General features: G+C 50.2%; 50 protein-coding genes (2 of these 50 cut by a window edge). 30 read left to right on the top strand and 20 right to left on the bottom strand.

Annotated features, from left to right (window positions below):
- On the bottom strand, positions 1–591 hold the 5' end (the start) of the coding sequence (locus ACQ4MZ_RS04840) for a TonB-dependent receptor (protein ID WP_430843450.1). It extends 1,704 nt beyond the left edge of the window; 591 of the gene's 2,295 nt are visible here — the first part of the coding sequence; it begins with the start codon at positions 589–591; the stop codon falls past the left edge of the window.
- A 47-nt stretch (positions 592–638) separates the two neighbouring features.
- On the opposite strand from ACQ4MZ_RS04840, the gene ACQ4MZ_RS04835 reads away from it, so the two are divergent.
- The 3 genes from ACQ4MZ_RS04835 (at position 639) to hemF (ending at position 2,390) form a co-directional block, all read left to right on the top strand.
- Positions 639–875 (top strand): BlaI/MecI/CopY family transcriptional regulator, encoded by a 237-nt coding sequence (locus ACQ4MZ_RS04835; RefSeq protein WP_430843804.1) that lies wholly within the window; start codon positions 639–641, stop codon positions 873–875.
- Positions 876–936: 61 nt separating this feature from the next.
- Positions 937–1,371: a PepSY-like domain-containing protein gene (locus tag ACQ4MZ_RS04830; RefSeq protein ID WP_430843449.1), complete on the top strand. Its 435-nt coding sequence runs from the start codon at positions 937–939 to the stop codon at positions 1,369–1,371.
- A gap of 107 nt (positions 1,372–1,478) precedes the next feature.
- Complete coding sequence (hemF, locus tag ACQ4MZ_RS04825; protein ID WP_430843448.1) at positions 1,479–2,390, top strand: oxygen-dependent coproporphyrinogen oxidase; 912 nt, start codon at positions 1,479–1,481, stop codon at positions 2,388–2,390.
- On the opposite strand, the gene ACQ4MZ_RS04820 is transcribed toward hemF, so the two are convergent.
- Positions 2,358–3,458, bottom strand: coding sequence for an o-succinylbenzoate synthase (locus ACQ4MZ_RS04820; protein WP_430843447.1), 1,101 nt, complete (start codon positions 3,456–3,458; stop codon positions 2,358–2,360). The two genes, hemF and ACQ4MZ_RS04820, sit on opposite strands and share 33 nt — an antisense overlap.
- 67 nt (positions 3,459–3,525) lie before the next feature.
- Here ACQ4MZ_RS04820 and lpxK point away from each other — a divergent pair, with 67 nt between their 5' ends.
- From lpxK to ACQ4MZ_RS04795, 5 genes are all read left to right on the top strand, one after another.
- Positions 3,526–4,566: a tetraacyldisaccharide 4'-kinase gene (gene lpxK / locus ACQ4MZ_RS04815; RefSeq protein ID WP_430843446.1), complete on the top strand. Its 1,041-nt coding sequence runs from the start codon at positions 3,526–3,528 to the stop codon at positions 4,564–4,566.
- A gap of 24 nt (positions 4,567–4,590) precedes the next feature.
- Positions 4,591–6,570 (top strand): putative porin, encoded by a 1,980-nt coding sequence (locus tag ACQ4MZ_RS04810; RefSeq protein WP_430843445.1) that lies wholly within the window; start codon positions 4,591–4,593, stop codon positions 6,568–6,570.
- Positions 6,571–6,591: 21 nt separating this feature from the next.
- Positions 6,592–7,188, top strand: a complete 597-nt coding sequence (locus ACQ4MZ_RS04805) for a tRNA-(ms[2]io[6]A)-hydroxylase (protein WP_430843444.1) — start codon at positions 6,592–6,594, stop codon at positions 7,186–7,188.
- A 19-nt stretch (positions 7,189–7,207) separates the two neighbouring features.
- Positions 7,208–10,114: a PD-(D/E)XK nuclease family protein gene (locus ACQ4MZ_RS04800; RefSeq protein ID WP_430843443.1), complete on the top strand. Its 2,907-nt coding sequence runs from the start codon at positions 7,208–7,210 to the stop codon at positions 10,112–10,114.
- A gap of 80 nt (positions 10,115–10,194) precedes the next feature.
- Positions 10,195–10,335: a hypothetical protein gene (locus tag ACQ4MZ_RS04795; RefSeq protein ID WP_430843442.1), complete on the top strand. Its 141-nt coding sequence runs from the start codon at positions 10,195–10,197 to the stop codon at positions 10,333–10,335.
- 77 nt (positions 10,336–10,412) lie between these two features.
- Here ACQ4MZ_RS04795 and ACQ4MZ_RS04790 read toward each other — a convergent pair whose 3' ends face one another.
- The 5 genes from ACQ4MZ_RS04790 to ACQ4MZ_RS04770 all read right to left on the bottom strand — a co-directional run bounded on the left by ACQ4MZ_RS04790 (position 10,413) and on the right by ACQ4MZ_RS04770 (position 16,715).
- Positions 10,413–10,892, bottom strand: coding sequence for a hypothetical protein (locus ACQ4MZ_RS04790; RefSeq protein ID WP_309987900.1), 480 nt, complete (start codon positions 10,890–10,892; stop codon positions 10,413–10,415).
- 120 nt (positions 10,893–11,012) lie between these two features.
- Positions 11,013–11,966: a threonine ammonia-lyase gene (locus tag ACQ4MZ_RS04785; protein WP_430843441.1), complete on the bottom strand. Its 954-nt coding sequence runs from the start codon at positions 11,964–11,966 to the stop codon at positions 11,013–11,015.
- Between the two features lie 95 nt (positions 11,967–12,061).
- Positions 12,062–12,949: an OmpA family protein gene (locus ACQ4MZ_RS04780; protein ID WP_430843440.1), complete on the bottom strand. Its 888-nt coding sequence runs from the start codon at positions 12,947–12,949 to the stop codon at positions 12,062–12,064.
- A gap of 196 nt (positions 12,950–13,145) precedes the next feature.
- Complete coding sequence (locus tag ACQ4MZ_RS04775; protein ID WP_430843439.1) at positions 13,146–13,895, bottom strand: GLPGLI family protein; 750 nt, start codon at positions 13,893–13,895, stop codon at positions 13,146–13,148.
- Between the two features lie 18 nt (positions 13,896–13,913).
- A complete protein-coding gene (locus tag ACQ4MZ_RS04770) occupies positions 13,914–16,715 on the bottom strand; it encodes a TonB-dependent receptor domain-containing protein (RefSeq protein ID WP_430843438.1) in 2,802 nt (933 codons plus the stop codon).
- A 281-nt stretch (positions 16,716–16,996) separates the two neighbouring features.
- Between ACQ4MZ_RS04770 and ACQ4MZ_RS04765 the strand changes: the two genes are divergently transcribed.
- Entirely contained in the window at positions 16,997–17,512 is a 516-nt protein-coding gene (locus ACQ4MZ_RS04765; RefSeq protein WP_430843437.1) for a metallophosphoesterase family protein, read from the top strand.
- Between the two features lie 113 nt (positions 17,513–17,625).
- On the opposite strand, the gene ACQ4MZ_RS04760 is transcribed toward ACQ4MZ_RS04765, so the two are convergent.
- The 3 genes from ACQ4MZ_RS04760 to ACQ4MZ_RS04750 are packed head-to-tail and all read right to left on the bottom strand — an operon-like array spanning position 17,626 to position 19,630.
- Positions 17,626–18,849 (bottom strand): M20/M25/M40 family metallo-hydrolase, encoded by a 1,224-nt coding sequence (locus ACQ4MZ_RS04760; RefSeq protein WP_430843436.1) that lies wholly within the window; start codon positions 18,847–18,849, stop codon positions 17,626–17,628.
- On the bottom strand, positions 18,850–19,161 hold the full coding sequence (locus ACQ4MZ_RS04755; protein WP_188935454.1) for a MerR family transcriptional regulator: 312 nt from the start codon (positions 19,159–19,161) through the stop codon (positions 18,850–18,852).
- Positions 19,162–19,201: 40 nt separating this feature from the next.
- Positions 19,202–19,630, bottom strand: a complete 429-nt coding sequence (locus ACQ4MZ_RS04750) for an SRPBCC family protein (RefSeq protein ID WP_430843435.1) — start codon at positions 19,628–19,630, stop codon at positions 19,202–19,204.
- Between the two features lie 183 nt (positions 19,631–19,813).
- Here ACQ4MZ_RS04750 and ACQ4MZ_RS04745 point away from each other — a divergent pair, with 183 nt between their 5' ends.
- A complete protein-coding gene (locus ACQ4MZ_RS04745) occupies positions 19,814–20,971 on the top strand; it encodes an acyltransferase family protein (RefSeq protein WP_430843434.1) in 1,158 nt (385 codons plus the stop codon).
- Here the strand turns inward: ACQ4MZ_RS04745 and ACQ4MZ_RS04740 are convergent.
- The gene (locus ACQ4MZ_RS04740) at positions 20,968–22,080 is read right to left on the bottom strand and encodes an alpha/beta hydrolase (RefSeq protein ID WP_430843433.1); all 1,113 of its coding nucleotides are present in this window, start codon (positions 22,078–22,080) and stop codon (positions 20,968–20,970) included. The genes ACQ4MZ_RS04745 and ACQ4MZ_RS04740 overlap by 4 nt on opposite strands.
- A 156-nt stretch (positions 22,081–22,236) precedes the next feature.
- The gene (locus ACQ4MZ_RS04735; RefSeq protein WP_430843432.1) at positions 22,237–22,440 is read right to left on the bottom strand and encodes a hypothetical protein; all 204 of its coding nucleotides are present in this window, start codon (positions 22,438–22,440) and stop codon (positions 22,237–22,239) included.
- Positions 22,441–22,580: 140 nt separating this feature from the next.
- Here ACQ4MZ_RS04735 and ACQ4MZ_RS04730 point away from each other — a divergent pair, with 140 nt between their 5' ends.
- Positions 22,581–22,754: a hypothetical protein gene (locus ACQ4MZ_RS04730; RefSeq protein ID WP_430843431.1), complete on the top strand. Its 174-nt coding sequence runs from the start codon at positions 22,581–22,583 to the stop codon at positions 22,752–22,754.
- Positions 22,755–22,758: 4 nt separating this feature from the next.
- Here the strand turns inward: ACQ4MZ_RS04730 and ACQ4MZ_RS04725 are convergent, their stop codons facing one another.
- Positions 22,759–23,223 carry a response regulator gene (locus ACQ4MZ_RS04725; protein ID WP_019940883.1) on the bottom strand — a complete coding sequence of 155 codons (465 nt, stop codon included), beginning with the start codon at positions 23,221–23,223 and terminating at the stop codon, positions 22,759–22,761.
- Between the two features lie 387 nt (positions 23,224–23,610).
- On the opposite strand from ACQ4MZ_RS04725, the gene ACQ4MZ_RS04720 reads away from it, so the two are divergent.
- From ACQ4MZ_RS04720 to ACQ4MZ_RS04695, 6 genes are all read left to right on the top strand, one after another.
- Complete coding sequence (locus tag ACQ4MZ_RS04720) at positions 23,611–25,896, top strand: Rv1355c family protein (protein ID WP_430843430.1); 2,286 nt, start codon at positions 23,611–23,613, stop codon at positions 25,894–25,896.
- A 6-nt stretch (positions 25,897–25,902) separates the two neighbouring features.
- Positions 25,903–26,595: a hypothetical protein gene (locus ACQ4MZ_RS04715; RefSeq protein WP_430843429.1), complete on the top strand. Its 693-nt coding sequence runs from the start codon at positions 25,903–25,905 to the stop codon at positions 26,593–26,595.
- Complete coding sequence (locus ACQ4MZ_RS04710) at positions 26,586–28,766, top strand: sensor histidine kinase (protein WP_430843428.1); 2,181 nt, start codon at positions 26,586–26,588, stop codon at positions 28,764–28,766. The genes ACQ4MZ_RS04715 and ACQ4MZ_RS04710 overlap by 10 nt, the downstream gene beginning before the upstream one ends.
- Entirely contained in the window at positions 28,763–29,854 is a 1,092-nt protein-coding gene (locus ACQ4MZ_RS04705; protein ID WP_430843427.1) for a sensor histidine kinase, read from the top strand. Before ACQ4MZ_RS04710 ends, ACQ4MZ_RS04705 begins: the two co-directional genes overlap by 4 nt.
- A 6-nt stretch (positions 29,855–29,860) precedes the next feature.
- Positions 29,861–30,250, top strand: coding sequence for a response regulator (locus ACQ4MZ_RS04700; protein ID WP_430843426.1), 390 nt, complete (start codon positions 29,861–29,863; stop codon positions 30,248–30,250).
- 724 nt (positions 30,251–30,974) lie between these two features.
- Positions 30,975–31,139 carry a hypothetical protein gene (locus ACQ4MZ_RS04695; RefSeq protein ID WP_430843425.1) on the top strand — a complete coding sequence of 55 codons (165 nt, stop codon included), beginning with the start codon at positions 30,975–30,977 and terminating at the stop codon, positions 31,137–31,139.
- On the opposite strand, the gene ACQ4MZ_RS04690 is transcribed toward ACQ4MZ_RS04695, so the two are convergent.
- The 4 genes from ACQ4MZ_RS04690 to ACQ4MZ_RS04675 all read right to left on the bottom strand — a co-directional run bounded on the left by ACQ4MZ_RS04690 (position 31,136) and on the right by ACQ4MZ_RS04675 (position 35,978).
- Positions 31,136–31,840, bottom strand: coding sequence for an L-ribulose-5-phosphate 4-epimerase (locus ACQ4MZ_RS04690; RefSeq protein ID WP_430843424.1), 705 nt, complete (start codon positions 31,838–31,840; stop codon positions 31,136–31,138). The two genes, ACQ4MZ_RS04695 and ACQ4MZ_RS04690, sit on opposite strands and share 4 nt — an antisense overlap.
- Positions 31,841–31,846: 6 nt before the next feature.
- Positions 31,847–33,337, bottom strand: coding sequence for an L-arabinose isomerase (gene araA / locus ACQ4MZ_RS04685; RefSeq protein ID WP_430843423.1), 1,491 nt, complete (start codon positions 33,335–33,337; stop codon positions 31,847–31,849).
- Positions 33,337–35,001, bottom strand: coding sequence for a ribulokinase (locus tag ACQ4MZ_RS04680; protein WP_430843422.1), 1,665 nt, complete (start codon positions 34,999–35,001; stop codon positions 33,337–33,339). The genes araA and ACQ4MZ_RS04680 overlap by 1 nt, the downstream gene beginning before the upstream one ends.
- A 272-nt stretch (positions 35,002–35,273) precedes the next feature.
- Positions 35,274–35,978, bottom strand: a complete 705-nt coding sequence (locus tag ACQ4MZ_RS04675; protein ID WP_430843421.1) for an NUDIX hydrolase — start codon at positions 35,976–35,978, stop codon at positions 35,274–35,276.
- A 220-nt stretch (positions 35,979–36,198) separates the two neighbouring features.
- Here ACQ4MZ_RS04675 and ACQ4MZ_RS04670 point away from each other — a divergent pair, with 220 nt between their 5' ends.
- From ACQ4MZ_RS04670 to ACQ4MZ_RS04625, 10 genes are all read left to right on the top strand, one after another.
- The gene (locus ACQ4MZ_RS04670; protein ID WP_430843420.1) at positions 36,199–36,786 is read left to right on the top strand and encodes an RNA polymerase sigma factor; all 588 of its coding nucleotides are present in this window, start codon (positions 36,199–36,201) and stop codon (positions 36,784–36,786) included.
- A 72-nt stretch (positions 36,787–36,858) separates the two neighbouring features.
- Positions 36,859–37,893, top strand: a complete 1,035-nt coding sequence (locus tag ACQ4MZ_RS04665; protein ID WP_430843419.1) for a FecR family protein — start codon at positions 36,859–36,861, stop codon at positions 37,891–37,893.
- 164 nt (positions 37,894–38,057) lie between these two features.
- Positions 38,058–41,669 (top strand): TonB-dependent receptor, encoded by a 3,612-nt coding sequence (locus ACQ4MZ_RS04660; RefSeq protein WP_430843418.1) that lies wholly within the window; start codon positions 38,058–38,060, stop codon positions 41,667–41,669.
- Positions 41,670–41,684: 15 nt separating this feature from the next.
- Positions 41,685–43,415, top strand: coding sequence for a RagB/SusD family nutrient uptake outer membrane protein (locus ACQ4MZ_RS04655; protein WP_430843417.1), 1,731 nt, complete (start codon positions 41,685–41,687; stop codon positions 43,413–43,415).
- A 33-nt stretch (positions 43,416–43,448) separates the two neighbouring features.
- Positions 43,449–44,657: a metallophosphoesterase gene (locus ACQ4MZ_RS04650; protein WP_430843416.1), complete on the top strand. Its 1,209-nt coding sequence runs from the start codon at positions 43,449–43,451 to the stop codon at positions 44,655–44,657.
- A gap of 159 nt (positions 44,658–44,816) precedes the next feature.
- A complete protein-coding gene (locus ACQ4MZ_RS04645) occupies positions 44,817–45,410 on the top strand; it encodes an RNA polymerase sigma factor (protein WP_430843415.1) in 594 nt (197 codons plus the stop codon).
- An 89-nt stretch (positions 45,411–45,499) separates the two neighbouring features.
- Complete coding sequence (locus tag ACQ4MZ_RS04640; protein ID WP_430843414.1) at positions 45,500–46,582, top strand: FecR family protein; 1,083 nt, start codon at positions 45,500–45,502, stop codon at positions 46,580–46,582.
- Positions 46,583–46,773: 191 nt separating this feature from the next.
- Positions 46,774–50,214, top strand: coding sequence for a SusC/RagA family TonB-linked outer membrane protein (locus ACQ4MZ_RS04635; protein WP_430843413.1), 3,441 nt, complete (start codon positions 46,774–46,776; stop codon positions 50,212–50,214).
- Between the two features lie 33 nt (positions 50,215–50,247).
- The gene (locus tag ACQ4MZ_RS04630; protein WP_430843412.1) at positions 50,248–51,846 is read left to right on the top strand and encodes a RagB/SusD family nutrient uptake outer membrane protein; all 1,599 of its coding nucleotides are present in this window, start codon (positions 50,248–50,250) and stop codon (positions 51,844–51,846) included.
- Positions 51,847–51,964: 118 nt separating this feature from the next.
- Positions 51,965–52,807, top strand: coding sequence for an endonuclease/exonuclease/phosphatase family protein (locus ACQ4MZ_RS04625; RefSeq protein ID WP_430843411.1), 843 nt, complete (start codon positions 51,965–51,967; stop codon positions 52,805–52,807).
- A 72-nt stretch (positions 52,808–52,879) separates the two neighbouring features.
- On the opposite strand, the gene ACQ4MZ_RS04620 is transcribed toward ACQ4MZ_RS04625, so the two are convergent.
- Positions 52,880–53,035: a hypothetical protein gene (locus tag ACQ4MZ_RS04620; protein ID WP_430843410.1), complete on the bottom strand. Its 156-nt coding sequence runs from the start codon at positions 53,033–53,035 to the stop codon at positions 52,880–52,882.
- A 1-nt stretch (position 53,036) separates the two neighbouring features.
- Entirely contained in the window at positions 53,037–53,486 is a 450-nt protein-coding gene (locus ACQ4MZ_RS04615) for a DUF6934 family protein (RefSeq protein WP_430843409.1), read from the bottom strand.
- A 74-nt stretch (positions 53,487–53,560) separates the two neighbouring features.
- Between ACQ4MZ_RS04615 and ACQ4MZ_RS04610 the strand changes: the two genes are divergently transcribed.
- Together ACQ4MZ_RS04610 and ACQ4MZ_RS04605 are read left to right on the top strand one after the other, a co-directional pair.
- The gene (locus ACQ4MZ_RS04610) at positions 53,561–54,238 is read left to right on the top strand and encodes a hypothetical protein (RefSeq protein WP_430843408.1); all 678 of its coding nucleotides are present in this window, start codon (positions 53,561–53,563) and stop codon (positions 54,236–54,238) included.
- A gap of 185 nt (positions 54,239–54,423) precedes the next feature.
- Positions 54,424–55,797, top strand: coding sequence for a hypothetical protein (locus ACQ4MZ_RS04605; protein ID WP_430843407.1), 1,374 nt, complete (start codon positions 54,424–54,426; stop codon positions 55,795–55,797).
- 31 nt (positions 55,798–55,828) lie between these two features.
- On the opposite strand, the gene mtgA is transcribed toward ACQ4MZ_RS04605, so the two are convergent.
- Complete coding sequence (mtgA, locus tag ACQ4MZ_RS04600) at positions 55,829–56,515, bottom strand: monofunctional biosynthetic peptidoglycan transglycosylase (RefSeq protein ID WP_430843406.1); 687 nt, start codon at positions 56,513–56,515, stop codon at positions 55,829–55,831.
- A 123-nt stretch (positions 56,516–56,638) separates the two neighbouring features.
- Between mtgA and ACQ4MZ_RS04595 the strand changes: the two genes are divergently transcribed.
- A protein-coding gene (locus ACQ4MZ_RS04595) for a DUF2851 family protein (RefSeq protein ID WP_430843405.1) crosses the window boundary here: on the top strand, positions 56,639–57,671 show its 5' portion. The gene runs 248 nt beyond the window's last position; 1,033 of the gene's 1,281 nt are visible here — the first part of the coding sequence; the start codon lies at positions 56,639–56,641; its stop codon lies off the right edge, out of view.

Raw genomic sequence — 57,671 nt, 5'->3', positions numbered from 1 at the left:
CGCTTGGGTCGGCCTGTCGCTGAATGTCCCCGCATTCGACAAATGGTTCGGATTTACAATCTCCACGCCTTCCAGGCGCCATTGCATGCTGTTCGGTGAATTCCCGCGTACCACTAGCCCGTTGGCCTGATCGTTGGCGGCGGCCACACCCGCGAAGGAGGTCGCTACACGGGCCGGGTCGAGATAGGTAGCCGCATAGCGCATGGTTTGCTCCGCGGTAATGGCCTGCACACTGTTGAATGCAGGGGGCCTGCTGCCCGACACAGTCGCTTCCTTCAATTGCCGGCTAGTGGCGCTGAGCCGCACGTCCTGCACATTTTCCTTGCCCGATTCGAGCAATATCTCCTGGACTACGAGGGTTTGATAACCGACAAACGATACCGTCAGCGTATGCCGGCCTACTCCTACTCCCTCAAAACGGAATAGCCCTGCCTGGTCGGTTATGCCGCCTTTGTCATCGAGCTGTACGGTCGCTTGGGGCAGCGGCAGTCCGGTATCGGCGTCTTTCACGCTCCCGCGCACAACGGAGGTAAATTCCTGGGCAAACACCAAATTGACAGAAAGAAACAGCAGTAAAATGGTACGTATCATAGATGGACGGTTGACATTCAAAACTATCGGTTACAAAAATAGAGTGAATCGTTGCACCGGACAACTCGCGTGAATACTATCCGCTGGTCGACAAGGAGGATTATTTCTCGAAGCACGTAAATGGTATCATCAAAAACTTCTTCAACAACTCGGTGACACAGTTCGGCTCGTTTTTCGCCCGCGATACGAGCATGAGCACGCAGGAGCTCGAAGAATTGAGGAACATTATCGACGAAGAAATTAAGCGTAAGCAAAAAAAGAAAAATAATGGGGCTTCCGCATAGGGGAAACTAAAAGCTGGGTTGTCAGAAACAAAACGAACACTCAATTTAACTGACAACAATTATGAAAAAACTGGCTTCTTTTCTGGCCCTTCTGCTATTTGTGGCGACGGCCTGCGACAGCGAAAAGGTAGTGGACGAAACCAAGCTGCCGGTCAATACACAGGATTATATCGAAGCCCATTTCCCCCATGCTCGCATCACGCAGGTGGTGCGCGACCGCGACGACCTGGAAACCAGTTATGACGTGATCCTGGATAATCAGGTCAAACTCGAATTTGATAAAAAAGGCGATTGTTACAGCATCGAAAGCCGCCACACGGAGAAGTTGCCCGATACGGTGATCCCCCTGAAAGTGCTCGAATATGTGCATGAGCATTATCCCGATGCATTTATTACAGATTGGGAGAAGGACAAAACCGATCAGGAGGTGCGGCTGTCGAACAATAAGGAGCTGGTATTCAACCTGGCGGGTACTTTCCTTCGCATTGATGACTAGATAGATGTTTATTGAACTGAAAAAGCAGGGCGGATTTGCCCTGCTTTTTTATGCCCCCACAGCGCTATTTGTCGTACTTTTGCCGCTCGCAGCATTGACTACCTACTATGAAAGTGGAAGATATAGAATCGTTTTTCAAGGATTTACAAGACCGCATTTGCACAGCCATCGCAACGACGGATGGCGGTGCTACCTTTCATGAAGATCTGTGGCAGCACCATTCCGGCGGCGGCGGCCGCACGCGCCTGATTCAGAACGGTGCAGTGATCGAAAAGGGAGGCGTTAACTTTTCGAGCGTTAAAGGTGAGGTACATCCCAGGCTGCGCGCACAAATGAACCTGCCCGAAGACGCAAACCCTCAGTTCACGGCCACGGGCGTGTCCATCGTGATGCACCCGCGCAACCCGCACGTACCCATCATACACATGAATGTCCGCTATTTCGAACTCGACAATGGCACGTGCTGGTTCGGCGGCGGCATTGATCTTACACCGCATTATGTGGTGGCAGAAGATGCCCATGCCTTCCACCAAACCTTGAAGGCCGCCTGCGACAAGCATCATCCGGAATTTTATCCTGGATTCAAAACCTGGGCCGACGACTATTTCTTCATTCAGCACCGCAACGAAACACGGGGCATAGGAGGCATTTTCTTTGATTACCTCAAACCCGACGAGCCAGGGAATGGTCAGGGCCTGTCCAAAACAGAGCTTTTTGAATTTGTAAAGGAGGTAGGTGAAAACTTTGCCCCTATTTACACGGCACTCATGCAGAAATATGCGGACAAGCCATTTACCGAAGCGCAAAAACAATGGCAATACCTGCGCCGGGGCCGTTATGTGGAGTTCAATCTGGTGTGGGACCGTGGTACGAAGTTCGGGCTGGAAACCAATGGCCGCACCGAATCAATTCTGATGAGTCTCCCGCCTCAAGCCAACTGGGAATACAATTTCATACCGGAGCCGGGGACTGCCGAGGCGGAAACCTTAAACTGGCTCCGCAAGGGCGTGGCCTGGTAATTCCCAGGCTATCTCTTTCCGGTAATACAAATGGCCGTTTTCAACCGTCAGCGGGGAATCAAAGTTGTTGGTATAGAGCTGGCCGGTGCCCAATCCCTGCGGTAGCGGATTGTTGAATGACGCGGTGTATTGCGCAATGGCATTAAGGCCAATGTTGGATTCGAGTGCGGAGGTGATCCACCAGCCGATATGCAGCCGGTTTGCGATTTCAATCCACTCGCTGGTGGCAGTGAAGCCCCCCAGCAATGTTGGTTTAAGGATGACGAAAGGCGGTGCGAGTTTTTTGAGCAACGCAAACTTGTCGCGGTAGTTGGGAATGCCGATCAGCTCCTCATCCAGGGCAACCGGTACCGGCGAAGACGCGCAAAGTTCGGCCATCAGCTCGTGCTGGCCTGCCTTCACAGGCTGTTCGATCGAATGCAGGTCGAATGCGCTCAGCCTTTCAAGTCGTTCCTTCGCATTGTCCGCTGTAAACGCCCCGTTCGCATCGACGCGCAAGGTAATCGTGTTTTGGTCAAATCGTGCGCGAACGGCTTCGAGAATGTGGCATTCCTGTTCGAAATCGATCGCTCCCACTTTCATTTTAAGTGTGGTGAAACCCTGCGAGAGCTTTTCCTCCACCTGCGCGAGCATGTTTTCGTAGGAGCCCATCCAAATCAGCCCGTTCATCAGGATACCCTCGCCATTTCCTGAAAAACCATTCTTGAACAGCAGTCGCTGCCCGCCGTTCATAATATCCAGCAAAGCCATTTCAATACCCGCCCGAATGGAAGGCAGGTTTTCGGGGATCAATTGTTCGAGGATAATACCCAGGTTGAACGGAAATACATCCAGGTCGAGCTCATTGAAAATGCTGCATACATCCGCCAGCTGCGCCTCGAAGTCCGGAATATCGTCGATACTCAGCCCGGGTAACGGTCCGCATTCACCATAGCCGGCCACCCCGGGTTTCTCAGAGTCGGTAACGATGATAATCCAGGATGTCTTTTGTGTAAGTACCCCGCGAGAGGTGCCCGCTTCCTTGCGAAAATGAAGCGTATGTGGCTTATACACAATTTTTAACGGCATGATTTTGCGGTGTCAGATTTTAAAAGGGGCACAATATTAGACAAAATTTACGTAATTATGCACCAGGATGAAAGAGCTGCCCTGGATAAAAAATGCATTGCTGCCCCTCTCGTGGATCTACGGCGCCGTCACAGATGTACGTAACTTTCTGTTCGACAACGGCATATTGCAATCCGAAAAAGTACTACAAAAAGTAATCGTGGTAGGGAATCTAACCGTTGGCGGGACAGGCAAAACGCCGGTCATCGAATACCTTGCGCGGCACTTTGCCCCCAAAATCCCGACGGCCATACTAAGTCGCGGATATGGTAGGCTAACCAAAGGCTTCAAGCTCGCAGACAGCTCCTCCTCTGCTGCGACAATCGGCGATGAGCCTTTTCAGTTTTATAGTAAATTTCAAAACGAGGTCATAGTGGCCGTTTGTGAAAAACGGGTCGGGGGCGCAGATAGTATTCTTCATTTTTATCCCGAAAACAAACTACTGCTGCTTGACGACGCATTCCAGCACCGTGCCATTCAGCGGGACGTCAATATCTTGCTCAACGACTATAACCGGCCCTTTTACGAGGACCATCCTTTCCCTGCCGGACGGTTGCGCGAAAGGAGGCATGGCGCGCGGCGCGCAGATGCCGTGATCGTCACCAAATGCCCGGTAAACCTTCCCGTTTCGGAAAAAGAGCATATCGCTGAAAATATCCGCCGCTATACCCGCGCCGGTGTGCCGGTTTTCTTCGCTACCACCCGTTACGATGACCCGCAGTCGTACGAAGGCGGACCTGTTGCGTTAAAGAATGTTAAAATGGCGGCCGGAATCGCAAATCCGCAGCCATTCGCCGCATATTTGGCTGCCCGATTCAGCGTTACAGATGAAAAGGTTTTTCCGGACCATCACAATTACACGCCAAGTGACGTCGAAGACCTGATTAAGAACCTAAAAAACGATACTTTTGTGGTCACGACTGAAAAGGATATGGTCAAATTAAAACCATTGGTGGTCGCAAAAGGCTGTGCGGAAAGGTTTGCATACGTTCCGGTTTCCGTCGATTTCGGGGACGATGAACAGGTTTTCGCGCAATGGGTCACATCACAGACCACCGACCGGTTTTGAAAACGGCAGAACGAGTTTCCCTCTATGAGAATTGTTTTATATAGCTTCCTGTGTGTTTTATGCAGCTTCATTCTAACCATCCCCACAGCCAGCGGCCAGGTGAAGCTTCCGGGCAATATCCGGATGCCCAGCGGCGGCGGGGGCGGAGGTTCGCGCGGAGGCGGAGGGCAATCCATTCTCGACGATAGTACCAAGAACGTCTACGGCCCGCATTCGACCCTGCATTTTTACGAGCACGACATTCTCAACAACCGCGATTCGGTACGGTACCGCGTAGATACGGGCATGACCAACTTCCACCGGTGGATGCCGATGGATAAGGCCTGGGGCAAGCTGGTCGACCTCGGCAATAACGTTACAGCTACACGCAACCTGTTTTTCCAGCCTCGCGAAGATATCGGTACACAGCTCGGCCTCCGGGTGTATGACGCCTATGCGATCAAACAGGAAGACGTCGCTTATGTAGATACCAAATCGCAGCATACCGAGCTGGATTTTATGTCGGGTCCCAAAAAGACCTCGCTCGGTACTTTCGCCTACACCCAGAGTGTGCATTCCCGGTTCAACTTCGGGATACGCGCTACGCGTCTGACTTCCAACAAAGTATATGGTTTTGCCAATTCCATCGCGTCCGCGGCATTGCTCGGACGGAACTGGACTTTCCTGGCGCACACCAGTTTCTTTTCCAAAAATAAAAAGTACCTCATCCTCGCCCATTACCGGCATTTGAACATGAAGGTGGCAGAACAGGGCGGTGTAATACCCAATGTCGAAAACGGTGTGGTTGACAAATATTCGTATGACGGTGCCGCCCGAATCAGCGACAATGCCAACTCCTGGGAACGACGCCACGTTTTCCACGTTTACCAGCAATACCGACTGCTCAACGGGTTCCAGCTCTTCCAGCAAGCCGATTTGCAGAGTACCATCGACCATTATACCGATCTGCAAATCGACCGCGGACTTGAAAAAGGGATTTATCCTGCCTCCAGATTCAGCACCGAGCAAACCCGTCAGGATATTTACTACAAGCTGCTGGACAATAAAGTCGGGATCAAAGGTTTTTACGAAGGGTTCAATTACCGCGCCTATGTTCGGCAGCGGTTTTACGGGATGCGCGGCGGCGCGCAGTCGAAGAACGAAACGGGCGATCCTTATGCGACTTACCGCACGGGTCTTAAATTCGACAACATCATCGGCGCGTGGCTGGGTTATTACCTGAAAGATTCGGTACAATACCTGACGGCCGAGGCTGATCTGAACCTCGCCAAAAACGTGGAGTACCGTTTGAAAGGCGAGCTGAATACCCGCTGGGGAAAAGCCGGGTTCCAGAGTATCCAAACGGCCCCCGACCTGCTGGTACAGCGCTATCTGAACAACCATTTTGACTGGCGGAACAATTTCGATCCTACCAAGGTCCAGACGATCTTCGCATCGCTCGTGCTGAAAACGAAGAAAATAGAGTTTGTACCCGAAGCACAGATACATCAGATCAACGACTACATTTACTATGACACCGCGGCCGTGCCCCGGCAGCTTAATGCAGGTTTCCGATTGTTGCGCCTCGGCTTCAATTCCGGTATTCACCTCAACCGCTGGAATTTCACGACCATGGGTTATCTCACCCTGAACGACAACAAAGACGTTATGCGCATCCCGACGGTTTTCGCGAGCGGCGAGGTTACTTTTGATTTTGTGTACGCCAAAGTGCTTTACATCCAGCTCGGTCTCGCGGCACGTTACCGCTCGTCCTATTTAGCGGACGCTTATATGCCCATTACGCAACAATTTCATTTACAAGACAGCACAACGCTAGCCCAGAATGTCGTGGTAGACGGTTTTGCCAATGTGCGGATCAAACGGGTGAGGTTATTCTTTAAAATGTCTTATCTTAACCAGGGCGGCAACTTCGGTCTTTTTCCGAAAGGGTATTATGTGACGCCTGATTACCTGGGCCTTGCAAGATCATTTTCGTTCGGGATCAATTGGCCGATGTTCGACTAGCTGAACAAACTTTTGACCAATATGGCTACATCACTCACAACGCTCGGGCTGGAACTTCCGACCGATCCCCGCTGGACCGACATTGCCTCCATGCAGATCGGCGATGTTTTGATAGACCACGCCTATTGTGAGCAAAAAGCTGCTTCCAGCTGCATTTCGCTCATCGTGCATTATCCCGACAAAGCATTACTGGTTGAAACCCTTACGCCCATCGTAGCCGAAGAATGGGGGCATTTCCAGAGAGTTTTGAAGGAATTGAAGAAAAGAAATATCCCGCTTGGCCGGCAACGGAAAGATGAGTATGTGAACCAGCTCATGCAACTCGTTACTAAAGGCGACGCCAACAAAATGTTTCTCGACAGGTTGCTCATTTGCGGGCTGATCGAAGCACGGAGCTGCGAACGTTTCAAGCTGCTTTCGGAAAACCTGGAAGACGAATCACTGCAAAAGTTCTACCGTGAACTGATGATTTCCGAAGCCGGGCATTACCGCACTTTTCTCGAACTCGCCGAAACTTACGTTCCGGCAGAGAAAGTAAGGGCGCGCTGGAAAGAACTGCTGCACGCCGAAGCCGAAATCATGCAATCGCTCTCACCGCGCGGCGACCGCATTCACTGACATTTACATCCGCATCCCGATGCCATCATTCCTGAACCTCGTCGCCAAACGGATCCTGGCCAATCATACCTCGCTCGACCATGTGCAAATAGTGGTACCGACGCGGCGGGCTGCATTTTTCCTCATGCAGGAGCTGGCCAGCGAAACCAGCGAGGCAATGATGAGCCCAGGCATTATGGCGATCGACGATTTTGTGGAAAGCATTTGCAGCCTGGAAATAGAGGACCCGGTACACCTGCTGTTCGATTTGTACGAAACTTTCCGGGAAATAGACCCGGATGTGCAGTTCGACCGCTTCATGGGTTGGGCGTCGGTATTGCTGAGCGATCTCGACAAAATCGACCAGTATCTCGTCAAAACCGATTTCCTGTTCGAATACCTCTCGGAAGCGCACGCACTGGCACGCTGGCAGGAAAGCCTGCCGGAAGGCAAGTCGCTGCAAGGAGAAGGCGGTTCCAAACAGTATTTCTCCCTTTTCGAGAATATCAATAAGGTTTACCAGTCATTCAGGCAGCGGCTGATCGCCAAAGGGAAGGCCTACCGCGGAATGGCTTACCGCGAGCTGGCCGAAGACATCGGTAGTCTCACGGAAGCACGACCGGAAAGCGAACGAATTTATTTTGCGGGTTTCAATGCATTTACCGCCTCTGAACGGACGATCGTCACTGCATTAATCAAGGCTAAAAAGGCCGAGGTGCTGTGGGATTCGGACCGGTATTATATGTCGGAGAATACCGTGGTGGAGGCCGGCAAGAGCCTCCGCGAGTACCAGCGGAGCAAGGAATTCGGGGAATGGAACTGGACCGGCGACGACCTGCTTTCGACCGAAAAGCACATTACCATTTACGGCGTTCCCAATGCGACCCTGCAAACGAAAGTCGCGGGAGAGCTTTACCAGCAGATGAAGCGCTTCGACCCGGACGACGCTCCTATTCCTACCGCTATTGTCCTCGCCGATGAAAACCTGCTCCTGCCTATGTTATATTCGCTGGACCAGGAAGTGCGTGACCTGAACGTCACCATGGGCCTTTCGATGCGCAATTCGCTGCTTTACACATTGGTGGACGGCATTTTTGAATTACAGCAAAACGTGGTGGAGTTCAGGACCCGGAGCGGCAAAATGATCCGTATCCCGAAATTCGGGCACAAATCCATTGATAAGATTCTCAATCACCCGTTCATCAGGCATTACGAGCACGTTGCGCTCACTCCGCTCAAAGACGGGCAAACGATCATCCAGCGAACGCTTCGCGAGATCACCGAAAGCAACCAGGTATTCCTAAGCTCTGAAGAGCTGATTGCACTGGGCGACAATCATCCATTATTCCAGATCCTTTTCACGCATTGGCAGAAAAACAATGCCCAGCAGGTGATCCGCTCGTTTTACCAGCTGATTGAGCTTTTGCGGGAGGTTTACAAGGATTACAAGAATGCACTGGAAACAGAATATCTCTATCTTTTTTACACACTACTTAAACAATTCGAGCAAACGATCGAAGAGCGGGCGGAACTGATCACGCTGCGAACGCTCAAATCGTTTATGTTCGAGCTGATCCGGCAAACCCGCATTCCTTTCAGCGGCGAGCCGATCAGTAACCTGCAAATCATGGGGATGCTCGAAACCCGCGCGCTCGACTTCGAGCGGATTATTATATTGTCCGTCAATGAAGGCATTATTCCCCAGGCGAAGCGGCAGAACTCGCTAATCCCGTTCGACGCAGCGCAGGCCGTAGGGCTGCCTACGCACCAGCATCAGGAAGCGGTGATGTCTTACCATTTCTACCGGCTGCTGCAACGCGCTTCGGAAGTACATATTCTCTACACGAGCACTAACGACGCCCCTGGCGGAGGAGAAAAAAGCCGGTTTGTAAGGCAAATCGAGTATGAACTGGCGGAGTACAACCCGCTGATCCGCATTGAGAACAAAACCGTCGTTTTCGAGGCACAGCAGCAGCGGGAGCTGAAAGAAGTAGTACATAAGGACGACGCGCTCATAGCAGCCATTCGCGCCTACCTCGACGGCAAGGGCATTTATCCTACACACCTCAATGAGTTTATCCGCTGCTCCATGCAGTTTTATCTCAAACACATTGCCGGGGTAAAAGAGAAAGAGGAGGTCGAGGAAGAGCTCGGTATGGACAAAATCGGCACCTGGCTGCACGCATCTCTGGAACGCCTCGACCATGAATTTTTCCTGCTCGACAACGACCCGTCGGAAGAGCAGATTGCGACCGTGCTCCGCGAAGAATTCGACCGGCTTTTCAAAGGCTACGTAACCGACCTCGGCCTCAACCGCATTTATTATCAGATCGGTGAGCAGCAGATATTGACCTTTCTTCGCCATCATATGGCGCAAAAGCCCCGGAGGAAAATCCTTGCGGCCGAGCAGCCGCTGCACACGCGCATCCAGCTCGTGCTGCAAGGCGCATATACGCCCGTACGCGTTGGCGGAAAGATCGACCGCATCGAATTGGCGGAAGACGGGACTTTGTATGTAATGGACTACAAGACCGGCAGCGTGGAACTGACCGGCAAACAAAAACTCGCCGATCCCGTTGGCCGCGAAGAAGTCATCCGTTCCGATCCTGACCGCAAAATGGGTTACGTGCGCCAGCTCTGGATTTATGAATATCTGATGTACCGCCGGATGAAGGAAGAAAACGGCCTGAAACTGCGTGGTACCACCTACAATTTCGGCGAGTACGCTGTCAAATCGGGCTTTTATTCGTTCCGTGATCCGAAAAACCTCATTGCAAATCCACTGGAAATTACCGAGCAGCTGGCGCCGCAGGAATTCATCGAAAAATCGGAGGTGATTTTGACGGATATACTCAATGTAATGCTTGACCCGGACGTCCCGTTCAGCAAAACCGACGACCTCACAACCTGCAAATTCTGCGACTTCACCGGCATCTGCGGGCGGTAAATTGCCGCTTGAAAAATACCCGCAAAGCCTTGCAACCATTGTCGTAACAAAGCGGTCATTTTCAAAAAAACGTTTACGGTATGATCGTTGCAGCAAAGTTGACCCTCTTCATTATCTGGCTAATGGCCTTTGTCGTCACCTGCCTCATCGTAGGCATTACGTTCCCGGTGATTGTCCTGTTCGACAAGTTTCAAATGCACTTCAAAGAAGTATCCTTATAATACCAAATCGAAATGCCTCTCAAAAAATAAAGGCGGGTGAGTAATCTCATCCGCCTTTTTGCTGCATTGTAAATGCACTATTTCTTTTTGAATTCCAGGTAAACTTCCTCGTTGGGCGCTCCGCTGCTCGCCTCGGACGATTTCAGGGTAATATTAATCTGCGACACCCCGCTTCCATTCACGATCCGGCTACCGAGACCACTCAGCCGAACGCTCAGAGCTTCTCCTGTGCTCTGGGTAACATTTACTTTCTCATTCACCTCAAAGTTGTCCTGTGCAGTGGTTTTCACCGCTACTAACGGATATTCCTGCGTAAGGTTAATGGTAGTACCCGATACTGTAACCTTCGTTGCTTTGGTGTATTTGATGTTCAACTGGTTTTTCGCTTCGGTGGTGATGTCCCATTTATAATTGCTGGTGATCCCTCCCTCCACGGTGGTGGTTTCATAAACTCCTACAAAGCTTGTTGCATAATCCGTTTCCGGCTCAGGGTCTTTCTTGTCGTCCTTGCAAGCGCCCATCAGTAGTACCAGACAGCAAAAAATCAGCTTTTTCATACTTCAATTTTAAGAGTAAACAATATTTCAAATATAAACACGCATCCTAAATTTCCTACTATAACGGCACCGTCCCGGGATACGCATATCGGGGCAATAATTTGTTCATTTCAAACTGATTCAAAACGGCAGCTTTTCTAGGTCGACATTACCTCCAGAAATAATGATACCCACCTTTTTACCTTCAAAGACAGGTCTGTTTTTCAAAACAGCGGCAGTAGATACCGCACCGGAAGGCTCCACCACGATTTTCATTCGCTCCCACAAATAGCGCATTGCCTGAACAATCTCCTCATCGGAAACCGTAAAAATATCAGTCACCTCAGCCTTGATGATCGGGAAAGTTTTATCGCCCAGGTACGTGAGCAGACCGTCTGCAATGGTGTTCACATAGGGTGCCTTTTCGATCTTATCGCTTCTGAAAGACAGCACGGCGTCCGCAGCGCCCTCGGGCTCGCCTGCGTATACCTTCGTGCGCGGGGAAAAATATTTAGCCGACAGCGCAGTCCCGCTCAGCAGGCCCCCTCCTCCTACCGGCGCAACGATGGCATCCAGCGCCATGGCCAAGTCCTCGATCAACTCCTTCGCAGCGGTTGCCTGTCCGGTAATCACTTTGTAGTTATTGAATGGGTGTATAAAAGTGGCCCCCGTGCGAGCGACGATCTCGTCCACCGTCCGTTGCCGGTCTTCCGGTGTGTTTTTACAAAAAGTAATCGTTGCTCCGTAACCCTCCACCGCCGCTATTTTGACTTTCGGCGAATTGTCAGGCATCACGATATAACATTTTGCCCCGACCTTCTGCGCCGAGAACGCGATCGCCTGTGCATGGTTCCCCGATGAATGTGTAATGACGCCATTCCCGAGCTGCTCCTCCGACAGCGAAAGCACCGCATTCAACCCTCCCCTCGCTTTGAATGCACCGATCTTTTGCAAGTTTTCGCATTTGAAATACAGTTCCGCGCCGGACAGATCATTCAGAAACTGTGAAGTGAAAACGGGAGTGTGATGAATGTAGGGTTTGACGAGCGCGTGCGCCGCCTCAATGGTTGCTCTGGTAGGTACAGTTCCTGTCATATGGGTGTATATTATGAAAATCGTTCCTATAATAAAAAGAAAAAGGCCCGTCTTGTTACCGACGGGCCCTTATCTGAAAAATTCACCAGTTTACCTTATTTACCAGCATTTGGCGTGTAAAGGTTGAAGAACTGATCCAATTTCGGCGTAATGATGATTTCGGTACGACGGTTCAGGCTGCGGTTAGGCGCTGAATCGTTAGCCACTTTGGGGAGATATTCTCCACGGCCGCCAGCGATCATACGAACCGGCTCAACACCGTATTTCTTTTGCAGCGTACGTGCAACAGCGGTTGCGCGCAATACGGAAAGGTCCCAGTTATCAGCTACTTTATCTGTTGAGATAGGTACGTTATCCGTGTGACCTTCGATCAGGATTTCGATTTCTTTGTAGTCGTTCAGGATTTTCGCCACCTTGCTCAACACGTTATCAGCTGCGGAATTGATAACGGAGCTTCCCGAGCGGAAAAGCATTTTGTCGGAAAGGGAAACGTAAACTACGCCCTTTTTAACTTCGATCTGAACGTCTTCATCGCTTACATCAGCCAATGAACGTTTCAGGTTCAGTACGAGCGCCATGTTCAAAGAATCTTTGTGCTGGATGCTTCTGTTCAAATCGCGGATCTGTGCACCTTGCTGGTCCATCATCGCAAGTGACTTCTTGATGCTTTCCGAGCCTTCTTTCGAGATTACCGAAAGGTCCGACATACGGTCAAGAAGGTTGTTGTTGTTCTTTTTAAGGAATTCAACCTGTTCTTCCAGCTCTTTCAATTTCGCGTTTTTGCTGGTCAGTTCGTCGTTTTTTGCCTTCAAATCATTATTCAAGCTAGCAGTTCTGCTATCACAATCATTCAGGTCGGCTCTTGCTTTGTCCAGTTGGATTTGGATCTCATTGGCTTGCTTCTGTGCTGAGAGCAATTTTTTCTTGCTGGCACATGAGCCCAGTACAAAGAGCATAGCAACGGCTAAAAGCGTTTGTTTCATAATCGTCTAGGGTTGTTAAAAATAGATAAACACTGTTAAGTAAAACATTTGGTAACTACACTGATCGCTATCAATAATCGAGCCACAGACATTAATAGTCGCCGCCCGGGGTGCTTTCAAAACGCGAAAGTACAAAAAAAGGGAAGAATGTCGTAGCGACACTTTCCCTTTTTCGCAATGTAATATAGTATTTTACCTAATAAGGCATCGACCAGAACGGGTTCCTGCGCGCCTTGATGCTGTCGCGAATGTGTACGGACACAATATCCTCGTATTGTTTGTTGTTAATTTTGCGCCCTTTTATCTTTTTCGGAAGATTAATATCCTCTGCGGCAACCGGTTTCATTTTAATATCGATGGCACTGATAATAATATCGCCGTCATTGATATCTAGTTCGAGAATCATCCCCGGTAAGCCGGTGTACATTTCCGGTCCACCCGAGACCGGCAGATCATTGGCGAACCAGGCCGTGATCTTTTGGTCTTTGATCGTATCCTCCGTAACGGCCATCATACACATGTGCCCCGCCACTTCCTTGATCTTGTTCATCACTTTCCAGCTCGGCGCTTTCAGCGAATCCTCTATCACGTAGGTCTTGCCCAACATGCCAATAATATCCGTTCTGGTCTCTTTCTCGAAATTGCGGTAAATCTTGTAATCCGCCTCGGACCACGACCAGCCGTGTTCATTCTCAATGACCTTGGGATAACCGTAAAAACTCTGTTTCTCATTGAAATACAAGGTCATTTTCTGCTTGTACTCGTCGTTTTTGCCCCAGGTCTGCTTCATCCGGTCCTTTTCTTCATTACTCAGGAAGCTCAGACGGGAGTTGATTTTTGTCCAGTAATACACCCTTTCATAGGTGATTTCGCCTTCCAGGTTTTGTGCAAATAATGGCGCGGATGCAATCGCCATCATGAATATCCATATTCTGATTGTTCTCATGACTTGGTTTATAACTAATTAATAGAATCCACTGCGTTTTACGGAAGCCGTCATACCTCTCATATTATAGGTAAAACTCAGCATGAAATACCGCGACAAGGTTGCCACACGACGCTCGGAATAATAGTTCTGACTCGTGTTCTGGCTGATACCCAGGTTTCTTTTGAACACGTCGTTAGCAGTAAGACGGATTTCGCCTTTTTTGTTTTTCAAGATCAATTTGTAAACCGAAAGCGTCAAAATAGGCACCTGCTGGTTGAAACCGAACTGATCGTTTTTATAAGTCCGGTAATTGAGGCGACCGTTAAAGTAAATTTCTTTCGGCATCTTGATATTCATGTCGGCATTGTAATTCGCATTGAGGATTTTCTGGTTCTGATTCGTGTTAATCGAATACTTTGTTTCACTGATATTCCAGTTTGCATTGGTATAAAGCGTAAACACATCGCTCGGCGTCAAATCCAGTCGTGCCCCAAAGTTGTAGCCATCTGTATTCGTCTCGTTTTTGACATTGTTAATATAAGTCAGGTTATTACTGAAGTTAATACCTGTATTCACCCCAAATGTCGCCTTGGTCTTCTTCAACGGAAACCCGAAACCGATGTAAGTACCATAATTGTTTCCTCCGCTGATGTTCATCGGCTTGGTTGTCGTTACCAGATCAGCATTGATGGTCCGGTTATAGACGATCTGATCCTCATTATAATTGTAATAGGCATTGATATACAAGTTGGTGAAGCTCGCCGGGTTGAACATATTGAAACCTGCATATGCATTGTGCGTCGTCTGCGGGATCAGGTCCGGGTTACCTTCCACGATGTAGAGCGGGTTGCTGTTGTCCACGATCGGTTGCAAATCGGTAACCGACGGCTCGCGTACGTTCAGCCCATACTCGGCATAGAGGTATTTGTTGTTTTTCAGGCTATAATTCAATGAAACGTTCGGTACCAGCTTTTTGAACGTGCGGTCGACGCGGGTCATGTTCTGCTGCGACTCATCGAGCGCGAACTTGCCTTTCAGATCAAACTGCACGCCCGCGAGTCCCAATGCGAGGTTCAGTCCCTTGTGTGAATAGCGCACGCTGGTTCCGAGACGATTGAAGGTGAAGTCGTTGGTATAATAACGCGTCAGGAACGGATTCACTTTATCCTCTGTACCTTCGACATCAAAAACATCCCGATCGACTTTGTCTTTCCGCATGCTGTAATTATAGAAAGTCTCCCAGAAAAACTTCTTGGCGAAAGGCTCTACGTACGACAAGCTTCCTTTAAAATTTCCCCGCGTGCTCTCGGTTTGCTGCAATTGGTTGATGACACTATTCTTGGTAGAATCCTGCAAGAACAGGTTCACCGAGTTCTGACGGCGGTCTTCATCGGAATTATTGATATTATAACCTACGCTGGCCGCAAAGTTTCGTCCCTTTTTCTTGAACTTATGACGGTACAACAGCAGGTTGGCCATGGCAAACGAGTTATAATCGCTCAGATTCTTCACATCCGACCGGTTGGTGAGCATATTCGCATTGCGATAGGACTGCGTTTCGCTCGAATACTCATTATCTCCACTGTTGATCCGCGAGTTGCTGATCAGGATCAGCGTGTTGAGCGAGTCGATATTGTGCTCGAAACGGAATGCCGGACGATGATTGCCCGTAAACCCAAGCGTCTTGTTTTTACCTGCCGTGATATAGGAATCATTGGTGAGGAAGTTCTCGGAGCTAGTCTCGACGTCCGTAACCGAGCGCGTCGAGTTATAAAAATAGCTGGTACTCAGCTTGGTTTTCTTGGTATCGAAGTTATAGTTGGCACCGCCGGCCCAGTTTTTGGTAAAACCTTCCGAGCCTTGTCCGCCCCAGTTGGGCTGGATCGTAATGTCGTCGCCACCGTAATAGCGGCCACTGCTGAAACCGAAATCACCGTCATCGCCCCAGTTGAACGACTGGCTGCCTTTGAAGTCCTGATAATCATTCCGCGCGATACCAGATTGGTTCGTATTATTTCCAAATCCCAGCACCGCAAACTGCTGCTTTTCGTCGAAACGGTTGTAGCTCACCTTGCCTTCGAGCCGCGAGTCCGTTCCAACACCCGCAACGGCCTTACCGAAGCCGCCCTTTTTATGGCTGTCCTTCAATTCCAGGTTCATGGTTTTCTCCCGCTTGCCATCGTCCACACCGGTCGCTTTGGCCTGCTCTGTCTTACCATTAAAAACCTGTACTTTGTTAATTGCCTCAGCCGGGAGGTTTTTCGTGGCCATTTTGGGATCGTCGCCAAAAAAGCGCTTACCGTCTACCGTTACACGTTTGATCTCTTCGCCCTGTGCCCGGATGTTACCGTCGCCATCCACCTGTACGCCCGGGAGCTTACGCAGAAGGTCTTCTACCGATGAGCCCGGAGGTACCTTAAATGCCTTGGCGTCAAATTCGACCGTGTCCCCACGTATACTCAGCGGTGCCCTGGCGGTTTTGATTACCACTTCGTACAATTCCTTTTGCAGGACCTTCATTTTAGCCTTTCCAATATCGACAACTTCCTGATTTTTAGGATCTATTATCTCCTGATAAGGTACATAACCCACATAGGATACTTTAAAAATGTAAGTTGCACGTTTAAGGTTCTTCATTTCGAATGACCCGTCTTTGGCGGTCCTTCCGAAATTGACGAGCGAGGAGTCCTTAGGCAACAGCAACATGATCGTCGCTTCGGGTAATATCGTCCCGGAGGTATCGGTGACGGTTCCTTTTAACGTAAATCGCCCTCCGGTCTGCGCGTGCGCAGCGAGCATAGGAAGGCATAACCATAACAGAAGTAGGATTTTTTTCAAGGCTAGTTTTTTGGTGGTTATGTGAGTAGAGGTTTGTAACTGAGGTATTACATTTTTGCAATTATAGAGAATGCAAACCAAGTTTACAACTAAAAATATAGTTAAAACGTGATTTTATATCGAATTGAGAAATATTTAACTTTTATTAAGAATAACAACTGTGAAAGTACTCTTTTTGGTATATATAAGTTACTTTAATTCGATAAATTTTTTGTTAAATTATTCCTGGCTGGATTTCATTGACCATATTTGCCCTCTAGTTGTTATAGTTTTAGCTTGAAATGAAAAGTATCGGAGTAATATCAGACACACACGGCTACCTGGATGAACGCGTTTTCGATCATTTTGCCAATTGCGACGAAATATGGCACGCAGGCGATATAGGCTCGGCGGAGATCGTGAGCCAGTTACAGGCATTTAAGCCTACCCGTATTGTTTTTGGAAATATCGATACGCCTCAGGTACGCGCACTCACATATGAAAACCTGCATTTCGAAGTGGAAGGCTTTCGCGTGTGGATCACACACATCGGCGGCGCACCACCGCGTTATAACCCGCAGGTAATGCCAACATTGAAGTCAAATACACCGGACATTTTTGTGTGCGGCCACTCCCACATCCTTCGGGTGATCCGCGACAAGTCTTTGAATAATATGCTCTACATCAACCCGGGGGCTGCGGGGCGCGAAGGGTTTCATAAATTCCGAACATTGCTCCGTTTCAACCTGCATGAAGGACTGATCAGCCAGATGGAAGCGATTGAACTAGGTAAGCGGGGGGCGATAATTAATGATTGAATGAGTGAATGATTGAATGACTGAATAATAGAGGGGACTTTACAATCATTTGAAAGTCAGGTTACAAATTCCCTGGACCTATTCAATCATTCAGTCATTCAAAATTCATTCATTCAAAACGTCACCCTAACTACCTTCGTTTCGCTCCCACGCAGCAATTCTGCCTCGACGGTCTGCCCTTTTTCGTGTTTCCCGAGGATTTCCATGTAATCATAGATGGTGCCGATCGGCTCACCGCCCAGCCTGGTAATGACATCTCCGACAAGTATCCCGGCCTTTTCGGCTGGCCGTGCCTTTGATACGCCATCGATCTTCAAACCCTTTCCGGTGTAGCTGTAATCGGGCATGACCCCGAGTGTTACCTTGAAATTGCTGGTCGTATTTCCGGAATGCGGGTTACCGGCCGTGAGGAACTCCGGTTCTGCAGGTTCTTTGTCCAGGCTTTCCAACAACCCGGATATCAACGTGAGTATGCTGGCTTCACCTTCGTAATTAATCTTGTCCGGATCGTCGGATATTTTGTGGTAATCGCCGTGGGCTCCGGTGAAGAACTGTACCACCGGGATATTTTTCAGGTAGAACGAAGTATGGTCCGATGCTCCCACCCCTGACGAGTCAACGGTATATTTCAAGTTCTGACGTTTGGCCAGATCCGGGATCAGTTTTCCCCAGACTTCACTCGTGCCCCATCCTGATATAATAATGCCTTTCTGCGCATCCAGCCGGCCGATCATATCCATATTGATCATGGCCGAGAAGGTGTTCAACGGAAGCGTCGGCTTTTCGACATAATGCTTGGAACCCAGCAATCCCAGCTCTTCCCCTGAAAATGTGATAAACAGGTAATTATGCTTCTCTTTCACATTATTACCTGCGAAGAACCGTGCCAGTTCCAGCACACCGGCAGTTCCCGAAGCATTGTCGTCAGCCCCGTTATGGATTTTATTCTTGCTGTCGGGTGAAAGCGAGCTCCCCTGAAAGCCTTTGCCTAAATGGTCGTAATGCGCGCCTATTACGATGGTTTTGGCAGCACCGTTGTCCAGAAAACCAGCCACATTCCGACCGGTCAGGTCATGGGCCTCGCCGTCGATCGCAAATGAGACATCAAACGGCTGAAAATACCCTTTTGTCCCCGCGGGCTTCAAACCGATTTCTCTGAAAGCGGCAGCAATGTAATTGGCCGCACGCACCTCCCCGAGACTGGCCGTTCCGCGGCCCTCGAGGTCATCGGAAGCAAGATATTCAATATGCTTACGGATCGGCGCGGTCTGAAACCGCTGTCCAAAAGTCGGTGAAGCGCACGCCAGTGCGATTACGGCCGGAAAAAAGTATTTCATTTAGAGTACTTCCTGAATATCCGTCAAAAATTTCCTTACCCGCATAAGACGCTGGATCAACAGCTGGGCTTCTTCCTTGCGGCGCAACTGCTCGCGCGTGCCCTTGATGGTACGGCCCTGCTTATCGCGCTGGTGCATGATTTTGCGGATAATCTCGATGTCGCGTTCGGTGTAGCGCCTGCGGTTTCGCGAATCGCGTTTGGGGTTGAGTTGCGGAAATTTCTTTTCCCAGAAGCGTAGAGCGGAAGGCTCACAGCCTACCATTTCAGCAACTTCGTTGGTGTCGTAGTATAATTTGGTATTGGGTTCCATAAGTTCAAAGCGGTTATTACAAAGATAATCGTGCACGCTGTTAAACCCGGTTTTCCGACAAATTTTTGATTTTTTCGAGTGCCATCTCCGCAAATTCCTCCGAGGATGCGTAATAATCCTTCCCGTCCGGCAACACCGAAAAATCGCCTATTTCCAGTTCCAGGAGCGTTGTTTCCCCTTCTTCTGCCAGTCTGTAACGGTAAGCGATATCGTAGTATGAAGGGGGGTGCTCCCATTTCGATACATAAAGCGAAAAAATGAGCAGCTTGTTCGGCTCGTACCCCGTGACCGTAAGCCGCGTCATCCCCGACCAATCGATTACTTTTCCGTATTCGAGATAGTAATCTTCGAAATCGTTCGGGAGATCGTCCCACTGCCGGATATATTTAGGGGCTATCAACACTTCCCACACCTTCGCCACAGGTGCTTCAATGGTAATTTTCTTGCTGACGGTAAGCTCCTGTGCCATAAAAAGATATTTTGTTTTATTCTTCCAGACATCGAAAAAACTGTGCCGTATCAGGGGTACTGATATTTTTACTTATTGTGAAGGAAAAGCACTTTTTGCTATCTTTCCCCGCTGACACGGTTCGAGCTATTTCGGTGTCAAAGTATTCAAAAACGAACAAATAACTTATCAATTCTCATCGGAATGGGACAGGAACAAGGCCCGGGCCGCGTCACTCGTGAATCCAAATTAGACAGCATTCAGGTTTTGAGGGGCATTGCTGCATTGTACGTCACGATTTATCATTTAAAAGACGTGATCCCCGGTGACGCCCCTTTCCGGAAAGAAATTGATTTCATTGCGGGATCCGGCCCGGCCGGGGTAAGCCTATTTTTCGTGATCAGCGGTTTCATTATGGTGTATATCACCCGCAATACCCTGCCGTCGATGGGGAGTATTTTCCGCTTTATCGCCAAGCGGCTCATCCGCATCTGGCCTGCGTACGCGATCATTACCCTCGCATATTGCCTGCTTCACAGCCGCATGTCACCCAACCCCGAATGGGCGTCCGAACTTTTGCGCAGCCTGCTCTTTATTCCTTTATCCAATACACCGGCGCCTTTTTACGGCTATGCCACGCTCAATGTAGGATGGAGCCTCAACTATGAGATCTATTTCTATCTTTTGATCGCCATTTCGATGCTTTTTTCGCGCCTCCGCTGGTATGCGTTCTTCCTGATGATCGCGGTTACGCTGGCAGGCATTCCGGCCTATTATGGGGTTTTTACTTTAAAAGCGGATAAAATGCAGAATCTAGGGGCGCCGTACCTTAATATGATCACCAACCCGATTATCTGGAACTTTGTATGCGGCGTATTCCTGGGACTGGCCTATTACCATAATTCGATGCATGAGCGGATCCGCGCATTGCTTTCCATCAAAATGGTTGCGCCTACGGTCCTTTGCCTCGCTATATGGCAATTCCTTTCAGGCTTCCTGGGCGGATTCGGACCGTTGGAATGGGGACTCGGATCCACGCTCGTTTTTGCGGCATTCGTATTTCATTATCAGGAACGCATTCAGAAATTCCCGTCGTGGCTCGTCCGTTTAGGGGATATGTCGTTTTCGATTTACCTCTTGCACGTTCCCATCGTCGTAGGACTTGGTTTTCTGTTCCGCAAGCTGGGCTTTCCGGTTTACAGCGAAGGCACGGCGATGTTCCTGTTATCGCTGGCTCTGACACTTATCGGTTCACGTATTTCCTATGAATATATTGAAGTAAAACTCACCTCCTACCTGAGCCAATGGCTTCGTAAAAGCAAGCAGCTGCCCGTGAAAAAGCACGCAAGCAGCCAGGTCTAACGGAGTTTTACATCTTCCACGGTTTTATAGCCGTTGTTGGTGATCTGCCGCGGATTCTGCGACCACAGCCGTTTCATGAAACCGGCATAACGCCCCACCACATATTCCTCCGGATAGCTGAGCTGATGCCCTTCCAGGTTTTCGAAGTTCAGTTCAAATGGTATTTTAAACTTTTTCAGCTGATCCGAAGCGACTTTCGCGCCTACCATCCCCGGATAGGTAGGACACGAAAGGAAAGTACCGCCATAATACGGTAACACATTATCCCCTATTCGCTGGAAAAAGACCGTCGGCATGGCGTTCGACGCATTAATATACTCGCTTCGGAATATCCCGTAACCCATCTTTGTAAGCAGCGCCCGCACCCGGAAAGGACTGTCCTCAGCCTGGGGATCGAGACGGCCCAATGCCTTGGTAATGCCTGGTGCAAGTGCCTCGAAATCCGCTTCATTCATGTAAACCAACGCTGTGATGGTAATAGCTCCGGCGCTGCTGCCTGCCAGCATGATCTGGCGTGTATCGATACCGAACTCTTCCGCACGGTCCACGAAGTAATGGATCGCGGTATAAGTATCTTGCACGGCGCGATACACTGCACGCACTGCTTCCTGGCTGTTGCCTCCGCAGGCGAAACCTTCGCTCGCCCCGTTGAATCCAAGGCGATAGTTGATCGACGCCGCTGCATAACCTCGCTGTGCAAGCCCGCGGGCCATCCCCATTTCGTTGTCCAAATCCCCAAAAATAAATGCTCCTTCGTGTACCATCAGCACAAAAGGCCTGTACCGCAGGGTATCGTTATTGGGAGCGACAAACTTGTATTTCAATTCTGTGGCTTTTCCGCGGTAATCCGTTGCGGTATCGAAAACCCCCTCGCTGGTTTTGAGGTTGGTGTCGGTAAAAATTTTATCAGCACCAAAGCGGGCGGTATTTGCAAGGGAAGAATCGGGGTTCTTGGCCGGGATCGTGTCGATAATCACGGTATCGGGCTTATTAGGCACCGTCGTGTCATCGCCGCCTTTCGGTCCCGGGTCTGAGGCCGGGTAACGGCAGCTTACAATCATCCCGATCAGTACCACCAGACCATACGTCCAGTAAAATTGTTTCAACATTTTTAGGGTCAATAATTTCTGATAGGGTTTGCCGGTTCGTGGTAACGCAAAGACGGCCGGACAATGAATACCGGCCGTCTCTATGCTATCCCGGCAATCCGTACACGAAAATACGCTGTTTTCGCTTTAAGTGTGTCCATTCCCGGTGCGATTGATTTAATTATTTATGTTTTTTCTGACGGTACTCGAATCCCTGGTGGTGTCCTGCTCTGCCTGATGATAGAAATACCCCTCGGTTTTGTTCTTTTTGGCCATACCTTCTTTTTCCGTGTTACCCGCCTGCATGCGCTTCCCGCACGAGATCACGAACAGGAATAGGACAACCCCTGTTATGATGCCAATGGCTATGCTCTTTTTCATGATTGATACCCGTTTAGTTTGTCGATTTAACAGACGGGCCATCTACAAAAAAGATACCAGCACCAGCCAGGCAACAAGGCGTCAGAATGCTTTTGGTATGGTTTTTACAAGGCGTTGGCAATCACCCACTATATGAAGTCATGGACATCATCATTTTTCTCAAAGTAATCGGCAACCTTCTTTTCGCAGTGATACTCTTGCTGGCGGTAGCATTTTCGTCCGCCTTTTCGATACTGACATACATGTTCCGCAGCTCCCGGCCATCGGCAGCCGGGATCAAAAGCCTGGTCAGGAGAAAATACACATCGCGCTAGGGGCCTATGAAAGCAGGTTTTGCCGGAGCAGGAATTCGAGCTGACCATTGACGTCAATCAGCTTTTCGATCAATTCCTTGTTTTCTTCCCGCAAGTGGAAGATTTCGTAGGCATTCTTGATGATAATGCGTAGCTGCTGTTCGTCCCAGGGTTTATTGAGATAATAGTAGATATGTCCCTTATTTACAGCGTCGATCACTGCGGTAATGTCGGTATAACCCGTAAGCAGGATGCGCACAGGATCGGAGTAATCCTTTAACACTTCTATCAGAAAGTCCACACCCGTCATCTCCGGCATGCGCTGATCGGTAATGATCACATGCACGACGTTGTGTTTCAAAAGTTCGAGACCTTCTCTTCCCGAAGTTGCAATTAAAATGTTGAAGTCTCTTCTGAAAGCGGCCTTGAATGAGTTGAGGTTGTTGATTTCATCATCCACATACAGTACGCTTATTTTTCCTTTTTCCATTCTGAATACTTGGTGCTTGACAGGGTAAGGAGATGTCCACCCCGAACTAATTGATAATATTATAATATTAATTCTATATTCGCATCAACAGCCACGGCACTTTCGACAAATTTTTCACACAATGCATAAGCGCAAGCTTCTGCTAATAAGGGAATTTTACACGCATACGTCCAAATATTTTGTCCCCCATTGAACCAGAGGTTAGTTTTACAAAAATAAATTCAGCAATTTGTGTAATTATTGAAGCGAGTAAAAATGCGTGAATATACGAGATTCAGGCTATGCGATAGCCGGTCCGGTGAATTTTATACGAAGATCGGCACAATTTTGTGATTTGTTAAATCCGGCCACGGCCCATAGAAGGACAGGCTTCACAATTATTCTAAAATGCACCATAACATAGAGATCAACTATATCTACAAACCGGTTTTCATCTCCAAAGAGCGCCACGCAGATAAAACAAGTTTCCTCTCCTTCATTGAAGACTATCGCGGCAAAACCATTCTGGATTTGTTTGCTTCCCAGAAACAAGAACTCATTCGGATCAGGCATCCCAAAAAACGGCTCAATGCCGCGGAAACAGAACAAAAATACCGCGAATGGGCCGAGGGTAAGGATACTGATGCCGAGGGCGTATGGGTATACTATCCATGGTCGGAACGACTCTTGCACCTGGTCGATGAAGCGGAATTCATTGAACTCAGGACAAGCCGTAACCAATACAAAATCACACCCGATGAGCAGCTGCACCTTTCCAAACGCTCAATAGGCATTATCGGACTATCTGTGGGGCATTCTGTGGCGCTGAGCATTGCCACTGAACGGGCGTGCGGGAAACTGAAACTGGCTGATTTTGACACGATTGAACTCAGCAACCTCAATCGTATACGTACAGGGCTTCACAACATCGGCGTCAACAAATGCATCGTGACCGCCCGGGAGATAGCCGAAATCGACCCCTTCCTGGACATCGAATGCTTTCCTGACGGTATTACCCGGGAGAACCTGGATGGTTTCCTGCTCGATGGTGGGAAACTTGATATCCTGGTCGACGAATGCGACGATATTGCACTGAAAATAAGCGCGCGTATCCGTGCGGCGCAGCTCAGTATTCCGGTTGTGATGGAAACCAGCGACCGCGGCATGCTCGACGTTGAGCGGTTTGACACGGAGCCGGAGCGGCCCATTTTCCACGGTTATTTGCAAGGGCTCCCGCTGGACAAATTCGAACATATTTCCGAAGAAGACCGGCTTCCGCTCGTGCTTCGGATCGTGAATGCAATCAACGGCTCCAAAAGAGGCAAGGTCTCACTCGTCGAAATCGGTCAGAGTATCGGTACCTGGCCGCAGCTGGCCAGCGCGGTGACGCTCGGAGGCGGTGTTGTGACGGACGTGTGCCGACGCATCCTGCTTAACCAGTTCCATGAGTCGGGCAGGTACTATATTGATCTGGAAGAACTCGTCGGCGATAAATCGGAGAAGTCCCAGGGCTATTTCAGGCATAACCCGCATGCTCCTTTCGACTTTACCGAAGCGGTTCGTATAGCTGATTCGTTACCTCAGAAACAGACAGTAGCTATCCCGGAAAACGTGTTGGCCGACATTGTGAATGCTGCCTGCCAGGCTCCTTCCACGGGGAACGACCAGCCCTGGAAATGGCTCTACCACCACGGCAGGCTGTTCCTTTTCCACGACCGTTTTCGTTCGTTCTCTTTCGGTGATTTCGACCAAATCGCTTCCAACATTTCCTTCGGAGCTTCCTACGAGAATATATTATTAAAGGCTCATGAGGCCGGGCTTGGCGTAAAAGCCGAAATTTTCCCGCTGGGCGAGGATTCACCACTCATCGCAGCGATCGATTTTCAGCATAACGATTCAAACGGTACCGAACCGGTCTACGCCCCGGAGGCCGTCGGCGTGATCTACGAACGTTGTACGAACCGCAACCCCTCAACGCCGGTAGAAATTCCGGAAGCAGTCGTTCATCAATTAAAGGACGCAGCCGAAAGCGTCGCGGGAGCGGAATTCCATTACTTTTCCGACAAACAGGATATTATGGCCATCGGTGAGATCATAGGCGAATGCGATCGGGTGCGCCTGCTGAACCCGGAAGGACACTACGATTTCGTGCACCGCGAAATGAAATGGTCGCCTGCCGAAGCCGAATTATCCAGAGACGGGATCGACGTACGCACACTCGGGCTCAACAATGCGCAGATAGCCGCGCTTTCGATCATCCGCGACCGGGAAATTTCCCAGACATTGAAAGGCGTGCAGGGAGGCGGTGCGCTGGTAGACGCGGCGCTAAGATCGGTCAGTACAGCCTCTGCACTGGGGATGATCACCATGCCGAAGTACAGTTACAAGGACTTTTTCCTGGGCGGAATGGCCATGCAACGCCTGTGGCTTCGGGCCGAACAGTTGCAATTTGCGATCCATCCATTAATTTCCCCGTTTTATTTGTTTCCCCGCATTACGAAGGGCGACAATGCAGGCCTCGATGAAGCGGAAGCTGCGAGATTACGTACTTTAAGAAAGAGATTCATGGAACTTGTACCGTTTGGAGAGGACGCGGCAGAGGTGTTCTTGTTTAAGATTGCAAAAGCGGAAAAACCCGGGATCAAGAGTTACCGATTGCCGTTAAACGAAACGCTATTTATTGTAAACCCATAACAGTACATGGTAGCACATATTAAAGCATACCGTGCACCGGATGATGTGGAAACGAGCCTGAGATATGTCGACGGACACCGCAGGGTACTCGAAGCATACGGCGTGAAGCAGGTGACATCGGCCAATCACACCTGGTTGGAAGATCCGAATACTTACGTGATCATCGTGCAGTCGGAGGACGGCAAGGACATTTATGGTGGTACCCGGGTGCAGGTCCGCTCGGCAAACCTCAAAATGCCGATGGAGGATGCAATTGCAAAGATCGACAAGAGCATTTACAGTTACGTCGACAAGATCGGCGACTATAACGTGGCCGAGTTTTGCGGGCTTTTCAATTCGAAGGAGGTAGCCGGTTATGGCATTGGTAGCGTATACCTGGGAAGAACGGCTATGGCGATTGCATCGAAAGTCGGGATTCATTGCCTGATGGGCCTTTGCTCACCTATCACCTTGGTTATCAGCCAGCGGATCGGGTTCGAGGTATTAACCGACCTGGGCAACAACGGGACATTTTATTATCCCAAAGAAGGATTGATCGCCACATCGCTGATCGCCAGAGATCTGATCAACCTGCCTTTTGCCACCGATGAGGAACGTGAAAAAATATTCAGCCTGAGAGCAAACCCCACTCAAACCGTTGTTGAAACCGGTCGGCGCGGGGACCTAACCATAGTTTACGATATTAATAAATGGATGTAAAGTTCTACCGCAGGATTATTGGAACCCTTCTGCTACTGATGAGCTTGCTTACCCACGCTCGTGCAGGCGAAGTCGTGTTCAAGGGCAACGACGTGACGATCGGAAGGCAGGTAGAAATACTGGAAGACACTTCCGCGTCATTGACGATAGACGAAGTAAAAGCCCATGGAAAATTTACGCCCAGCTTCGAGGATACACCCAACTTCGGCGTGAGTGCTTCCACTTTCTGGGTGCGCGTTAATATCAAGAACAATAGTGCCGAGGACAATCTGTTTCTTGAACTCGCATATCCCCGAATTGAATCGGTAACATTGTACTCAGCGGAGCGTGGTAAAACCAAGGAGGAAACCATTTCCTGGAACGACGCTTTCGACAAACGGCATGTCAAACACCAGAATATTGTATTCAAACTCGATATTCCCAGGCAGACTGCCCAAACCTACTACCTGCGAATCCACGGAAGCGAGCAGATTGTGGTCCCGCTCATCGTCCGTAGCGAGATGGGCTTTTTCCAGTTTGCATTAACCAACGAAATCATATCCGGTATACATATCGGAGTACTTTTCGTGATGATGCTCTACAACTTCTTTGTGTACTTCTCGATCCGCGAAAAGAGCTATTTATATTACGTGCTGTATATCCTGTTCATTGGGCTCACACAAACGACCATCACGGGCTATACATTCAAATTTCTCTGGCCTGAAACACCGGCCTTTAATGAATATTCGATCATCCTGTTCCCGGCGCTGGCGGGAAGCTTTGCATTGCTTTTTTTCCAGAACTTCCTGCACATCCGCGAGCGATCTGCCATCAATTACCGGATCATTATCGCGATCATCGTTACCTACGGCATAGCGGTGGTGTTCAACCTCCTGGGATTAAACATGGTCAGCTATCGTATCATCGATCTGCTTGCGCCTTCGGCTGCGCTTTTCGCGCTTGTGGTGGCGCTGATGTTGTCCCTGGAAGGCTACCGCCCGGCGAAGTTCTTCCTGGTTGCCTGGTCGATATTCCTGGTGGGGATCGTACTCTACTCGCTGCGAAACCTCAACATCCTGCCTTACAACAGCTTCACGAACTACACAATGCAGGCAGGTACGGCCATCGAGGTGATATTGCTGTCGTTCGCATTGGCGGATAAGATCAACATTTTCAAAAAAGAGAAAGAAATATCCCAGGCGCAGGCACTGCGGATTTCGATGGAAAACGAGAAAATCATCCTCGAACAGAATGCCTTCCTCGAAAAGAGCGTCAACGAGCGCACTGCCGAGTTGCAGTTTGCCAATACCGAGCTCAACCTGGCCCTCACCAAGTTGAAAGACGCACAAACCCAACTGATCGACTCGGAAAAAATGGCATCGCTCGGCCAGCTCACCGCGGGCATCGCACACGAGATCAACAACCCGATCAATTTCGTCAGCTCCAACATCCGTCCGCTGCGGAGGGATATCGACGATGTCCTGGAAATCCTCGACTCCTACGACGGCATCAGGGAGATCGATTCCATAGAAGGACTTCAGGGAAAAATAAAGGAGATCGAACGCCTCAAAGAAGATCTCGATCTGGACTACCTCAAGACCGAGCTCGGCACATTGCTGAAAGGCATGGAGGACGGCGCCCACCGTACCGTCGAAATCGTGAAAGGTTTGAAGATATTCTCCCGCGTGGATGAAACCGATCTGAACCTGGTGAATATCAATGAGGGAATCGAGTCCACACTCATTATCCTCAACTACCAGATGGGGAATTCGATCACCCTGGTGAAGGAACTGGGAAATATCCCAAGCATAGAGTGCTACGCGGGTAAACTCAACCAGGTATTTATGAATATCCTGACCAACTCGATCTACGCATTGCAAAAAGAAAAGCAAGAAGGCAAAACCCCGACCATCTGGGTAAAATCATGGCTGAAAGACCCCGAGACGGTGGCGATATCGATGCGTGACAATGGCCCGGGCATGACGCCGGAGGTCCGTGCCAAGATTTTTGAACCGTTTTTTACCACCAAGCAGGTGGGCGACGGGACCGGTTTGGGACTTTCAATTGTCTTTAAAATTATCGAAGTTCACAGCGGTAACATTCAAGTAAATACCGAGGTCGGAGAAGGAACAGAATTTTTGATCACACTGCCAGTAAAAAGAAAAGCACGCCCAATCCCTGATTTTCAATGAGCGAAAAAGCTATCACCATTCTGTACATTGACGACGAGGAGCACAACCTGCATTCGTTCAAGGCTTCGTTCCGCAAGCAGTACGATATCACGATTACCTCTTCGGTAGTGGAAGCGGAGCAAATGCTGGACGAAAAGGACTTCTGCATTATTCTGGCAGACCAGCGGATGCCGGGGCTGACGGGTGTTCAATTTTTCGAAAAAATCAGGACCAAATTCCCGAAACCAATACGTATCCTCATCACCGGGCATACTGATATCGGGGCGGCGATCGACGCGATCAACAAAGGGGAAGTGTTCCGGTTTATAGACAAACCCTGGGACTACAAGTATGTTGAAAATGCGATTTCCAATGCATACGACATTTATAAAACCCGCGAGGACCTGAAACAGCGGAACATCGAACTGCAAAAAGCCAACGAGGAACTCGACAAGTTTGTGTACAGCGCCTCGCACGACCTGCGCGCGCCGCTGATGTCGGTGCTCGGCATTGTGAACCTCGCATTGCTGGAAGAAGACGTCAAATCCCAGAATGAATACCTGGAACTGATCCGGCAGTCGGTGAAGAAGCTGGATACTTTCATTATCAACATCATCGATTATTACAAGAATGCACGCGGCGTTCCCGTCGTGACGGACATCAGCTTCGAAGAGCTGGTTACCGAAGTGCAGGCCACAATTCAGTATCTGCCAGAATATGGCAATCTGAAAATGACAACCGATATTCAGCAGGACGGGGTATTCCATTCGGATGTGATGAAACTTCGGATCATTTTCAATAATCTTATCAACAACGCGATCAAATTCCAGGATAAGAACAAACCCAATCCGTTTGTTCACCTAACCGTAAAATCCACCGATTCCGACGCACGAATCATCGTCGAAGACAACGGGACCGGCATCAAAGAGTCGGATCAGGATAAAATTTTCAAAATGTTTTACCGCGCGGGGGCTACCAACAGTGGCTCAGGAATAGGGCTTTACATCGTACACGAGGCGATCGCTAAACTGGGAGGGGAAATCAGCGTAACTTCAAAAATCGGACAGGGTAGTATTTTTGAAATCAATATTCCTTCTATTAACAAATAACCCGACATGGAGCCACTGCTTAACTTCTTTTTGATAGATGACAGCGCATTCGACCTGTTCATCTACGAAAAGTTATTGATCAAAAGCGGGATTACAAATTCAGTCAAAACCTTCAACTCGGCGCGCGACGCCCTCAAACACCTCATTGCCCAGGCCGAAAGCCTGCCGGACACTATCATTCTGCTCGATCTCCAGATGCCCGACATGAATGGCTTCGAGTTCATCGATGAATTCGATCGGCTGCCGGAAGCGCTTCGGGAAAAAGTCAGGATTTTTATGCTCTCCTCGACTATCGATACACGGGATATCGAAAAAGCCAAAGCCAGCCAGCACATTATTGACCTGCTGCCAAAACCATTGGAGATTCCTTTCCTTAAAAAGAAGCTTGCTATCTAAATCTTTGTAGTATAATTTTTTTAGGATATTAAATTAAGTGGACGAGCTCGCTAGCATTTCCTTCCACGGTTAAGGGTACGTCCAGCGTTAAATGGCCCTCCGTCGCATTTTCGGAGGGTAAGACGTCAGATGGAGCCCCTATACGTTGATTGTCAAGCCAATAAGCCAACAATCAAAATCAAACGCACCTCCACAAATTGTCCTATAATGTAACAATCAGCGCGACCATTGTCCGAAACAATGCGTCGTAAGAGTGCTGTTCCCTAAACGATACTATAAGGTTTCAAATCAAGAATATAATTTTTCAAATAATAAAAGATCTTACGAAGGATTGGGTACGTTCTTATTGCATACTGTCTGACAACCAGTGCAAACTTTAACACAATGTTTAATGAAAACTGATAGCAAAACCCTGGCCGAGATTTTGAAATTGCACGCACAGTACGTTAAAGAGGTTGAGTTCAGTGGCATCAAGCCTCTATCCATGGAGATTTACAAAACTAACTCCCACAATTTTGTACGCTGGATCCAAGACGAATTTCACCCCGGAAAAAAATTACGCAAAGAGGCCCTGTCCTGAATTGCAAACAAGCACTCATTATACTCAACGTTTTATGACTGATGCTGCCGGTGAATGGGAACACCGGCAGCTCTTTTTTTATAGCGCGTTCTTTGCTAAGTTTGGGTATATGATGGGTTATCCGCCCTTAGTTACCTAAAGAATATGATTTTCACGATTTTCAAACTGCTGAAAGGCCGTTTTTCCAAAGACGCCATCGAAGAAGCCAAGTCCAACGAAAAAGCGATGACACGCCAGGAAGCATTGCAGCAAATGCGCAACATCGCCAGTCGCCGGTCGGGAAGCAGCGGCTCTACTAAAAAGAACTAGCAGCCCTGGCCGTAATAGGCGTCCTTGCCGTGCTTTCTGAAATAATGCTTGTCGCACAGGCTCTGCTTGATCGCCGCAGCCGAGGGATTGATCTGTAACGTCAGATAGGCCATTTTCGCAATCTCTTCCAGTACAATTGAATTGTAGATGGCCTTGGCCGGGTCTTTTCCCCAGGTAAATGGCCCGTGGCAGGCCACCAGCACCATTTCCACTTCTTCATAGCTTAGTCTTTCCCGCGCAAACAGATCGAGTATCTGGTTGCCCGTTTCGAGCTCGTAATCGCGCTGGATCATTTCATCGGACATTACCTCCGTCACCGGGATCGATACTGTCAGGTGATCGGCATGGGTAGTGCCGAGGTTCGGGATAGGCCGGATCGCCTGTGCCCACGCCACCGCGTACGTGGAATGCGTATGACACACGCCCCCGATCGACGGGAAACTTTTATAAAGCAACGTGTGCGTCTTGGTATCGGAAGACGGTCGCATATTTCCTTCTACCAATGCATTGTCCAGATCTACGATCACAATGTCTTCGACTTTCAACCGGTGGTACGGCACGCCGCTGGGCTTGATCGCCACCACGCCTGCCGCCCGGTCGATACCACTTACGTTACCAAAGGTCACGATCGCCAGTTCCTCCCGCGGGATCTCCATATTGGCCTCGTAAACCTGCTCTTTGAGGTATTGATATTTCGACATTTCGGATTATCTGTAATAGGCTTCACTCCAACGCAACTCGTTTTTCAACTGGCGCAACGTGGTATTTTTATCGATCACCACCAGTTCCACACCTACCATTTCAGCGAAGGTTTCAATATATTCCGTGGTAAGATTCTGACTAAATGCCGTATGGTGCGCGCCGCCGGCGTAAATCCAGGCTGCGCAGCCAGTCTGCATATCCGGCTGAGGTTTCCAGAGCACGCGTGCCACCGGCAGCTTCGGCAATTGTTCGGTTGCTTCCACGGCTTCCACTTCGTTCACTAATAAGCGGAAACGGTTGCCCATATCCACGAGTGAAACGTTCAACGCGGGCCCGGCCGTCGCATTGAATACGAGCCGTACAGGGTCCTCCTTACCTCCTATCCCCAGCGCATGTACTTCCACGGAAGGCTTGCCTTTGGCAATGCTTGGGCAGATTTCCAGCATGTGCGATCCCAGCACCAGGTTATTCGATGGATTAAAATGATAAGTATAATCCTCCATAAATGAGTTGCCGCCCGGCAGGCCACTGGCCATTACTTTCAAGGCGCGCACCATCGCCGACGTTTTCCAGTCGCCTTCGCCGGCATAACCGTAACCCGCCGCCATCATGCGCTGTGAGCCGATGCCCGGCAGCTGTTTCATGCCATGCAGGTCTTCGAATGTATTGGTATAGCCTTTGAAATTGCCGTCTCTGAGAAAGTATTTCAAACCCAGCTCGATCTTCGCCGCGTCTCGCAATGCCTGGTGGCGCTGGCCGCCGTTCTCCAGGCCCGAAGCGAGTTGATACACGTCGATATACTCTTCAATCAATGCGGAGATTTCGGCATCGGAAACCTGGTTAATTACCGCTACCAAATCGCCAACTGCATACGTATTTACAGAGAAACCGAAAGTCATCTCGGCAGCCACCTTATCACCATCGGTAACGGCTACTTCCCGCATATTATCGCCGAAACGAACAAATTTCGCCCCTTTCAGGTCGTGACGGCCGGCGGCTACCCTCGCCCATCGCCCGAGGCCTTCCACCACATGATCCTGCTGCCAATGCCCGACGATCACCTTCCGGTTCAGTCGCATGCGCGTCATGATAAACCCGAATTCGCGATCGCCGTGTGCCGACTGGTTCAGGTTCATGAAATCCATGTCGATCCCGGCCCAGGGGATATCGCGGTTGTATTGGGTATGCAAATGCAATAGCGGCTTTTGCAGGATCTGCAAGCCACGAATCCACATTTTTGCAGGAGAGAAAGTGTGCATCCAGGCTACGATACCGATGCAATTCGGGGCACTGTTGGCTTCCTGGATGATGTGGTAGATTTCATCCGGTGATTTAACGACCGGTTTGAAAATCACCCGCACAGGTACCTGCGGGGCTTCGTCGAGGTAACGGGCGATGACCTGCGAATGTTCATCGACCTGGCGGAGCGTTTCCTCGCCGTACAAATGCTGACTTCCGGTGATAAACCAGACTTCAAACTGTTTTAAATCAAGCATCAGGTGAATTGTAAATATCCTTTTTGTAAAAATTCGTTCTCAATATAAGCGCCGGCGTCCAGGTACTTCTGATAAAGCTGCTGATACACTGCCGATTGCGCCTCACGCGGCTGGTACACGGCATCGAAGCCCGAGCTCATTGCTTCCTGCGCCTCCTGCAAGGTAGCGTGCACTCCGGCCGCCACCGACGCGAACATCGCCGCCCCTAGTGCGCAAGCCTGATCGGACGCCGCTACTTTAATAGGCATATTGAGTACATCGGCCAGCGTTTGCATGACAAATGCCGATTTTTTCGCTACTCCGCCAATCGCGATCACCTGATGGATCGGCACACCTTCACTCCGGAAGCGCTCCACGATGGCCTTCGAACCATAAGCGGTGGCCTCTACCAAGGCCTTGAATATCCGGGCGCTGTCGCTCGCGAGGTTCAGGCCAAGTAAAGCGCCCTTCAAGGTATGCTTCGCGTCGGGCGTACGTCGGCCATTCAGCCAGTCGATGGCGATAATGTCCTTTTCAGTAACCGGAAGTTTAGCCGCCTGTTCCGCCAGGTACGGGATGAGTTGTCTGGAAAGCCGTGATGCCTCTTCTTCGCCCAATAAAGTCCGCACAGGCTCAACAATGAGTTTGGAAAACCATGCGTAAATATCCCCGAAAGCCGATTGCCCGGCCTCCATACCCAGCATACCGGGCACAATGGAGCCGTCGACCTGCCCGCAAATGCCTTTGATCAGCAGATGTCCCACTTCCTCATTCGGAGCCACCAGCATATCGCAGGTGGAAGTACCAATTACTTTACATAAGGAATAAGGCTCGATGAGCGCACCTACTGCGCCCATATGCGCGTCGAATGCGCCCACGCCTATTACCACGTCTGCGGGAATGCCCAGTTTCGCGGCCCATTCTTTGGAAATAGTACCCATTGGCTCGTCAGAGGTTGCCGTATCAGCGAAGAGGCGATCGCGGAGTCCGTCGAGCAAAGGATCGAGCTCGCGGAAGAATGTATTGGATGGAAGGCCCCCAAAATCCTGGTGCCAAAGCGCTTTATGGCCCGCGGCACAACGTGAACGTTTCAATTGAAGCGGGTCGGTAACGCCGGTCAGCTCTGCCGAAATCCAGTCGCAATGCTCTACCCACGAGAATGCATGCTCGCGTACGGCCTCGTCCACGCGCAGTGTGCGCAGGATCTTGGCCCAAAACCATTCCGACGAATAGATTCCGCCTACATATTTGGTAAAATCAATATCATAACTATGCGCCAGCCGGTTAATCTCCTCGGCCTCCGCGTTAGCGGTATGGTCTTTCCAGAGAATAAACATACCGTTGGGATTCTCGGCAAATTCAGGAAGCAATGCCAGCGGCGTACCATTTCGGTCTACGGCCACGGGCGTGGATCCTGTTGTATCCACCGAAATACCCCGCACATTTTGCCTTACGGACGGCGGAGCCTGGTCCAGTGCGCTGCGGACGGCGTTTTCCAAACTTTCAAGATAGTCGAGGGGATGCTGTCGGAACTGTGAAACACCCGCATCGCAATATTTGCCTTGCTTCCACCGGGGATATTCCTGTACGGCGGTTCCAGCCTGCTCACCTGTGTCCGCATTCACCACCAATGCCCTCACAGAGTCGGTACCGAAATCGATACCAATGACGTAATTCTCCTTCATAAATGTCGGTTTAGGATGTTCTCAGACCAATTTGACGCATTTATTTAACTAATCACCTAACAAATATAAATAAATTTGTTTTTAGTGTAACATTGACACAATCTAAATTTTAAGCGAGCGGAGCGAGCAGGCGCGAAGGTCTGCCTTCGTGCCTACCATTCGCAGGCCTCTGGCCGGTCAATACCGCAAGAACGAAGTTACCGTATCGACCGGCCGGAGGCCCGCGAATAGTGGGTACAAATCCAGAGATTTGCACCAGCGCGCAAGCGCGCTTAATTACTCTTCATCGAATCCGGCATAAAATTCCAGAACGAGTGGAATTTCGTCTTGTACCGCTCAGCGTCCAGCTTGTAAAGGGTGGCTTTTTTCGTAGCACTATTGTTGTTCTTCTGCCCGGTATCGATGAGCAGACCGGTAGAAAGCAATTTCCGGCTGAAATTCCGGCGGTCTATGGGAATGTTGTAAATAGCTTCGTAGAGCTTTTGGAGTTGGGGAATCGTGAAGCGCTCGGGTAGCAGCTCGAAGCCGATCGGGTGCAGGGCTGCATTGTATTTAAGATGCTCGATGGCACGGGTGACCATTTGTTCGTGGTCGAATATCAGCTTCGGACGGGCGTCGAGGGTGATCCAGGAGGCATTGTGGCTTTTGACAGCCTCCGAATCGTGGTCGTCGATTTTGATCAATGCAAAAAATACGACCGAAACCGTGCGCTCGCCCGGGTCGCGATCCGCTTTCCCGAAAGTCTCAAGCTGCTCGACATAAATATCTTTGAGGCCCGTCAAATTATGCAGAATACGGACTGCCCCGTCGGCAAGGTCTTCATCCGCATTTAAAAAGCCCCCCATCAGCGACCATTTCCCTTTTTCGGGCTCGAAATTCCTTTTGATCAACAGCAGTTTGATATCCTTTCCGTCAAATCCGAAAATGATACAGTCAATGGCCACGAGAATGCGGGAGGCCTGGGGATAGTTATTCATCTAATACGTTATCGTAGAAGTATTGTCATTCAAGGCACTAACTCAACTACTAGTTACAAAATATTTTCACGGCGAATCCCGGAAAATGTTAAGTTTATGTTAAGAAAGTAAAAAAAAGTACGAGAATACTTAATCTGTTTAAAGAGTTAGTCACAAATTTAAGTACGAATTTTGTACCGCTTCTCAGCGAAAATAATCAGATTATTAAAAGGCTATCTTCATGATGAACAACTTTTACGCTACCTGTTCCGATGAAAATATCCTTGCGCTGATCAGTGAGCAGGACGATGAACTGGCTTTCGCGGAACTTTACGACCGTTACTTCAAAACTCTGTTCAATTACGCTTACTCCAAGGTCAATGACCGGTTCACGGCGCAGGAAATCGTCCAGGAGCTCTTTGTGAGCCTGTGGCAACAGCGCCGCCAACACCAGGTGCAATGTGGTCGGTCGTTCCTGTTTACAATGGCCAAACGGCTGATCATATCTTTCTACCGGAAAGAATACACCCGCCAGCATCATTACGGCCAGTGGGAAATTCACCGCAGCGATGTATCTGACTTCGCCGACCAGCCTACCCTCGCCTCCGATCTGCAAAACCGCTATGAGAAAGGCCTGCATTTGCTTTCCCCGAAATGCCACGAAGTATTCACGCTGAGCCGCCAGGGTTTTTCCAATAAACAGATCGGCGAACAACTCAACATCTCCGAAAAGACAGTAGAACAGCACATTACCAAAGCATTACGCATCCTTAAAGAGCATTTAAAAGAGCATATGCTTTGTGCGCTGATCCTTTTTGCTTCTTTTTAAAAAAATTTTCAAAAACTACTAAGGGTTCCCCTTCCGGCGCGCGACTTCTGGGTTGACAACATCCCCGATCTCATGAAGCCAAACGGTATTCCGCCCGCATTACTCGAAAAATACCTGTCCGGTGCATGCACCGAGGCAGAGAAAGAAATCGTCGAAGCCTGGTATGCATCGCTGCAAGGCGAGCCGCGCTATCTCGACCATTTGCCCGATGCGGAGCAGGATGAAATACGGAACGAGGCATTCGGGAATATCCGGCGCGAATTAAATCTCGGGGAAGGAGAGCCTGTACAAACTTCCTTGTGGCGGGCACTTCCATGGCGTCTCGTGACAGGCATCGCAGCGTCCGTTGCCATTGTGCTGGGCGTCTACCTGGCCGTAAACCTGCGAACTGGCCGGCGACCTGACATTACTGTAAAAAGTGACACCAAGAACATTCGGCTCCCTGTAACCATATTTGAAAACACCGGTATGCAGATCGTCCGGCACGAGCTTCCCGACGGTAGCATGGTGACAATGCACCCAAACGCCGTAATCGAATACCGTACGGGTTTTGCCAACGACAAGCGGTTCGTGGAATTTTCGGGGGAAGGCTTTTTTGACGTGAAAAAAGACAAAACACGCCCATTCAATATCAAAAGCGGCGACATGGTCATTCGCGTGCTCGGGACGAGCTTTAACGTGAAGGCGGTCAAAAACCAGAAAAAATTCCAGGTAGATGTCGTGACGGGCAGTGTGCAGGTGACCGCGCAGGGTGAATCGTTCAACAAGCAGGAGGTGATTCTCAAACCACAGCAGCAGGCATTGTTCGAACTGGATTCCAAACGGCTTATTTCCAAAACACTGCCCGCTCAGGCGAAAAAGGAAATTTACGAGCCTGTGACCATTGTCTTTGAGGAAACGCCATTGGACAAGGTAATCGAACAGCTTGAAAAACGCTTCAATGTGTCGATCTCCCTCGCGAACCCCGGACTGGCCCGGTGCGGCCTGACAGCCAATTTCGAGTCACAGCCTTTCTCCAACATCCTCGAAATCCTTTGTACTTCACTTGAGGTAACTTACACTATATCAAACAATAACATCACCATCAACGGAGAACCATGTGAATAATCCTTAATAGCTACCCATGATCTTATGAACCCATCCGTACCACCGTAAAAAGGGCCGGAAGTGTACCACCACTACCCGGCCCGAAATGCCATCCTTTTTCTTCGTACCACCGTTTCAAAAGGATGTTTTATCCAATAGTGCCTAACCATCAGACAATCAAAATTATGCAAAAAACAGTACGTAACAAGCCGGTCGACTGGCGAAAAATTATGCGCATTGGACTGCTTCAATGGATTTTTGCCGTCTCGCTCGCAGCCGGCAGCTATGCGAAGGAAACTGCGGCCCAGTCTGTGCTGAGTAAGGATATGACGCTCACACTCCGCAATGTTTCGCTCAAACAGGCCCTGAACGAGATACAGGCCCGTGCCAATACCCGCTTTGTGTACAGCAGCCGGGTCTCCGTCAAGGGAAACGTAACCATCGAGGTAAAGAACCAGAAACTTTCCCGGATCCTGGACCAGTTGCTTGCGCCTCGCGGAATCAACTACAAGGTGATCAACAACCAGATCGTGCTTGCCAAGACGCGCGTGAGCCGGCAGGAATCGGTGATCCCCGACTTGGAAGAGAAACTGCTTCAATATGTACTGCCGACTGAAATCCAGGTGCGCGGAACCGTGAGCTCATCCGACGGGCAGGGTACGCTACCGGGCGTAAGCATCGTCGTGAAGGGTACCTCGCAAGGCACCACGACCGACGGCAACGGAAAGTTTGAAATCACTGTGCCGAACGTGGAATCGGCATTGGTTTTCAGCTTCGTAGGTTATGTTTCGCAGGAAATCGTCGTTGGTAACCGCACCGAAATCAATGTGACTTTGCAGGCAGATAACAAAGCATTATCGGAACTCGTGGTGGTGGGTTATGGCACGCAGAAACGGGTCAACCTGACCGGTGCGGTGTCCCAGGTCCAATCCAAAGACCTCGAAAACCGGCCTTTGAACAACATGTCGCAGATCCTGCAAGGCATGGTACCCAACCTCAACATCACATTCAGCACCGGGCAGCCGGGTAAGGGAGGGGCGCTGAACGTGCGCGGGGAAACTTCCGTGAACGGCGGGTCGCCGCTCGTGCTCATCGATGGTATTCCGGGCGATATCAACCGCATTAACCCTGGCGACGTGGAGTCGGTATCCGTGTTGAAAGACGCCGCAGCCTCCGCCATTTACGGTGCACGCGGTGCTTTCGGGGTGATTTTGGTTACCACCAAAACCGCGAAAAACGGCAAGACTACCGTTTCTTACAGCAACAACTTCGGATGGTCGAAACCGACCATCAACACTGATTTCATGACCAACGGTTATGACTATGTGAAGATTAATGACGAAGCATTCATCCGGGCGACCGGCAACAGCTATACCCGCTATTCGGAGGAAGATTACAAGGAAATCGAAGCGCGTCGTTACGACAAAACGGAAAATCCGGCACGTCCCTGGGTGGTAGTGAAGAATGTGAACGGAAAAGACATTTACAACTACTACGGTAACTACGACTGGTGGAATACGATCTTCAACATGAGCCAGCCGTCGCGCCAGCATAACCTGAACCTCTCGGGCGGTACCGATAAAATCAACTACTTCCTCTCAGGTTCCGTATTTGAAAAAGACGGTATTATGCGCATTAACACGGATAAATTCACTTCCTACACATTGCGCAGCAAGATCAATGCCCAACTCACACCCTGGCTGAAAGTGAGCAACAATACCCAGTATTTTGACTCGAAATACAAATACCCGGGCCTGGAAGGCGGTGCCAATGCGAACTTTGTAGCGATCACCGTGCATGCATTGCCTATTTACGCGCCGCGCAACCCGGACGGCACGCCTACCTATAATACGCTAAAAAACAACTACTCCATCGGTGACGGTTTGTTTGCCAACCTTTTGAAAGGCGTGGCAGGCGGAGAGCAGAAAGTGCATGAGCTTACGACCATTAACACGGTTCAGATAGATTTGGCTAAAAACTGGAACGTCACCGCAAACCACTCCTACTCGTTCTACATCGCCGACGACTGGTACCGTTCAGCCGTAGCGACGTATTCAATCCAGCCCGGCATTCTGACGACGGTTCCTAATTACAACACCGACCAGTTCAAGAAAACCATGTGGTTCGATCCGCAGAACGTGGTCAATGTGTTCTCATCCTTCAACCACACCTTAGGGAAGCACTTTTTCAGCGCCACGGCCGGTATCAACTACGAGTCCCGGAAACACCAGGTGTTGGCCGGCTCACGCAAGAACCTGCTCTCGGAAAGCCTCAACGACCTGAACCTCGGAACGGGCGAGCAGCTTTCGGGCGGCGGCGCTTACCAGTATGAACTGTTCGGGGCGTTCTTCCGGGCTAATTACGACTACCAGGGTAAATACCTGCTTGAAGTGAATGGCCGTTACGACGGGACCTCGCGTTTCGGCGAAGGCAAACGTTACGGGTTCTTCCCGTCGGTGTCGGCCGGCTGGCGTTTGAGCGAGGAGAACTTCTTCGAATCTGCGCGTAATGTAGTAAACAACCTGAAAATCCGCGCTTCCTACGGTACTTTGGGTAACCAGTTGCCGCCGAAGTTTAACGACAACCCAAGCTCGGCCAGCTTCTATCCTTACGTTCCGATGATGCCTACGGCGCAGTCGACCTGGATTACGAACGGCCAGAAACTGCAATATGTAAGCAGCCCATCCCCTATCTCTTCGGGATTGACCTGGGAATCGGCCACGACTTCGAACATCGGGCTCGACGCGACATTGCTGAAAAACCGGCTGAACCTTTCATTCGACGGCTACATCCGTAAAACCACCGACATGCTCATTCCTGGCCAGGTTCTTCCCTCGGTGTATGGTGCGACAGTTCCGACCCAGAACGCGGGAGACCTGCAAACCAAAGGTTTTGAACTTTCGATCGCCTGGGCGGATATGTTTAAACTGGCCGGTAAGCCGCTCAGCTACAATGTGTCTTTCATCGTTTCAGATTCCAAATCCAAAATCACCAAATACGACAACCCGAACAAAGTGCTTTCGAGTCCTTACGTTGGCCAGACGATAGGTGAAATGTGGGGGTACTCGATCGACGGAATGTTCCAGAGCAACGAAGAGGCTCAGGCTTTCAAGATCGACCAGTCGTTCGTCAATAAGCAGCGCCTGAGCGCACCCGGCGAATGGGCCAAACTGCAAGCCGGTGACCTGCGTTTTGTAGACCTGAACGGCGACGGCAAGATCAACAACGGCTCCAACACGCTCGCCGACCCGGGTGACTTGAAAATCGTTGGTAACAACCGCGTTCGCTTCCGCTACGGTATCAACCTGGGCGCTTCGTGGAATGGTTTCGATATTTCGGCATTGGCGCAAGGTATTCTCCGCAGAAACTGGTATCCGGGTAACAATGCCGACAAATTCTGGGGCCCCTATTCACGTCCATACTACTCGTTTATCCCGAAAGATTTTGGAAACGATATCTGGACGTCTGAAAACCCCAATGCCTATTTCCCGGTGTTGCGCGGCTACACGGCACTTAACGACGGTGGCGACCTCCGTGCTACCAACGACCGCTACATCCAGAATGTAGGATACCTGCGCCTGAAAAACGTGGTGATCGGCTACACGGTACCGGAGCGTATCAGCAAGCTGGTGCGCATTCCGAGAGCGCGGATTTACATCAGTGGCGAAAACCTGCTGACCTACACCCCGCTCCGCTCGAAATACATCGACCCCGAGCAGTTCGACGGCGACGGAACCAATGGACGTACTTATCCATTGTCGAAAACCATTTCAGCCGGTCTTAACCTCACATTCTAAAAGGCATTCATACCGATGAAAAAAATATTTAGCATTATCGCCATTTCACTTGGCCTGGTGGCTTGTGATCTGGATCAGCTCCCGCAGGACGCGATCTCGCCGGAGACTTTCTTCAATACCGAAAACGATCTGTTGCTTTATACCAACTCCTTTTACAACGCACTGCCCACGGCAGAGGATGTGTACAATGAGGACGTAGACAATATTGTCAAAACCAGCTTGCGCGACGAGTTGCAGGGAACGCGTGTAGTACCTACCAGCGGTGGCGGATGGAGCTGGGGAAATTTGCGGAACATCAACTATTTTCTCGCAAACTCCGGCAAATGTCCCGACAAGAAAGCCGTTGCCAAATACAATGGGCTGGCCCGCTTTTTCCGTGCCTATTTTTATTTCGGGATGGTCAAACGCTTCGGCGATGTGCCCTGGTACTCGACTACCATCGAACTCGAAGACCAGGAGTTACTTACCAAACCCCGCGATCCGCGCACGCTCGTGATGGACTCGGTGATGGCTGATATCGATTACGCGATCGCCAACCTCGATGCCAGCCGCCAGGTAACAACCGTTACCAAATACACGGCATTGGCATTGAAATCGCGTATCGGATTATATGAAGGTACTTTCCGCAAATACCACCCGGAATTTAACCTGCCTGATGCCGATAAATTCCTCGACGCCTGTATTTCCGCTTCGGAAGAGCTGATGAAAAACAGCGGCTATTCCATTTACAAAGCCACACCGGCCACTGCGTATATGAAGCTGTTCTCCTCCGACAATGCGATCCCCGACGAAGTGATCCTCGCCCGCGATTTCAGCGATGAATTGCAGGTTTATCATAACCTCAACTATTACACGATGACCGCTTCTTATGGTCGTCCCGGCCTGGAAAAGAAACTGGTGAATAGCTATCTTATGGCAGATGGTTCCCGTTTCACCGATAAGAAGGGTTATGAAACCATGCAGTTTTTTGAGGAAGTTCAAAGCCGCGATCCGCGCCTCACGCAGACAATCCGCACCCCGGGCTATACCCGTATCGGCGAAAATACCCCGCTCGTACCGGAATTCGGGGCTACCGTGACAGGCTACCAGCTGATCAAATTCGTATCGGCTCCGAAATGGGATACTTTCTCGAAAGACATTACCGACATGCCGATCTTCCGCTATGCCGAAGTGTTGCTGAACTACGCCGAAGCGAAAGCCGAAAAAGGCACATTAACTCAGGCCGATCTCGACATTTCGACCAAGCTTATCCGCGACCGCGTAGGCATGCCGAACATCAATATGGAGCAGGCTAATGCCAAACCGGATCCTTACCAAGCCGAACAGTACACGCAGATCAGCGGCAAAAATTTGGGGGTAATCCTCGAAATCCGCCGCGAACGCCGCATTGAGCTCGTGATGGAAAATTTTTTCCGCTGGGACGATCTTATCCGCTGGAAAGAGGGCCAGGCTTTGACCAAACAATTCAAAGGCATGTACTTTCCCGGCCCCGGCCAGTACGATCTCGACAAGAGCGGAACCATCGACGTGGTGATTTATGAAGGCACCAAGCCGGACATTAAAGGCGCGCAACTCCTGAAACTGGGCAGCGATGTGTCGCTCGAAAACGGCGCGAAGGGCGGTAATATCATCGTGAATGGCCACATCACCAAGAAATTCATTGAAATCCGTGATTACCTTTACCCGATCCCCAAACAGGAGCGCCTGTTGAACACCAACCTGACGCAAAACCCTAACTGGGAGTAAACTATTATCGACTATTCCTAACCTTTAACTTTTATGCTTTCAGAAAGAAGGTCGTTTCTTGAAAAAATGTCCCGGATTGGGGCGCTGAGTTTGTTGCCGATGGCGGCAGAAGCTGCTCCCGCAGTGGAAGAGAAAAACCATTTCGTGGCCGGCCCCTATTTACAGAATATGGGCGCGAACGAGGTCACCATTATGTGGATCACCCACAAAAACTGTTTCAGCTGGGTCGAGTACGGCGCAGGCACTTATACGAGCAAGCGCGAGTTCGGCTACAACAACGGGCTCATCGAGGCAAACAACCGCATTAATAAGATTACATTAACCAACCTCACGCCGGGAACAGAGCACAAATACAAGATCGTATCCACCGAAGTACTGGGCTACAAAGGCTCGAAAGTGGAATTCGGGGAAACGATCGCCAGCCCGATGTACGGTTTCAAAACCTGGGGACCGAACGAAGACGAATTCAAAATGGTGGTATTTAACGACATCCACGACCGCCCGCAGATCATTCCGCAGCTGTTGTACCGCCATGGTTATACGGGTAATACCAAAGATTACGATTTCGTAGTTTTCAACGGCGATTGCTTCGACTGGGTTACGGAAGAGCAGCAGATGGTCGACCATTTGATCAAACCGTCGGTCGACATTTTCGCCACCGAATTCCCCTTCCTGCTCACCCAAGGCAACCACGAATGCCGGGGCAGTTTCTCGCGACATATTCCCGAGTACTATGCCTATCCCGACAATAAGTACTATTTCTCGTTCACCCGCGGCCCGGTGCATTTTATCGTGCTGGATTCGGGCGAGGACAAGACAGACGACAGCGTCGAGTACGGTGGTTTGTCGGCATTCGATCGCTACCGCGAGGTGCAGAAAAAATGGCTGGAAAAGGAAATCGAATCGCCGGAATTCAAAAAGGCCGATTTCCGCGTGCTGCTGATCCACATTTCGCCCTACCATTCGGGCGACTGGCATGGTACCATGCATTGCCGGGCATTGTTCGGACCGGTTTTGAACAAAGCTAAAATCGACCTGCAAATCTCCGGACACACCCACCGGTACATGACCCACGAGCCTGACGCAGACCATAACTGGCCGATCGTGATCGGCGGCGGGCCGCTGGAAGGCAAACGGACGCTCATCAAACTCCATGCGACGCGTAAGCAACTGGATTTGAAAATGATCCGCGACGACGGCGAACTCGTGGGTAAGTTCCTGATCCCGAAGAAAAACAAGTAATGGATCTCAGGGCAGCAGATCAACCGGTTTGCTGCCCTATTTTTTAATCGCCCGGTTACTTAAAGTATTACCTTAACATTAAATAATCGTCGCCGCGCACACCGGATTTTTGCCAACAAAGAAAAATGGTACATTTGCTTTTAACGTAACCCATTTTTCGTGGAACAGGATTCGGTACTTTGGCAGAAGTTCAGGGAAGGCGACCCGCTTGCCTTTGAACAACTCCTGCGCAGTTACTACCGCCCATTATTCGATTACGGAAGGCGTTTTGTCAGCGATCGTGACGTGCTGAAAGACCTCGTGCACGATCTTTTTCTCTACTTATGGGAACGAAGGGAATCCCTCGGCAAGACCGATCAGATCAAGCCCTACCTGCTCACGAGCCTCCGAAACCGCATTTTCAGGAACAGTAACCGCCTGGAAGCCCGGCCGGAAGTTTTTCTGGCATTGGAACACACTCCCGAAGATTTTCACGAGACAGCTAACTCTATCGAAAGCGAACTGATCCTTACCGAGTTTGCGGCGGAAAAGCATTCGCGCATCCAGCATATTATCCAGTCGCTCACGCCCCGGCAACAGGAAATCATCCATTTGAAGTTCTACCAGGATCTTTCCAACGAGCGCATTGCCGAAATCCTCAATATATCGCGCCCGGCTACGGCTAACCTCCTGTATGAGAGCCTGAAAGTGTTCCGTCAAAAATGGCTTCTGCTCGCCGGTCTGCTTCTCCTATTCCTCGTTCGCGGGCATTGATCTAAAAATTTTTAAAATTTTTCATGATTCTTCCATGATCCTGGCGGTCGCGGCGGATTATACTTTTAGAACACATTCCCGACAAGCCGATGCATCCATTTTACCACTACAACCTGGAAGACTTTCTTACTGACGACGATTTCAGGGGATGGGTAAAAAACGGCCGGCCGCGTAACGACTTTTTCTGGGCCAAACTCCGCTCGGAGTACCCGGAGAAAGCGCTGCTGATGGACCAGGCGGCCGAGCTGATCCTTACCTGGGAAAAACAACCCAGTGACCTCACGCATGAAGAGCTCGACCACGAGGTGAACCGGATCCTGAATGATTCGGTCGTACGTACGATGGCCTCCCGTAAGGCTAATATCGTCCGGTTACGGTGGTGGTACGCCGCGGCCGCGGTGCTGGTTCTGGTGGGAATAGGCTGGCTGGTTTCGGGAGAAAAGGCATTCCCTAAGAGCCAGTATACGTATAAGCGCTACGTTGCAGTGTCTCCCGTCCCGCTGAAAGAGGTCATCAACAAAGGTAAAAAGCCAATGCAGGTCAGTCTGCCGGATGGCAGTGAAATACGGCTCATGCCCAACGCGGCTGTCAGCTACGCTCCGGTTTTCGCCCATAATCATAAAAGAGAAGTATTTCTCTCGGGAGAGGCGTTCTTCGAAGTGCAAAAGGACAAAGCCAATCCATTTTTCGTATATGCCAATGACCTCGTCACGCGGGTAGTAGGAACGAGTTTTACCATCAAATCTTCTTCGGAGCGTGTGGAAGTGATCGTGCGTACGGGAAAAGTAGCGGTAATGCAAGCGAAGGACCTTAATGGCGATAAGCAAGGCGTCGAAATGCTGCTTACGCCGAACCAGCAGGTGGTATTCACTACGGAGACGCCCGTTCTCGCGCGCGGCATTACTGAAAACCCGGTGGCCATCGCCCGCCCGGTCGTAAAACCGGATTTCACATTTGATAATCAACCAGTTGGAGAGGCATTCAAGTTATTGCAGGAAACTTACGGGATACCGATTTTATACGACTCCACCAGGCTCGAAAACTGCTATCTGCGCGTGGCGCTGCGCGACGAGCCATTCTTTGACAAGTTAGGAATAATCTGCTCTACCATCGAAGCAAGCTACCAGGTAACCGACGGACAGGTCGTTATCACCGGGCAGGGCTGCGAATAACCAAATTTTCCTTTCAACCAAAACAACCCTTCTACTTATGGCTAAATCTTGACCCAGATTCAATAAAAAAGCCGGCAATGATGCAGCATTACCGGCCTGATTCTCCCGGTTCATTTCAACAGAAGGACAGTTCCGCCCAAATCGGAGCACGGGAGGGCTTTGTCCAGAATTCATCAAAACCATTCGAATTTATGAAAAAAAGTAGTCGACCACTAACGTACCTGGTGACTGTGATGAAAATTGCATGCATACCATTCATACTGACCCTGCTGTTCAGCAGCCTGTCGCTCGCCAGTAACGGGCTAGCGCAGGAACTGCTGCAACGCAACGTAACCCTGAAAGCCGAACGCCAGGACCTGCGCCAGGTGCTCACCAACCTCGAAAAATCTACGGGCGTGCGCTTCTCGTATGTGCCTTCGCTCGTGCGTAACCAGAAAGTGAGCGTTTCGGCCGAAAACCAGCGGCTCTCGGTCGTACTCGACCAGTTGCTTGCGCCGCTCAACATCCGGTATTCAGTTTCCAAAGAATACATTATCCTGAACCGCAAACCCAGCAAAGCTGCCGGTGCAAACGACACCAGCCTGCTCGATACATTCGGTGAAGATGACGTTATCGACCGTGTAATTCGCGGGAAAGTCATCGCCTCCGATACCAAAGAGCCGCTGCCGGGCGTAAGCGTGGTGGTAAAGGGCACTCAGCGCGGTACTTCCACTGAAGCGAACGGGACATTTGAAATAGAAATCCCCAACGGCGATACCCAGCTCATTTTCAGCTTCGTGGGTTACCTCGCTCAGGAAGTGAATGTAGGCAACCAGTCGGAGCTGGATATAACGCTCCTTTCGGATACAAAGTCGTTGCAGGAGGTGGTGGTAATCGGTTATGGAACCGTTAAAAAGGCCGACTTATCGGCTTCCGTTGCGACTGTACCCGATATGGAACAGATCAAAAACCGGCCGGTACTTAATGTAGGTAGCATGATCCAGGGCAAAGTCGCCGGTGTAACGGCGATCAGCAACGGCGGTCACCCTAACCAGACGCCCAATATCACCATTCGCGGGACGGGCTCGCGCGGGGGTGAGAGCGTGCTATACGTGGTCGACGGCGTACCCAATGCTCCATACAACCCGGCTGACATCGAATCCATTACCGTTTTGAAAGACGCAGCGTCGGCAGCGATTTATGGCGCATTCTCTGGTTCCGCCGGGGTTATCCTTATCACCACGCGTCAGGCCGCGCAAGGCAAACCGAGCATTGAATACAGTGGTTTTATGGGTATGAAACAGGCCTGGAAGCTGCCACAGTCGCTCACCGCGGCCGACGAGGCCAAAGTGTCCAACCTGGCTTATACTAATGCAGGCCTCGCACCGCTCGACGGTTGGGACGCTACCAAAAATCCGTACGCACAAGTGACCCGCACAGACTGGATCGACGAAATCTTCCGTACAGGTCTCATTCAACGCCACAACATTAGCTTCAATGCCGGTACTGACAAGTTCTCGACCCTTTTGCAGGGCCGCTACGAACGCGACGAGGGCACGCTCATCAATACGTATGCGCAGAATTTGTCCGTGCGTTTCAATGCGATGTACAAGTTCACGGATAAAATTAAACTTCGCCAGGAGCTTTTTTACAATAATAACGACAACCGCGGAACTGAAACGACCAGCGGTTACAGCGGAACCGTGCTGTCGGCCATTTACATGCCGCGCTCGGCTGTGCCTTATTATGAAGACGGTACATTCGGCGGCGTAGGCCCGCGTGACTCGCAATACCTGGGTATCCATGGCGATGCGATCAGCCCCGTAGGTACATTACTTCGCAACAGGCCGTACAACAAAAGCAATGATATGCAGTCGGTTACCGAGCTTGGCTATTCCGACATTATCCCCGGCCTGAGCTTTCTGACCCGATTTAGCTACCGCCAGAACAGCTCGCTCTGGAAAAATTTCGAGCCTAAAAGAACGGAACCCGGAAAGCCTAATAACCAGAATACTCTTTCCTATTCCACTAATCGCGGTTACCACTGGATCTGGGAAAATACAGCGAACTACTCGCGTGTATTCGGCCGTCACAACGTAGGTGCGATGGCCTCGATGACCGCACAGGAGAATGGTAACCGCTATTTCAGTATCGCCGCAAGAGGTTTCGAAAATGAAGCGGATTGGGCACAATTCTTTGTAAATGCCTCCATTTTTGACCAGAACCGACCTTCGGATGACGAATGGAAAGACCGTAATGCATCCTATGTAGGCCGTTTGTCATACAGCTGGGCTGATCGCTATTTCGTGACTGCCAGCTATCGCTACGATATTGCCGGACGCCTCGCCGAGGGTTTCCGTGCCAAAGGGTATCCTGGTTTTACAGGTGCCTGGAAACTCAGCTCGGAACCGTTTTTTAATGTAAAAGGTCTGGATTTGCTCAAACTCCGCGCCAGTTGGGGCCGCATTGGTAACATCGGCTCTATCGGCAGATACTATGGTTATCCCAATCTTACCCCGAACCAAACCTACCAGGTCGGTAATGGTGCCCCTATCAGCAATGGTTTATATGTGAGTTCAAGATTTAACCCTGAATTATCGTGGGAAACTTCGCAACAGACGGATTTTGGTTTGGATATCAGTCTGTTGAAAGAAAAACTGACCATCACTGCCGACTACTTCAACAAGCTCACCTACGACCTGATCAAACAGCAGGATACCGAATGGACGAACACCAACGGTTACGGCGCTCCCTTCATCAACCAGGGCAAGATCCGGAATACCGGTTTTGAATTTGCTGCCAACTGGCGCGACCAGGTCGGTGAATTCAGCTACGAGATCGGCGGTAACTTTGCTACCCTTAAAAACCGCGTCGACTACATCGATGAAAACCCCAACTCGGTATGGACGCATGGCGATGCGTGGAGAAGTATTCTGGTACCTTTCCGCTCGACGGTCGGCCAGCCCTATTTCTCTTACTGGCTGATCAAAAATGCAGGTATTTTCCAATCAGACGAAGCCGCTGCGGCTTACGTGGGGCCGAAGGGCGATCGTATCCAGCCGAACGCAAAAGCGGGTGACCTGAAATTTGTAGATGAAAATGGCGACGGCAAAATCGACGATTTGGACCGCGTGTACATGGGCAATGCATTCCCGAAAATCACTTACGGTATCACTGCCAATGCGAACTGGAAAAACTTTGATTTCAGCATCTTCTTCCAGGGAGTTGGGGGCGTGAAACTCTTCAACGCATTCAAGCAATCGACATTGAATGGTGCTGAGCAGGGCTATAACCGTTGGGACAAAATTCTGGACGCATGGTCGGAAACCAATACCGGTTCTGATATTCCAAAGATCCGGGCGAACGATCCGAGCAAAAACTTCTCGACTAACTCGGACTGGTACCTCGAAAACGGCAATTACCTGCGCTTGAAAAACCTGATTATTGGCTACACATTCAAAAGCAAGCCAGGCAAGCCTAGCCTGCGCGTGTACGTGAGCGGCGATAACCTGCTGACATTTACCAAATATTCGGGCATGGACCCTGAGATCGGTAGTCAGCTCATCGATGGCCGCTACACCGCACCAGGCCTCGATGGAGGTCAGTATCCGGTAGCACGCGTGTATTCAGCCGGTGTGAAGCTCAAATTCTAACACCTAAGTTCGACCAAACAAAGACTTTGACTCATGAAACATATCATTAAAAATGCGGGTCTTGCCATTGTCATGGCCGTGAGTGCATCCGCATGTACAGAAAGCTGGGTAGATACCAAACCGAACGGCTCCCCCACCACCGCATTCTTCTGGAAAAGCGACGAAGATCTGAACAAAGCTGTTGCCGCGATGTACGCGCCGATGGGCTACGAAAATACCTGGGGCCGCAACCTGTTCTGGATGCAGAATGCCTCCGACGACATCGTGACCGGCCGCGTGCGTGCGGAAAGTGACAACATCAAAAATTTCAACATTACCGGCCGCGAAGGCTCCATTTCCAACTGCTGGAACGATGTGTACTGGATGTTAAACAAGGCCAATCAGGTGATCCAGGGTATTCCTACGGCTACTGGCGTATCCGATGCCGTGAAGAACCGTGCACTGGGGGAAGCATACTTCATCCGCGGATTCGCTCACTTTTGGATCGCCTATTCATGGGGCCACAAAGACCTTGGCGTACCTTTCGACGGGCCTGAGAACGCGGAGTTCGGCAAGCGCATTCCGCCGCAACTCCCTTCCGTAACCGACAACTACGCGCAGATCATCAGTGATTTGCAAAAAGCCGCCGACCTGCTCCCATTGTTCCAAACTTACGGCGCGGGCGATCAGGGTCGCGCACACAAGGCTGCCGCATGGGGTTATATGGTTAAAACCTACGCTTACTGGGCGCAATATGATGCTTCCAAATGGGCACTGATCCCCGATCTGGCTGATAAAATCAAGAATGAAGGTGGACGCGCGCTCATTACGGGCAAGGGCAGTCCGGCAGCCAACTATCAGGCGGTGTTTACGATCGATAACAACTGGACGAGCGAATACATCTGGTCGGTGAACTCCGGTATTCAGGGCGGCTCGATCTTCCCGGGTGTCGCATTGGAGAACAAAGGCTGGGGCATTTTCAATGGCTGGGGCTATTTCCAGCCTACCGAAGAATTGTATGAAGAATACGAAGCGAAAGATCCACGCCGCGAGGTGACCATCCTGAAATTCGGGGATAAATTCACCTACTTCGGCAAAGAGCGCTCCTACTTCTCGACCAATAGCCTCTCGGGCTTCCAGATCCGAAAATATATGGAGCCTTACAGCTACGGAAGCAATGAAAATGCAGGAAGCAACACGATGATCAACCAGAATGGCGATGGTCCTTCGACGCGCCTGAACCTGCCGCTGATGCGTTATGCGGAGATCCTGCTCTTCAAAGCCGAGGCATTGATCAAACAAGGTAAAAATGCTGAAGCAGCAGCGCCATTAAACGAGATCCGCGCCCGCGTGGGACTCGCTTCGATTGCAACGCCAACATTGGCGGACCTCAAACACGAGCGCCGTGTGGAGCTCGCCTGCGAGTGGACTGACCGCCTGGCCGACTTGAAACGCTGGGGCGATTACGACAAGATCAATATGCCGCTCCACGGCCGCATCCACGACAACAAAACCGATCCGGCTTCGCCTTACAAAATCCAGGTAATCTGGCCAGCCCGCAACTTTGATCCGGGCAAGCACATGGCCTGGCCGATGAACCCGGATGAGATTTCGCGCAGCAACGGTGCCTACAAGCAAACACCGGGATGGTAATGGCGACGCAAATGCGAATTTTCATCATGAGTTAACATTAATCGCATATTTTTGGCTTCACAACAGGAGACCCTTCGGGGTCTTTTGTTTTATAGTTAATTAATCATCTCTATACCCAATGAAAAAAATTGCCCTTTACCTACTGGCATTCGTCTCGCTCGCAAGCGCGTCGTATGCGCAGAAAACCGCAACTATGAATGTAGCGTCCTACAACCTTCGCTACAACACCCCCAACGACGGCGTAAATGCCTGGCCCAACCGCAAGGAGAATGTAAAAGGCCTCATCCGTTTCCATGAATTCGACATCTTCGGCGTACAGGAAGCATTGGTAGGCCAGCTGAAAGACGTAGCCGAGCTGACTGAATTTGCCTATTACGGCAAAGGTCGCGACGATGGCAAAGAAGGTGGAGAGCACTCCGCCATTTTCTATAAAAAAGACCGTTTCAAACTGCTCAAATCGGGCGACTTCTGGCTCAGTGAAACCCCCGACAAACCGGGTCTTGGCTGGGATGCCAAATGCTGCAACCGCATTTGCTCATGGGCGCAGTTCGAGGATATGAATACCAAAAAGAAATTCTACTTCTTCAATGTGCATTTCGATCACCAGGGCGTTGAAGCGCGTCGACAATCAGGGCATTTAATGGTGAAAAAAATCAAGGAAATAGCAGGCAATAGCACTGCCATCCTCACCGGCGATTTCAACTCATCACCGGACACCGAGCAGATCAAAACGATCGCCGGCCTGCTCAACGACACTCACGACGTGACCAAACAAGCCCCATATGGCCCGGAAGGCACCTTCAACAGCTTCAAATTCGACGCCGAAATGAAGACCCGGATCGATTATATTTTTGTGAGTAAGAATGTAAATGTTCTGAAATACGGCGTGCTGACCGATTCCAAGGAGCAACGCTATCCATCGGATCACCAGCCGGTCTTGGTGAAGGTGGAGATTAAGTAATATAGACTTCGGCTTACGGCAGTCGGCTATTGGCGATCGGAAGAATGTTCGATCGCCGATGGTTGACTGCCGTTATTTTTTGTCGAATTTCGGGAGGCCGTAGGTTTTTACGATATGCTCAGCCAATTCTATCTTTTCTTTGAAATAACCCTTATTCAGGAGTTCGTCAAGGCTCTTATCAGCCTTTTTCAAGATAGGTTTTCGCAGGCGTTCAAGTTCTTTCTCCATTTCACAATCGCTTTTTTCTGATAACAAGAAATGCTTCATACTGGGTGTTGGGTACAAACTCTTCCCAACCAGCGTTTACAAAACCATAAACCTGAAAATCAAGCCTTATAGTTTCAAGATTGTTCGAAATCCCCATTCTGTACAACCTGGTCCGGGATTTTGTGCTACCGGCTGCAAATATCATTGCACCGGGAAATTCTTCCGTGAAAGACAGCAATGTCGATGCCACCGTTGCCATTACTTTGACACTGTCTCCATTATTGGTGACTACTTTGTCGTCAAGCTGTCCGGTCAATTCATTCTTATCCCCAAATCCCAAGTTAAAAAAATTTGGTATGCTGGTTGGACTGTACATCACAACTTTCTTCACATCACCTTTGGGCCCCTGGCTCACAAACTCGTAAACCAAGGCTGTATCGCCGGGTGTTATTTCATATTGATCATAGTGCATGTAATGCAAAGATAAATACTAAATTGTAGGCATCATTCCGAAGCATCTAACCTGTGGTAAGCCGTACAAACCTTTTGATAATCTGTACAGTAGCGTGTCTGGCATTCGTGTCGACGCAGAGCGTCAAAATCAAAATTATTGCTCCTAAGGCCTGGAATGACAGAAAGGCGCTTTTACTCACACGGGAGAAAGGATTTGCGGCGGTGGTGCATTCGATCAAGCTGGGATTTGATACGACACACCTGAATATGGATTCGGATTTGTTGCCGGATTTATATCAGTTTCAGGTTTCGCAGAAGAAGGGCGCGTTGACATTCTTCTTCGATCCGGGCACACAAATACGGCTGGATACTTCCAACCTCGCCAAGTCGACGGTAACTCATTCGAAGAGCAATGAGGAATGGCGGGAATATCAATCGCTCGTGCAATCCCCTTCCGACCATCGCCTGAATGCATACATTGTGGCCGAAGCACGTGCGAAAAAGCATAATCAGCCCGATAGCGTACGGTACTGGGTAAACGAGCAGGCAAAGGAGCGCGAGAAGTTATGGGAGGCAACGGCCGGTTTTATTGCAGAGAACCCGAAATCCTATGTCAGCTTATATTTACTGAAAGTCAATTGGTTTGCATTGAAAGACAAGGGATTGTTTGAAAAGCTGGACCGTACTCTGGCGCATCACAGAAACTACCGTTTTTTGAGCGAAAAGAATAAGGGACTTGCCAAAAGCACTTCATCCGGCGCCCGAAAATAACCGCCTTGGAAGTTCATCGAGACTGGTCAGGGAGCATCGGGCAGTGAAAACAGGCCGACCTGACCCCGACAAAAGGCGATCCATTGAAGAACATATCCGATACCCGGCACGTTAGGAGGGTTATGCTAAATGGGATTTGAGTTAAATAAGCAGGAATCGCTACATTGCTTTTAAACAACATCATTATGAAAAATCTCTTTCTGATCGTCCTGAGCGCATGGATGTTCTGGACAAGCAACCAGGCATTCGGCCAGGCCGAAGAAGAAAAGCTTGATCTTCCCGGCGATAACCTCAATCTCTATGCGGTTTTAAAGCTATTCCAGGAATCGGAAACGCTCGAAGGTTTCGAGCGGAAACTCAATGAGGAAGATTCGGAGATCAACAACCTCGACCTCGACGGCGATAACCAGATCGACTACATCCGCGTAGAGGACAATGTGGAGGGTAATCTTCATACGATCAGCCTGAAAGTAGCAGTCAGCGAAAGCGAGGATCAGGATGTAGCTGCATTTTATGTCGAAAAAAAGGACGATGGCGAAGTATGGATCCAGCTCGTAGGGGACGAGGATCTTTACGGCAAAGATTACATTATCGAACCCAATTCACAGTCGGGAACGGTCACTGAGACGCCTAATCCGGGTTATAACGGAAACAGGGAAGTTGAGCCTGCTGCGGTTCAGCAGAATGTGGTTTATGTGTCCAGCTGGCCAGTTATTCAATTTATTTTTGTGCCAAGATATGTGGTATGGCGATCGCCGTGGCGGTGGCATTACTATCCTTCCTACTGGCATCCGTGGCGCCCGCGGTACTGGCACTATTATTACGGATACCATTACCACTGGCATTACTATTACAATGGGCACTTCCGTCGCTGGCCCAGCTACCGCAACCCGGCCTGGCACACGCATTACTATGGCGGCAATTTCCGTTCACGCTCGGTGATCGTGCATACACGCTACACGCGGGGCGATTACCGCGCCACTTATTCACGTCCTTCAGCGGCGCGGGAGGGATCTGCATTGTTTGTAAAAAGATATCCCAAAGCCCCAGCGACTCGCGAAAGGCTTCCAAGCTTTGATGAAACGGGCCGTCCGGTGATCACCCGCCCATCAACCGGCCGCCCGGGTACGACCCGGCCGGGGAACGACGGCACCACGCGCCCTTCTGTTGAAAGACCAGGAAGCGGCAACAGCGGTCGTCCGGGAACAGGCAGACCAGGTACTGACCGTCCCGAAGTTACGCGTCCCGGCACATCGAGACCTAATCCAGGCGTATCAAGGCCGGACATCGAGCGGCCGACACGGCCAGGCAACCCGGATGTGTCCAGACCAACCCCAACGCCTCGTCCCGAGGTAACGCGCCCGACGCCGTCGCCCAGACCGGAAGTGATCCGGCCTACACCAACGCCTCGTCCGGAGGTCATCCGGCCAAACATTGAACGGCCTGCACGACCGACCCCTTCTACACGGCCAGCGCCGAGCCGGCAGGAGGCACCACGACCATCGACTGCCCCATCGAGTCGTCAGCAAAGTTCGCCCCGTTCATCAAGAGAGCCGTAGCGGCCTTAACCACGCAGTTATAGAAATTCGTTTAAAGATCCGCCAGATACTTCTGCCCGCCCAGGTAGCGCATCTGGCGGACGATCTGGTTGGTACGCTTGTTCACATACGCAGACGGATTCTGGATCGAAAACCGGATCGGATTGGGCAACACCGCTGCAATGCGCGCAGCTTCGTAGCGGGTTAGGCGTTTGGCCGACTTATTATAGTAACGCAGCGAAGCCGCTTCTACGCCAAAAGTCATTTTCCCCATTTCAGCCACATTCAAATATACTTCCAGGATACGCTCCTTGCTCCACAGCACTTCGATCAGAACTGTAAAATAGGCTTCAAGCCCCTTGCGGACGAAACTCCTGCCATGCCAGAGGAACACGTTCTTGGCGACCTGTTGGGAAATCGTACTGGCGCCGCGCGCTCGCTTGCGGTCCTCGGTCATTGCATTGTAAATCTGATCGAAATCAAAACCCCAGTGATTAGGAAAATTCTGGTCTTCAGAAGCTACTACTGCCAGGGCTACCTCTTTGGAAATGTTTTCGTACGGCTCCCAGTCATGGTAAATCTCGGTATCCTCGTCGGCCCTGAACGCGTCGATCTTCCGGGAGATCATGTAGGGCGTTACCCAAACGGGCAAAAACCTCAGAATAACCACCCAAACCACTGAAAGCACGAGAAAAGCAAGGAAGATTTTGAGCGCAATAAATTGCAGACGGCGGAGCATAAAACTTTTTTACTTCTACAAACAGAAACCAAGTAACAAAAACAGCGTACAAAGAACAGAAACTAATCAGGTTTAGGCAAAGAAATAGGCGCCTTAATCGTCAAATTTTTAAACACGCTGTATATGAATGAGGATTTATTGAGTTTTATCTGGCGCTTCCAGTATTTCGATAAGAAAGGGCTGGCGACCGACGAGCACTTGCCGCTTTCCGTTATCCGTCCCGGCCAGAGGAACACCGACGCCGGACCGGATTTTTCCGAGGCCCGCGTTATCATCAATGGAGTGCTTTGGGTAGGAAGTATCGAAATCCACGTAAAAGCCTCGGACTGGTGCCTCCACGAGCACCAGCAAAACGGTGCCTATGATTGTGTGATCCTCCATGTGGTGTGGGAGAATGATCATCCGGCAACGCGGCGCGACGGTACAATCGTCCCGACGTTGTCGCTGAATGGCCTCGTGAAAGCCTCCGTTATAGAGAGATACCGCTGCCTGCTTGATGAAAACGATACAGTACCTTGCAATCGCCAGTTTGGAGATGTGGAACAGATCCGCAAATATGCCATGCTCGACAGGGTGCTCCTCGAAAGGCTGGAACGTAAAGCATTGGAAATTCAGCATTTGCTGGAAGCGAACCATCAGGATTGGGAGCAAACGGCGTATCAGTGGCTTGGTCGCTATTTCGGGTTTAAACTCAATGACGCCCCGTTTCAGCGACTGACCGGCATTGTTCCCTGGAAAATCATCCGCAAACATACCGACCGACTCGTTCAGATTGAAGCGTTACTATTTGGTTGCGCGGGGCTTATTTCAGAGAATTCGGAGGAAATATATGTACGCCAGCTCCAACAGGAGTTTCGCTTTCTCAGCGCCAAATACCAATTACAGGACGAGACAATGCACCCGCATGAGTGGAAATATGCGCGGTTACGTCCCGCAGGGTTCCCGACGATCAGGCTGGCGCAGTTCGCGCAGTTGCTGTGCAATACCGGCGGTATGCTGAACCGGTTTATTGTTTCGGAGCATTTTGATGAAATAAGGGAGCTGTTCCGGATCGAGCAATCCGCCTACTGGCGTGAACATTACTTATTCGGGAAGAAAGCGCGGGCCCAGGTACCCGTGCTGGGGGTCGATGCCGCCCATTTACTGATTGTCAATG

Source organism: Dyadobacter sp. BHUBP1, from assembly GCF_050587785.1.
Classification (GTDB): Bacteria; Bacteroidota; Bacteroidia; order Cytophagales; family Spirosomataceae; genus Dyadobacter.
Note: the sequence above shows the minus strand (reverse complement) of the source record. Positions and strands in the feature narration are given on the sequence as shown.

Bases quoted from the DNA above. Each gene is read 5' to 3' on its own strand.
- ACQ4MZ_RS04830 (WP_430843449.1), top strand. From the start codon at position 937: ATGAAAAAACTGGCTTCTTTTCTGGCCCTTCTGCTATTTGTGGCGACG.
- hemF (WP_430843448.1), top strand. From the start codon at position 1,479: ATGAAAGTGGAAGATATAGAATCGTTTTTCAAGGATTTACAAGACCGC.
- ACQ4MZ_RS04820 (WP_430843447.1), bottom strand. From the start codon at position 3,458: ATGCCGTTAAAAATTGTGTATAAGCCACATACGCTTCATTTTCGCAAG.
- lpxK (WP_430843446.1), top strand. From the start codon at position 3,526: ATGAAAGAGCTGCCCTGGATAAAAAATGCATTGCTGCCCCTCTCGTGG.
- ACQ4MZ_RS04810 (WP_430843445.1), top strand. From the start codon at position 4,591: ATGAGAATTGTTTTATATAGCTTCCTGTGTGTTTTATGCAGCTTCATT.
- ACQ4MZ_RS04805 (WP_430843444.1), top strand. From the start codon at position 6,592: ATGGCTACATCACTCACAACGCTCGGGCTGGAACTTCCGACCGATCCC.
- ACQ4MZ_RS04800 (WP_430843443.1), top strand. From the start codon at position 7,208: ATGCCATCATTCCTGAACCTCGTCGCCAAACGGATCCTGGCCAATCAT.
- ACQ4MZ_RS04795 (WP_430843442.1), top strand. From the start codon at position 10,195: ATGATCGTTGCAGCAAAGTTGACCCTCTTCATTATCTGGCTAATGGCC.
- ACQ4MZ_RS04790 (WP_309987900.1), bottom strand. From the start codon at position 10,892: ATGAAAAAGCTGATTTTTTGCTGTCTGGTACTACTGATGGGCGCTTGC.
- ACQ4MZ_RS04785 (WP_430843441.1), bottom strand. From the start codon at position 11,966: ATGACAGGAACTGTACCTACCAGAGCAACCATTGAGGCGGCGCACGCG.
- ACQ4MZ_RS04780 (WP_430843440.1), bottom strand. From the start codon at position 12,949: ATGAAACAAACGCTTTTAGCCGTTGCTATGCTCTTTGTACTGGGCTCA.
- ACQ4MZ_RS04775 (WP_430843439.1), bottom strand. From the start codon at position 13,895: ATGAGAACAATCAGAATATGGATATTCATGATGGCGATTGCATCCGCG.
- ACQ4MZ_RS04765 (WP_430843437.1), top strand. From the start codon at position 16,997: ATGAAAAGTATCGGAGTAATATCAGACACACACGGCTACCTGGATGAA.
- ACQ4MZ_RS04760 (WP_430843436.1), bottom strand. From the start codon at position 18,849: ATGAAATACTTTTTTCCGGCCGTAATCGCACTGGCGTGCGCTTCACCG.
- ACQ4MZ_RS04755 (WP_188935454.1), bottom strand. From the start codon at position 19,161: ATGGAACCCAATACCAAATTATACTACGACACCAACGAAGTTGCTGAA.
- ACQ4MZ_RS04750 (WP_430843435.1), bottom strand. From the start codon at position 19,630: ATGGCACAGGAGCTTACCGTCAGCAAGAAAATTACCATTGAAGCACCT.
- ACQ4MZ_RS04745 (WP_430843434.1), top strand. From the start codon at position 19,814: ATGGGACAGGAACAAGGCCCGGGCCGCGTCACTCGTGAATCCAAATTA.
- ACQ4MZ_RS04740 (WP_430843433.1), bottom strand. From the start codon at position 22,080: ATGTTGAAACAATTTTACTGGACGTATGGTCTGGTGGTACTGATCGGG.
- ACQ4MZ_RS04735 (WP_430843432.1), bottom strand. From the start codon at position 22,440: ATGAAAAAGAGCATAGCCATTGGCATCATAACAGGGGTTGTCCTATTC.
- ACQ4MZ_RS04730 (WP_430843431.1), top strand. From the start codon at position 22,581: ATGGACATCATCATTTTTCTCAAAGTAATCGGCAACCTTCTTTTCGCA.
- ACQ4MZ_RS04725 (WP_019940883.1), bottom strand. From the start codon at position 23,223: ATGGAAAAAGGAAAAATAAGCGTACTGTATGTGGATGATGAAATCAAC.
- ACQ4MZ_RS04720 (WP_430843430.1), top strand. From the start codon at position 23,611: ATGCACCATAACATAGAGATCAACTATATCTACAAACCGGTTTTCATC.
- ACQ4MZ_RS04715 (WP_430843429.1), top strand. From the start codon at position 25,903: ATGGTAGCACATATTAAAGCATACCGTGCACCGGATGATGTGGAAACG.
- ACQ4MZ_RS04710 (WP_430843428.1), top strand. From the start codon at position 26,586: ATGGATGTAAAGTTCTACCGCAGGATTATTGGAACCCTTCTGCTACTG.
- ACQ4MZ_RS04705 (WP_430843427.1), top strand. From the start codon at position 28,763: ATGAGCGAAAAAGCTATCACCATTCTGTACATTGACGACGAGGAGCAC.
- ACQ4MZ_RS04700 (WP_430843426.1), top strand. From the start codon at position 29,861: ATGGAGCCACTGCTTAACTTCTTTTTGATAGATGACAGCGCATTCGAC.
- ACQ4MZ_RS04695 (WP_430843425.1), top strand. From the start codon at position 30,975: ATGATTTTCACGATTTTCAAACTGCTGAAAGGCCGTTTTTCCAAAGAC.
- ACQ4MZ_RS04690 (WP_430843424.1), bottom strand. From the start codon at position 31,840: ATGTCGAAATATCAATACCTCAAAGAGCAGGTTTACGAGGCCAATATG.
- araA (WP_430843423.1), bottom strand. From the start codon at position 33,337: ATGCTTGATTTAAAACAGTTTGAAGTCTGGTTTATCACCGGAAGTCAG.
- ACQ4MZ_RS04680 (WP_430843422.1), bottom strand. From the start codon at position 35,001: ATGAAGGAGAATTACGTCATTGGTATCGATTTCGGTACCGACTCTGTG.
- ACQ4MZ_RS04675 (WP_430843421.1), bottom strand. From the start codon at position 35,978: ATGAATAACTATCCCCAGGCCTCCCGCATTCTCGTGGCCATTGACTGT.
- ACQ4MZ_RS04670 (WP_430843420.1), top strand. From the start codon at position 36,199: ATGATGAACAACTTTTACGCTACCTGTTCCGATGAAAATATCCTTGCG.
- ACQ4MZ_RS04665 (WP_430843419.1), top strand. From the start codon at position 36,859: ATGAAGCCAAACGGTATTCCGCCCGCATTACTCGAAAAATACCTGTCC.
- ACQ4MZ_RS04660 (WP_430843418.1), top strand. From the start codon at position 38,058: ATGCAAAAAACAGTACGTAACAAGCCGGTCGACTGGCGAAAAATTATG.
- ACQ4MZ_RS04655 (WP_430843417.1), top strand. From the start codon at position 41,685: ATGAAAAAAATATTTAGCATTATCGCCATTTCACTTGGCCTGGTGGCT.
- ACQ4MZ_RS04650 (WP_430843416.1), top strand. From the start codon at position 43,449: ATGCTTTCAGAAAGAAGGTCGTTTCTTGAAAAAATGTCCCGGATTGGG.
- ACQ4MZ_RS04640 (WP_430843414.1), top strand. From the start codon at position 45,500: ATGCATCCATTTTACCACTACAACCTGGAAGACTTTCTTACTGACGAC.
- ACQ4MZ_RS04635 (WP_430843413.1), top strand. From the start codon at position 46,774: ATGAAAAAAAGTAGTCGACCACTAACGTACCTGGTGACTGTGATGAAA.
- ACQ4MZ_RS04630 (WP_430843412.1), top strand. From the start codon at position 50,248: ATGAAACATATCATTAAAAATGCGGGTCTTGCCATTGTCATGGCCGTG.
- ACQ4MZ_RS04625 (WP_430843411.1), top strand. From the start codon at position 51,965: ATGAAAAAAATTGCCCTTTACCTACTGGCATTCGTCTCGCTCGCAAGC.
- ACQ4MZ_RS04620 (WP_430843410.1), bottom strand. From the start codon at position 53,035: ATGGAGAAAGAACTTGAACGCCTGCGAAAACCTATCTTGAAAAAGGCT.
- ACQ4MZ_RS04615 (WP_430843409.1), bottom strand. From the start codon at position 53,486: ATGCACTATGATCAATATGAAATAACACCCGGCGATACAGCCTTGGTT.
- ACQ4MZ_RS04605 (WP_430843407.1), top strand. From the start codon at position 54,424: ATGAAAAATCTCTTTCTGATCGTCCTGAGCGCATGGATGTTCTGGACA.
- mtgA (WP_430843406.1), bottom strand. From the start codon at position 56,515: ATGCTCCGCCGTCTGCAATTTATTGCGCTCAAAATCTTCCTTGCTTTT.